Annotated in this window: 41 protein-coding genes and 2 pseudogenes (2 of these 43 running past the window's edge); 10 read left to right on the top strand and 33 right to left on the bottom strand. The window is 72.5% G+C overall.

All coding sequences use genetic code 11. The features are described from left to right. The 7 genes from KZQ38_RS37615 to KZQ38_RS30575 form a co-directional block, all read right to left on the bottom strand. On the bottom strand, positions 1-2,832 hold the 5' portion of the coding sequence (locus KZQ38_RS37615) for a type I polyketide synthase (protein WP_443706247.1). Its footprint begins 267 nt before the window's first position; the window shows 2,832 of its 3,099 coding nt (coding positions 1-2,832); the start codon lies at positions 2,830-2,832; the stop codon falls past the left edge of the window. A gap of 37 nt (positions 2,833-2,869) precedes the next feature. Next, on the bottom strand, positions 2,870-10,981 hold the full coding sequence (locus KZQ38_RS37335; protein ID WP_308258677.1) for a type I polyketide synthase: 8,112 nt from the start codon (positions 10,979-10,981) through the stop codon (positions 2,870-2,872). 10 nt (positions 10,982-10,991) lie between these two features. After that, positions 10,992-11,855, bottom strand: coding sequence for a 3-hydroxybutyryl-CoA dehydrogenase (locus tag KZQ38_RS30595; protein WP_219446994.1), 864 nt, complete (start codon positions 11,853-11,855; stop codon positions 10,992-10,994). Then, positions 11,852-12,841 (bottom strand): 3-oxoacyl-ACP synthase III family protein, encoded by a 990-nt coding sequence (locus KZQ38_RS30590; RefSeq protein ID WP_219446993.1) that lies wholly within the window; start codon positions 12,839-12,841, stop codon positions 11,852-11,854. Before KZQ38_RS30590 ends, KZQ38_RS30595 begins: the two co-directional genes overlap by 4 nt. 16 nt (positions 12,842-12,857) lie before the next feature. Next, a complete protein-coding gene (gene ccrA, locus KZQ38_RS30585) occupies positions 12,858-14,189 on the bottom strand; it encodes a crotonyl-CoA carboxylase/reductase (RefSeq protein WP_219446991.1) in 1,332 nt (443 codons plus the stop codon). Between the two features lie 252 nt (positions 14,190-14,441). Beyond that, complete coding sequence (locus tag KZQ38_RS30580; RefSeq protein WP_219446989.1) at positions 14,442-17,183, bottom strand: ATP-binding protein; 2,742 nt, start codon at positions 17,181-17,183, stop codon at positions 14,442-14,444. Positions 17,184-17,831: 648 nt separating this feature from the next. Continuing rightward, a complete protein-coding gene (locus KZQ38_RS30575; protein WP_372452306.1) occupies positions 17,832-19,331 on the bottom strand; it encodes an outer membrane protein assembly factor BamB family protein in 1,500 nt (499 codons plus the stop codon). On the opposite strand from KZQ38_RS30575, the gene KZQ38_RS37330 reads away from it, so the two are divergent. Continuing rightward, on the top strand, positions 19,249-19,488 hold the full coding sequence (locus KZQ38_RS37330) for a hypothetical protein (RefSeq protein ID WP_219446971.1): 240 nt from the start codon (positions 19,249-19,251) through the stop codon (positions 19,486-19,488). The genes KZQ38_RS30575 and KZQ38_RS37330 overlap by 83 nt on opposite strands. Positions 19,489-19,614: 126 nt before the next feature. Here KZQ38_RS37330 and KZQ38_RS30565 read toward each other — a convergent pair whose 3' ends face one another. After that, a complete protein-coding gene (locus tag KZQ38_RS30565) occupies positions 19,615-20,520 on the bottom strand; it encodes a helix-turn-helix transcriptional regulator (protein WP_219446969.1) in 906 nt (301 codons plus the stop codon). 152 nt (positions 20,521-20,672) lie between these two features. Here KZQ38_RS30565 and KZQ38_RS30560 point away from each other — a divergent pair, with 152 nt between their 5' ends. Then, positions 20,673-22,112 (top strand): MFS transporter, encoded by a 1,440-nt coding sequence (locus KZQ38_RS30560; protein WP_257902578.1) that lies wholly within the window; start codon positions 20,673-20,675, stop codon positions 22,110-22,112. A 59-nt stretch (positions 22,113-22,171) separates the two neighbouring features. Here the strand turns inward: KZQ38_RS30560 and KZQ38_RS30555 are convergent, their stop codons facing one another. Beyond that, positions 22,172-23,353 (bottom strand): hypothetical protein, encoded by a 1,182-nt coding sequence (locus KZQ38_RS30555; protein WP_219446967.1) that lies wholly within the window; start codon positions 23,351-23,353, stop codon positions 22,172-22,174. Between the two features lie 747 nt (positions 23,354-24,100). Between KZQ38_RS30555 and KZQ38_RS30550 the strand changes: the two genes are divergently transcribed. Then, entirely contained in the window at positions 24,101-24,646 is a 546-nt protein-coding gene (locus tag KZQ38_RS30550) for a hypothetical protein (protein WP_219446965.1), read from the top strand. Here the strand turns inward: KZQ38_RS30550 and KZQ38_RS30545 are convergent. Both KZQ38_RS30545 and KZQ38_RS30540 read right to left on the bottom strand, forming a co-directional pair. Beyond that, positions 24,553-25,137 (bottom strand): hypothetical protein, encoded by a 585-nt coding sequence (locus tag KZQ38_RS30545; RefSeq protein WP_219446963.1) that lies wholly within the window; start codon positions 25,135-25,137, stop codon positions 24,553-24,555. The two genes, KZQ38_RS30550 and KZQ38_RS30545, sit on opposite strands and share 94 nt — an antisense overlap. 78 nt (positions 25,138-25,215) lie before the next feature. Further along, complete coding sequence (locus tag KZQ38_RS30540) at positions 25,216-25,719, bottom strand: fasciclin domain-containing protein (protein ID WP_308258676.1); 504 nt, start codon at positions 25,717-25,719, stop codon at positions 25,216-25,218. Here KZQ38_RS30540 and KZQ38_RS37325 point away from each other — a divergent pair. Continuing rightward, a complete protein-coding gene (locus tag KZQ38_RS37325; protein ID WP_308258675.1) occupies positions 25,703-25,858 on the top strand; it encodes a hypothetical protein in 156 nt (51 codons plus the stop codon). The genes KZQ38_RS30540 and KZQ38_RS37325 overlap by 17 nt on opposite strands. A 72-nt stretch (positions 25,859-25,930) precedes the next feature. Here KZQ38_RS37325 and KZQ38_RS30535 read toward each other — a convergent pair whose 3' ends face one another. The 5 genes from KZQ38_RS30535 to KZQ38_RS30515 all read right to left on the bottom strand — a co-directional run bounded on the left by KZQ38_RS30535 (position 25,931) and on the right by KZQ38_RS30515 (position 30,490). Next, on the bottom strand, positions 25,931-27,466 hold the full coding sequence (locus KZQ38_RS30535) for a molybdopterin-dependent oxidoreductase (RefSeq protein WP_219446958.1): 1,536 nt from the start codon (positions 27,464-27,466) through the stop codon (positions 25,931-25,933). A gap of 35 nt (positions 27,467-27,501) precedes the next feature. Continuing rightward, positions 27,502-28,248, bottom strand: a complete 747-nt coding sequence (locus KZQ38_RS30530; RefSeq protein WP_219446956.1) for an anti-sigma factor — start codon at positions 28,246-28,248, stop codon at positions 27,502-27,504. Next, positions 28,245-28,841: an ECF RNA polymerase sigma factor SigK gene (gene sigK, locus KZQ38_RS30525; protein ID WP_219446953.1), complete on the bottom strand. Its 597-nt coding sequence runs from the start codon at positions 28,839-28,841 to the stop codon at positions 28,245-28,247. The genes KZQ38_RS30530 and sigK overlap by 4 nt, the downstream gene beginning before the upstream one ends. A gap of 210 nt (positions 28,842-29,051) precedes the next feature. Then, entirely contained in the window at positions 29,052-29,912 is an 861-nt protein-coding gene (locus KZQ38_RS30520; protein WP_219446951.1) for a lamin tail domain-containing protein, read from the bottom strand. A 359-nt stretch (positions 29,913-30,271) separates the two neighbouring features. Next, the gene (locus tag KZQ38_RS30515; protein ID WP_219446949.1) at positions 30,272-30,490 is read right to left on the bottom strand and encodes a hypothetical protein; all 219 of its coding nucleotides are present in this window, start codon (positions 30,488-30,490) and stop codon (positions 30,272-30,274) included. A 109-nt stretch (positions 30,491-30,599) separates the two neighbouring features. On the opposite strand from KZQ38_RS30515, the gene KZQ38_RS30510 reads away from it, so the two are divergent. Next, positions 30,600-31,187, top strand: coding sequence for a TetR/AcrR family transcriptional regulator (locus KZQ38_RS30510; RefSeq protein WP_219446948.1), 588 nt, complete (start codon positions 30,600-30,602; stop codon positions 31,185-31,187). Positions 31,188-31,190: 3 nt separating this feature from the next. On the opposite strand, the gene KZQ38_RS30505 is transcribed toward KZQ38_RS30510, so the two are convergent. From KZQ38_RS30505 to KZQ38_RS30495, 3 genes are all read right to left on the bottom strand, one after another. After that, the gene (locus tag KZQ38_RS30505) at positions 31,191-32,906 is read right to left on the bottom strand and encodes an ABC transporter ATP-binding protein (protein ID WP_219446947.1); all 1,716 of its coding nucleotides are present in this window, start codon (positions 32,904-32,906) and stop codon (positions 31,191-31,193) included. Continuing rightward, positions 32,903-34,603 carry an ABC transporter ATP-binding protein gene (locus KZQ38_RS30500; protein WP_308258674.1) on the bottom strand — a complete coding sequence of 567 codons (1,701 nt, stop codon included), beginning with the start codon at positions 34,601-34,603 and terminating at the stop codon, positions 32,903-32,905. The genes KZQ38_RS30505 and KZQ38_RS30500 overlap by 4 nt, the downstream gene beginning before the upstream one ends. A 61-nt stretch (positions 34,604-34,664) precedes the next feature. Beyond that, positions 34,665-35,678 carry an alpha/beta hydrolase gene (locus KZQ38_RS30495; protein WP_308258673.1) on the bottom strand — a complete coding sequence of 338 codons (1,014 nt, stop codon included), beginning with the start codon at positions 35,676-35,678 and terminating at the stop codon, positions 34,665-34,667. 78 nt (positions 35,679-35,756) lie between these two features. Between KZQ38_RS30495 and KZQ38_RS30490 the strand changes: the two genes are divergently transcribed. Further along, positions 35,757-36,305, top strand: coding sequence for a TetR/AcrR family transcriptional regulator (locus KZQ38_RS30490; protein WP_219446945.1), 549 nt, complete (start codon positions 35,757-35,759; stop codon positions 36,303-36,305). Positions 36,306-36,313: 8 nt separating this feature from the next. Here the strand turns inward: KZQ38_RS30490 and KZQ38_RS30485 are convergent, their stop codons facing one another. The 3 genes and pseudogenes from KZQ38_RS30485 to KZQ38_RS30470 all read right to left on the bottom strand — a co-directional run bounded on the left by KZQ38_RS30485 (position 36,314) and on the right by KZQ38_RS30470 (position 39,196). After that, positions 36,314-36,862 (bottom strand): EF-hand domain-containing protein, encoded by a 549-nt coding sequence (locus tag KZQ38_RS30485; RefSeq protein WP_219446944.1) that lies wholly within the window; start codon positions 36,860-36,862, stop codon positions 36,314-36,316. Positions 36,863-37,140: 278 nt separating this feature from the next. Further along, a pseudogene (locus KZQ38_RS30475) lies at positions 37,141-38,546 on the bottom strand (DUF6297 family protein). Next, positions 38,543-39,196, bottom strand: a complete 654-nt coding sequence (locus tag KZQ38_RS30470) for an ABC transporter ATP-binding protein (protein WP_219446942.1) — start codon at positions 39,194-39,196, stop codon at positions 38,543-38,545. Before KZQ38_RS30470 ends, KZQ38_RS30475 begins: the two are co-directional and overlap by 4 nt. Positions 39,197-39,428: 232 nt before the next feature. Between KZQ38_RS30470 and KZQ38_RS30465 the strand changes: the two genes are divergently transcribed. Further along, the gene (locus KZQ38_RS30465) at positions 39,429-42,197 is read left to right on the top strand and encodes an AfsR/SARP family transcriptional regulator (RefSeq protein WP_219446940.1); all 2,769 of its coding nucleotides are present in this window, start codon (positions 39,429-39,431) and stop codon (positions 42,195-42,197) included. A 126-nt stretch (positions 42,198-42,323) separates the two neighbouring features. Here the strand turns inward: KZQ38_RS30465 and KZQ38_RS30460 are convergent, their stop codons facing one another. Next, a complete protein-coding gene (locus tag KZQ38_RS30460) occupies positions 42,324-42,818 on the bottom strand; it encodes a hypothetical protein (protein WP_308258672.1) in 495 nt (164 codons plus the stop codon). A 96-nt stretch (positions 42,819-42,914) separates the two neighbouring features. Here KZQ38_RS30460 and add point away from each other — a divergent pair. Then, a pseudogene (gene add, locus KZQ38_RS30455) lies at positions 42,915-43,891 on the top strand (adenosine deaminase). Positions 43,892-43,896: 5 nt separating this feature from the next. Here add and KZQ38_RS30450 read toward each other — a convergent pair. Further along, positions 43,897-44,619: a class I SAM-dependent methyltransferase gene (locus KZQ38_RS30450; protein WP_219446936.1), complete on the bottom strand. Its 723-nt coding sequence runs from the start codon at positions 44,617-44,619 to the stop codon at positions 43,897-43,899. 175 nt (positions 44,620-44,794) lie between these two features. On the opposite strand from KZQ38_RS30450, the gene KZQ38_RS30445 reads away from it, so the two are divergent. Beyond that, positions 44,795-45,091 (top strand): hypothetical protein, encoded by a 297-nt coding sequence (locus KZQ38_RS30445; protein ID WP_219446935.1) that lies wholly within the window; start codon positions 44,795-44,797, stop codon positions 45,089-45,091. A gap of 70 nt (positions 45,092-45,161) precedes the next feature. Here KZQ38_RS30445 and KZQ38_RS30440 read toward each other — a convergent pair whose 3' ends face one another. The 9 genes from KZQ38_RS30440 to KZQ38_RS30400 form a co-directional block, all read right to left on the bottom strand. After that, positions 45,162-46,577 carry an MATE family efflux transporter gene (locus KZQ38_RS30440; protein WP_219446934.1) on the bottom strand — a complete coding sequence of 472 codons (1,416 nt, stop codon included), beginning with the start codon at positions 46,575-46,577 and terminating at the stop codon, positions 45,162-45,164. Beyond that, entirely contained in the window at positions 46,574-47,626 is a 1,053-nt protein-coding gene (locus KZQ38_RS30435; protein ID WP_219446933.1) for a PLP-dependent cysteine synthase family protein, read from the bottom strand. The genes KZQ38_RS30440 and KZQ38_RS30435 overlap by 4 nt, the downstream gene beginning before the upstream one ends. Beyond that, positions 47,623-48,987: an alanine racemase gene (locus KZQ38_RS30430; RefSeq protein ID WP_219446932.1), complete on the bottom strand. Its 1,365-nt coding sequence runs from the start codon at positions 48,985-48,987 to the stop codon at positions 47,623-47,625. Before KZQ38_RS30430 ends, KZQ38_RS30435 begins: the two co-directional genes overlap by 4 nt. Beyond that, positions 48,978-49,961 (bottom strand): ornithine cyclodeaminase, encoded by a 984-nt coding sequence (locus KZQ38_RS30425; RefSeq protein WP_219446931.1) that lies wholly within the window; start codon positions 49,959-49,961, stop codon positions 48,978-48,980. The genes KZQ38_RS30430 and KZQ38_RS30425 overlap by 10 nt, the downstream gene beginning before the upstream one ends. Positions 49,962-50,290: 329 nt before the next feature. Beyond that, positions 50,291-50,695, bottom strand: coding sequence for a hypothetical protein (locus tag KZQ38_RS30420; RefSeq protein WP_219446930.1), 405 nt, complete (start codon positions 50,693-50,695; stop codon positions 50,291-50,293). Between the two features lie 175 nt (positions 50,696-50,870). Further along, the gene (locus KZQ38_RS30415; protein WP_219446929.1) at positions 50,871-53,777 is read right to left on the bottom strand and encodes an AfsR/SARP family transcriptional regulator; all 2,907 of its coding nucleotides are present in this window, start codon (positions 53,775-53,777) and stop codon (positions 50,871-50,873) included. Positions 53,778-53,927: 150 nt separating this feature from the next. Continuing rightward, a complete protein-coding gene (locus tag KZQ38_RS30410) occupies positions 53,928-54,527 on the bottom strand; it encodes an NlpC/P60 family protein (RefSeq protein ID WP_219446927.1) in 600 nt (199 codons plus the stop codon). Between the two features lie 180 nt (positions 54,528-54,707). After that, positions 54,708-54,983, bottom strand: coding sequence for a hypothetical protein (locus tag KZQ38_RS30405; RefSeq protein WP_219446926.1), 276 nt, complete (start codon positions 54,981-54,983; stop codon positions 54,708-54,710). Positions 54,984-55,025: 42 nt separating this feature from the next. Beyond that, positions 55,026-56,165 carry a hypothetical protein gene (locus KZQ38_RS30400; RefSeq protein ID WP_219446924.1) on the bottom strand — a complete coding sequence of 380 codons (1,140 nt, stop codon included), beginning with the start codon at positions 56,163-56,165 and terminating at the stop codon, positions 55,026-55,028. A 1,106-nt stretch (positions 56,166-57,271) separates the two neighbouring features. Between KZQ38_RS30400 and KZQ38_RS30395 the strand changes: the two genes are divergently transcribed. Next, positions 57,272-57,671, top strand: the start of a protein-coding gene (locus tag KZQ38_RS30395) for an MbnB/TglH/ChrH family RiPP precursor modification enzyme (RefSeq protein WP_308258681.1). 692 nt of this gene lie beyond the right edge of the window; the window shows 400 of its 1,092 coding nt (coding positions 1-400); its start codon is at positions 57,272-57,274; the stop codon falls past the right edge of the window.

Below are 57,671 nucleotides of genomic sequence, written 5' to 3'. Positions count from 1 at the left end.
CGCCCGGACGGCGGACCGGTCGGGGTGGCCGAGGACCGCCGCGACCTCGTCGCGCACGAGGTCCAGCAGGACGCGGTCGCGGTCCGGCCCGCGCAGTGCCGCCGCCTCCGCCGGCTCGACCACGGCCTCCGGCTCCTCCCGTTCGACCACGACCTCCGGCGCGCCCAGCCAGTACCGCCGCCGCTGGAACGGGTACGTCGGCAGGTCGACCTTCCGGCCACCGGCCAGCAGGTCCGCCCACCGCACGTCGACGCCGTTCGCGTACGCCTCGGCCACGCCGAGCGCGAACGACCTCACCTCGTCGTGGCCCCGGCGGCGCACCGAGGTCGCCACGACGTCGGTGCGCCCCAGCCCGTCCTGGGCCATCGCGGCGAGCACCGCGTCCGGGCCCAGTTCCAGGAAGGTGACCACGCCCTCGTCGAGCAGCAGCCGGACGCCGTCGTGGAACCGCACCGCCTCGCGGGCGTGCCGCACCCAGTAGTCGGGCGAGGTCAGTTCCGCGGCCGTGGCCAGGCGGCCGGTCACCGCGGACACCACGGGCAACCGCGGCGGCGCGAACGCCTGCTTCGCCGCGACCCGGCCGAACTCGGCGAGCACCGGCTCGACCAGCGGCGAGTGGAACGCGTGGCTGACCCGCAGGCGCCTGGTCCGGCGTCCGCGCGCGGCCAGTTCGGCGGCGATCCGGTCCACCTCGCCGGCGGCGCCGGAGAACACCACCGAGGTCGGCCCGTTCACCGCCGCGATCGACACCAGCGGCGTGCCCGCCACCAGTTCGGCCACCTCGTCCTCGGGCGCGAGCACCGACACCATCGCCCCGCCCGCCGGGAGCGCGCCCATCAGCGTGCCGCGGGCCGCGACCAGCTCGCACGCGTCCGGCAGGGACAGCACCCCGGCCACGTGCGCGGCGACGATCTCGCCGACCGAGTGGCCGATCAGGTAGTCCGGCCGCACGCCCCAGGACTCGGCGAGCCGGAACGACGCGACCTCGAACGCGAACAACGCGGCCTGGGTGTAGCCGGTGCGGTCGAGCAGGTCGGGGTCGTCGCCGAACACCACGTCGCGCAGCGACCGGTCCAGGTGCGGGTCCAGGTGGGCGCACGCGGCGTCGAACGCCTCGGCGAAGACCGGGTGGGCGGCGTGCAGGTCGCGGCCCATCCCGGGCCGCTGGCTGCCCTGGCCGGTGAACAGCAGCGCGAGGCCGCCGTCCGCCCGCGTGCCGAGCACCGGGGCGGAGCCCTTGTCCGCCAACACCCCCAGCTGGGAGGCCAGCGAGTCGCGGTCGGTCGGGAAGAGCACCGCGCGGTGGTCCAGGGCGGCACGCGTGGTGGCCAGGGTGTGCGCCACGTCGAACGGCTCCAGCGTCGCCGCCGCCTCGCGCAGCCGCCCGGCCACCGCCCGCAGCGCGGCCGGCGACCGGGCCGACAGCACGACCGGGAGCACCGGGGGCGGGTCGGCCGCGGTCTGGTCGGCGACCGGCGGCGCCTGCTCCAGCACGACGTGCGCGTTGGTGCCGCTGATGCCGAACGACGACACCGCCGCCCGGCGCGGACGCCCGGTCCGCGGCCACGGCCGGGCCTCGGTCAGCAGCTCCACCGAGCCGGACTCCCAGTCGACGTACGGCGACGGCGCGTCCACGTGCAGGGTGCGCGGCGCCAATCCGTGCCGCATGGCCTCCACCACCTTGATCACCCCGGCCACCCCGGACGCGGCCTGCGCGTGCCCGAGGTTGGACTTGGCCGAGCCGAGCAGCAACGGCCGCTCCCGGTGCTGCCCGTAGGTGGCCAGCAGGGCCTGCGCCTCGATCGGGTCGCCCAGCCGGGTGCCGGTGCCGTGCGCCTCGACGAGGTCGACATCGGCCGCGGTGAGCCCCGCGTCGGCGATCGCGGCCCGGATGACGCGCTGCTGCGCCGGACCGCTGGGCGCGGTCAGGCCGGTGGACGCGCCGTCCTGGTTGACGGCGCTGCCCCGGATCACGCCCAGCACGCGGCGCCCGTTGCGTACAGCGTCCGACAGCCGTTCCACCAGAAGCACGCCGACGCCCTCGGACCAGCCCGTGCCGTCCGCGGCGGCGGCGAAGGACTTGCACCGGCCGTCACGGGCCAAGCCCCGCTGACGGCTGAACTCCACGAACGTGCCCGGCGTCGCCATCAGCGCGACACCGCCCGCCAGGGCCAGCGAGCACTCACCGCGCCGCAGCGACTGGACCGCCAGGTGCAACGCCACCAGCGACGACGAGCACGCGGTGTCCACGGTGATCGCCGGGCCGGTCAGCCCGAGGGTGTAGGCGACCCGACCGGACAGCACGCTCGCCTGGCTGCCGGTGAGCCGGTAACCGTCCACACCGGACTGCGGCACGTGCAGCGGTGGGCCGTAGTCGTGGTACATCGCACCGACGAACACACCGGTGGCGGTGCCGCGCAACGACGTCGGGTCGATGCCCGCGCGTTCCACGACCTCCCACGCGTGCTCCAGGACCAGCCGGTGCTGCGGGTCCATGGCCAACGCCTCGTTCGGCGAGATACCGAAGAACGCGGCGTCGAACTCGGCCGCCCCGTGCAGGAAACCGCCCTGCCGGGTGTAGGAGGTGCCGGGCCGCTCGGGGTCCGGGTCGAACAGGTGCGCCAGGTCCCAGCCGCGGTCGGTCGGGAAGTCCGAGATCGCGTCACGACCCTCGGCCACCAGCCGCCACAGGTCGTCGGGCGAGTCCACGCCGCCCGGGTAGCGGCAGCTCATCCCGATGATCGCGATCGGCTCGCCCCGGCCCGCTTCGAGTTCGGCGGTGCGCCGGCGCAACCGCGCGACCTCCTTGAGCGCGTCGCGCAGCGCGTCCACCACCGCCTCCGGTGTGCCGGCCATGCCTCGTCCCCCTTCAGGTCCCGTCCCGCGCCAGGCGGATCAGGTCGTCCACGTCCATCGCGTCGATCAGGTCCTCGTCGCCGACGACGACCGCGGGCTCCTCCTCCGCCACCGGTTCGGGCACGCCGAACAGCTCGGTCCGCAGCCGGCCCACCAGCTCGGCCGGTGTCGGGTGGTCGAAGACCACCGTGGCGGGCAGCCGCAGACCGGTCGCCCGGTTGAGCCGGTTGCGCAGGTCCACCGCGGTCAGCGAGTCGAACCCGAGTTCCTTGAAGCCCCGGCGGGCGTCCACCGACCCGTTGTGCCCCAACGTCTCGCCGACCAGCGCCCGGACCAGGTCGACCAGCGCGCGCTCGCGTTCTTGCTCCGGCGTGGCCGCCAAGCGGTCGGCGAAGGACACGTCGGTCGCCTCGGCACGCGCGGCACGGCGCACCAGGCCGCGCAGCGGTGCGGGCACGTCACCACGCGGGTCGAGCTTCGCGGGCACCACCACCGCGTGGTCGGCGGCCAGCGCGTCGTCGAACAACGCCACGCCTTCGTCGGCGGACAGCGGTGTCATGCCGATCGTGCGGAGCAGCCGATCGCGGTCGCCGTCGTCCAGCGCCGCCTCCATGCCGCCCTCGGCCCACAGGCCCCACGCCATCGAGGTCGCGGGCAGCCCGTTGGCCCGGCGGTGCTGGGCGAGCGCGTCGAGGAAGACGTTCGCCGCCGCGTAGTTCGCCTGCCCCGCGCCGCCGACCACGCCCTGGACCGAGGAGAACAACACGAACGCCTTGAGGTCCTTGGTCAGCTCGTGCAGGTGCCACGCGCCGTCCACCTTGGGCCGCAGCACCGCGTCCACCTGGTCCGGTGTCAGGGACTCCAGCAGCCCGTCGGCCAGCACGCCGGCCATGTGCACCACACCGGTCACCGCGTGCTCTACGAGGAGATCACGGACCTCCTCGCGGTTGGTCACGTCGCACGCCACCGCGGTGAGCGCGCCGCCCGACGGACCACCGCGGCGACCGGCCAGCAGCACCCGCCCGACGCCGTGCCGGTCGACCAGGTGCCCGGCGACCAGCCGGCCGAGCGCGCCGGTGCCGCCGGTGATCAGCACCGTGTCGTCGGGGCCCCACTCGACCGCGCGGGCGGCGTGCACGCCCCGCGTCAGCCGGGGCACGCGGACCTCGCCGGCACGGATCGCGAGCTGCGGCTCGCCGGTGCCCAGCGCCACGCCGAGCCGGGCCGGGTCGTCGGCGTCCACCAGCACGAACCGGCCCGGGTGCTCGGCCTCGGCGGAGCGGATCAGGCCCCACACCGCGGCGGCGGCGAGGTCGGGCACGTCGTCGTCCGGCCCGGTCGCGACCGCGCCGGAGGTCAGCAGGACCAGCTTGGCGCGGGCGAACCGGTCGTCGGCCAGCCACGCGCGAGCCAGGCCGAGGGCGCGGTGCGCGGTCGCACGCGCCGCCTCGGGCACCTCGCCCGGTTCCGGCCGCACCGGCGCCACCACGAACTCCGGCACGTCGACCACGCCGGGGAGGCCGTCCAGGCCGAGCACCGTGAACGACGGCTCCGCGCCGACCGGCACGGGCTGCCACTCCAGGCGCAGCAGCGGTGCGGGCGCGAGCTGTCCCGGCGACACCGGCCGCCGCACCAGCGAGCCGATCGACGCGACCGGCAGGCCGTCCCGGTCGAACACCTGCAACGCCACCGCGTCCTGCCCCGCGGGTGACAACCGGACCTTCGCCGCCGCGGCGTCGCGCCACAACCGCACACCGGTCCAGGAGAACGGCAGCCACGTCCGGTCGGAGCGGGGCAGCACGCCCAGTTCGACCGCGTGCAGCGCGGCGTCGAGCACGGCGGGGTGGAGCGCGAACCCGGTGTCGGGCGCGGGAGCCAGTTCGGCGAACACCTCGTCGCCCCTGCGCCAGGCGGCACGCAGGCCCCGGAACGCCGGGCCGTAGTCGTAACCGCTGTCGGCCAGGCGGTCGTACCACCCGGTCAGGTCGACCGGTTCCGCACCGGGCGGCGGCCACTCCGCCGGCGTCGGCGGCTCGCCGGGGCCGTGCGGTGCGAGCGTTCCGGTCGCGTGCCGCACCCACTGGCCGTCCGGCCTGGAGTGCACCGACACCCCTCGCCGACCGGTGTCGTCGGGCGGCTCCACGACCACCTGGATCGCCACACCGCCCTCGGGCAGCAGCAGCGGCGTCTCCAGGGTCAGCTCCTCCAGCGCCGGGGCGCCGACCCGCCGACCCGCCGCGAGGGCGGTCTCGACGAGCCCGGTGCCCGGGAGGAGGACCGTGGCCAGGGCCGCGTGGTCGAGGAGCCAGGGGTGCACGGCGGACGAGAGCCGTCCGGTGAACACGGTCCGGTCGTCGTCGGCCAGCGGTACCTCGACGCCGAGAAAGGGGTGCCCCGTCGCGTGCAGGCCGGAGGCTGCCGGCTCGACGCCGCCGCGCGGGGGTGCGAGCCAGAACCGCTCGCGCCGGAACGGGTAGGTCGGCGCGGGCACGATCGGGGCGGGCGGCAGGGCGCGCCCCCAGTCCACCGGGACGCCGTCGACCCACAGCCGCGCCGCCGACTCCCAGAACCGCGCCGGGCCGCCGTCGTCGCGGCGGGTCGTGCCGACCGCGAGGACCGGTGTACCCCCGGCCGTCTCCTCGATGCCCATCACCAGCACGGGGTGGGGACTGACCTCCACGAAGACGTCGTGACCGGAGTCCAGCAGGGTGCGCACCGCCTCGGCGAACCCGACCGGGCGGCGGCAGTTCTCGTACCAGTAGTCGGCGGTCAGCTCGGAACCGTCCAGCACCTCGCCGGTCACCGTCGACAGCACCGGCACCGCGCCCACTCGCGGCGACACGAACGACAGCAGGTCGAGCAGCCGCTCGCGCAACGGCTCCACCTGCGGCGAGTGGGAGGCGACCGTGGCGGCGACGACCCGGGCGCGGACGCCGTCGGCGACGCAGGACGCGACGAACCCCTCCAGCTCCGCGACGGGACCGGCGACGGTCACCGAGCGCGGGCCGTTCACGCCGGCGACGGTCAGCCCGTCCGGCAGCCGCTCCGCCACCTCCGCGCGGGACAACGCCACCGAGGCCACCGCGCCGCGCCCGACGAGTTCGTCGGCGAACAGGCGGGACCGCAGCACGACCAGCCGGGCCGCGTCGGCCAGGTCCAGCGCGCCCGCGACGCAGGCCGCCGCGATCTCGCCCTGGGAGTGCCCCACGACCAGGTCCGGCTCGACACCGCACGAGCGCCACAGCGCGGCGAGCGCCACGTTCACCGCGAACAACACCGGCTGGAGGACTTCGATCCGGTCCAGCCACCGCCCGTCGCGCACCACGTCCTCGACGGACCAGTCCACGTGCCGCTCGATCGCTTCGGCCGCTTCGGCGAACCGCTCGCGGAACGGCGGGGAGGCGTCGAGCAACCCGACCGCCATGCCCGCCCACTGCGAGCCCTGGCCGGGGAAGACGAACACCGTCCGGCCGTGCTGCCGCGCGGTGCCTGTGACCTCCGTGTCGCCGACGAGCACCGCGCGGTGCTCGAACACCGAACGCCCGACCGCGAGCGTCCGCGCGACGCCGGTCGTGACCGGCCGGTCACGCAGCCGCTGGACCTGCTCGGCCAGCGCCACCGGGTCCTTGGCCGAGAGGACGAGCGGCAACACGTGTGCCGGCTCGGGGTCCGCGTCGGGCTCGTCGACCTCCTCCAGGACGACGTGCGCGTTGGTGCCGCTGATGCCGAACGACGACACGCCGGCGCGGCGCGGCCGGTCGGTCCGCGGCCACGGCCGGGCCTCGGTGAGCAACGACACCGCGCCGGCGGACCAGTCGATCCGCTCGGACGGCCGGTCGGCGTGCAGGGTGCGCGGGAGCAGGCCGTGGCGCAGCGCCTGCACCACCTTGATCACGCCCGCGACACCGGCCGCGGCCTGGGTGTGGCCGATGTTGGACTTGACCGAGCCGAGCCACAGCGGCCGGTCGCGGTCCTGGCCGTAGGTGGCGAGCAGGGCATGTGCTTCGACGGGGTCGCCCAGCCGGGTGCCGGTGCCGTGCGCCTCCACCACGTCCACGTCCGCGGCGGTGAGTCCGCCGTCGGCCAGCGCCCGGCGGATCACCCGCTGCTGCTGCGTGCCGTTGGGCGCGGTGAGGCCGTTGGAGGCGCCGTCCTGGTTCACCGCCGACCCGCGCACCAGCGCGAGCACCGGGTGGCCGTTGCGGCGTGCGTCGGACAGCCGTTCCAACACGAGCACCCCGACGCCCTCGGACCAGCCGGTGCCGTCGGCGTCGTCGGAGAAGGACTTGCAGCGCCCGTCCGCGGACAACGCCCGCTGCCGGGTGAGTTCGACGAAGATGCCGGGTGTCGACATGACGGTGACGCCGCCCGCCAGCGCCAGGGTGGACTCGCCGCGACGCAGCGACTGGCACGCCAGGTGCAGCGCGACCAGCGACGCCGAGCACGCCGTGTCCACGGTGAGCGCGGGTCCCTCCAGGCCCAGGGCGTAGGCGATCCGACCGGAGGCGATGCTGGGCGTGCTGCCCGTCATCAGGTAGCCCTCCGTGTTCGCGGCGCCCTCGCCCAGCCGCGGCCCGTAGTCCTGGAACGTCGTGCCGACGAAGACGCCGGTCGGCGTGCCGCGCAGGGTGGTGGGCGCGATGCCCGCGTTCTCCAGCGCCTCCCAGCCGGTTTCCAGGAGGAGCCGCTGCTGCGGGTCCATCGCCAGGGCCTCGCGGGGCGAGATGCCGAAGAAGTCGTTGTCGAACTCCGCGGCGCCGCGCAGGAACCCGCCCGCGCGGACGTGGTGCTTGCCCGGCGTGGTGCCGTCGGGGTCGTACAGGTCGGTGGGCCAGCCGCGGTCGGTGGGGAACGGGCCGATCACGTCGCGCCCCTCGACCAGGGCCTGCCACAGCTGCTCGGGCGAGTCGATGTCGCCGGGGAACCGGCAGCCCATGCCCACGATGGCGATCGGATCGCCGTCCGGCACGACCGCGGGCGCGGTGGTCGGCTCGGCGTCACCCGCGCCCCGCAGGTAGCGGATGACCGCCGCACCGGAGGGGTGGTCGAACACGAAGCTCGACGGCAGCGGCAGCCCGGTCCGCGCGGCCAGCCGCTCCCGCAGCTCCACGGTGAGGAACGAGTCGAACCCGAGTTCCTTGAAGGGCCGGTCGAGGTCCAGTTCCGCGGGCGCGGGGTGCTCCAGGACGGCGGCGACCTCGGTGCGGACCAGTTCGTCCAGCACGTGGTCGCGCTCGGCGTCGGGCACACCGGCGAGCGCCAGCACCCCCGCGGCGGACTCCGCGGGCTCGCGGCCACCGCGCTGGGCACCGGGCACACCGGTGGCGGGTTCCGCCGGCTCCCGACCACCGCGCTCGGCGTCGGGCACACCGGCGAGCGCCAGCACCCCCGCGGCGGGTTCCGCCGGCTCCCGACCACCACGCTCGGCGTCGGGCACCCCGACGAGCGCGGGTGCCCCCGCGGCGGGCTCCCCGCCACCGCGCTCGGCGTCGGGCACACCGGCGAGCCCGGCCACCGTCGCGGCGGAGTCCGCCGGCTCGTGGCCGTCGCGCTCGGCCGGCACCTCGCCCCCTCCGGGCGCGGCGGGCCTGGCGACGCGTGGCGAGAGCCAGTGGCGCTCGCGTTGGAAGGCGTAGGTCGGCAGCGCGACGTGCTGCCCGGTCCCGCCGCCGACGTCGGTGAGCACGCGTGCCCAGTCCACCTCCACCCCGGCGGTGTGCAGGGTCGCGACCGCGCCGAGCAACGTCCTCGCCTCGGGCCTGCCCGACCGCGCGCCGGGCGCGAACACCGCGGGCGCGGTCAGGCAGTCACGGCCCAGGGCGCTGAGCACGGCGTCCGGCCCGATCTCCAGGAACCTGGTGACGCCCTCGGCTTCCAGCCGCCGCATGCCGTCGAGGAAGAGCACCGCGTCCCGCACGTGACGCACCCAGTGGTCCGGCGAGGTCACGTCGCCCGCCGACACGACCGGGACGCGTGGCCGGTGGTAGGTCAGGCTCTCGGCGACCTCGCGGAACGCCGCCAGCATCGGGTCCATCCGGGGCGAGTGGAAGGCGTGGCTCACCCGCAACCGCTTGGTCTTGCGCCCCTTCTCCCGCCACAGCGCCGCGACCGACGCCACGGCGTCCTCGTCACCGGCGACCACCGTGGCCGCCGGGCCGTTGACACCGGCGACGGCGGTGCCGGCGACCAGGGTGGGCGCGACCTCCTCGACGCCGGCCTGGAGCGACACCATCGCGCCGCCCGCCGGCAGTTCCCGCATCAGCCGCCCGCGCGCCGCGACCAGGGTCGCCGCGTCGGGCAGGGACAGCACGCCCGCGACGTGCGCGGCGGCGATCTCGCCGATCGAGTGGCCGAGCAGGAAGTCCGGCCGCACGCCCCAGTGCTCGACCAGCCGGTGCAGGGCGACCTCGAACGCGAACAACGCGGGCTGGGTGTAGGCGGTGACGTCCAGGCCGTCGCCGGTGGCCACCACCTCGCGCAGGTCCCGGTCCAGGTGCGGGTCGAGCGCGGCGCACACCTCGTCGAAGGCGTCGGCGAACACGCCGAAGGTCGAGTGCAGTTCGAGCCCCATGCCGGTGCGCTGGCTGCCCTGGCCGGTGAACAGGAACGCCGTCCCGCCGGGTCGCGGCGCGGAGCCGGTGACCGCGCCCAACGCCGCGTGCAACGAGGCGTGGTCCTCGGCGAGCACGACCGCGCGGTGCTCGAACGACGTGCGCCGGGTGGCCAGCGCGTGGGCGAGGTCGGGCAGTCCCGTCGACGGGTTCTCCCCCAGCCACCGGTCCAGGCGCGCCGCCTGGTCCCGCAGGGCGGCCGGGGTGCGGCCGGACAGCAGGACCGGCACCGCGGCGACCGGTTCGCCCGCGGTCGTCCGCGTGGTGGTGGGCGGCGGCGAGAGCACGAGGTGGCAGTTGGTGCCGCCCATGCCGAACGAGCTGACGCCCGCGAACAGCGGATCGGCGGAGATCGGCGACAGCTCGTCGTTGACCCGCAACCCCAGTTCCGCCAACGGGATCGCGGGATTGGGCGTGCGGAAGTTCAGGCTGGGCGCCACCTGCCGCTCACGCAGGCAGAGCACGGCCTTGAGCAGCCCGGCGATGCCCGCCGCGCCCTCCAGGTGGCCGATGTTGGTCTTCACCGAGCCGACCAGCAGCGGCTCGGTCCGGCCCGCGCCCAGCACCGCGCCGAGCGCCGCCGCCTCGACCGGGTCACCCACCGGCGTGCCGGTGCCGTGCAGCTCGACGAACCGCACGAGGGCCGGGTCGACCCCGGCGTCGGCGTACGCCAGCCGCAACACCTCCTCCTGCGCGGCCTGGCGCGGCGCGGTCAACGTCTCGCCGCCGCCGTCGTTGTTCACCGCGCCGCCGCGGATCACCGCGTGGACCCGGTCGCCGTCGGCCAGGGCCCGGCGCAGCGTCTTGAGCACGACGACGCCGCCGCCCTCGCCACGCACGTACCCGTTGGCGCGCGCGTCGAACGTGTAGGAGCGGCCGTCTGGGGACAGCGCGCCGAACCGGCGGGCGAGGGTGAACCCGTCGGGGGTCAGGTTCAGGCTGACCCCGCCCGCCAGCGCCACGTCGGACCCGCCACCACGCAGGCTCTCGCACGCCAGCCGCACGGCGACCAGGGACGACGACTGCGCCGTGTCGACCACCATGCTCGGACCGGTGAGGCCGAGGGTGTAGGACACCCGGTTGGCCAGCACGCCGCGGCTCAGGCCGGTGATCGTGGTGTGGGTGACGGCCTCTGGTCCGGCCGCCTGGACCAGGCGCGCGTAGTCGTCCCAGATCGCGCCGAGGAACACCCCGGTCCGGACGCCGCCGAGCCGGGACGGCACGATGCCGGCGTCCTCCAGCGCCTCCCAGGACAGCTCCAGCGCGAGCCGCTGCTGCGGGTCCACCCCGGCCGCCTCCCGCGGCGAGATGCCGAAGAAGCCCGCGTCGAAAGAGTCCACTTCGGACAGGAACCCGCCACGCGGTGACCGGTCCGGGTACTCCGGGCGGCCGGGCGGCACCTCGCCGACCGCGTCCACGCCGTCGGCCAGCAGCCGCCAGAAAGCCTCCGGGTCGGGAGCGCCGGGCAACCGGCAGGACAGCCCCACCACCGCCACGGCCTGGTCCAGGTTCATCGGTGGTCTCCTATGCGTACTCGTAGAACCCGCGGCCGGACTTCCGGCCGAGCAACCCGCTCTCGACCATGCGCAGCAGCAGGGGCGGCGGGGCGTACAGGGGTTCCTTGAACTCGGCGTGCATCGCCCGCGCGATCGACACCGTGGTGTCCAGGCCGATCAGGTCGGCCAGGCGCAACGGGCCCAGCGGGTGCGCGCACCCCAGCTCCATGCCGCGGTCCACCACCTCGGCGGTGGCCACCCCGGACTCGACCATGCGGACCGCCGAGAGCAAATAGGGGAACAGCAGCGCGTTGACCACGAACCCGGCGCGGTCCGGGGTGCGGATGGCGGTCTTGCCCAGGGTGCCGGTGAGGAACGCCTCCGCGCGGTCGAGGGTGTCCGGTCCGGTCAGCACCGAACCGACCAGTTCCACCAGCGGCAGCACCGGCACGGGGTTGAAGAAATGGACGCCGACCACGTGGCTCGGCCGCAGGGTCGCGCCCGCCAACCGGGAGATCGGCAGCGAGGACGTGTTGGTGGCCAGGATCGCGTCGGCGTCCTCGACCACCTTGTCCAGCATGGCGAACACGTCGAGCTTCAGCGGCTCGTCCTCGCGCACCGCCTCGACCACGAGCTGCCGGTCCGCCAGCTCCTCCAACCCGATGGCGAACCGCACCCGGCCCAGCGCGTCGTCCCGCGCGGACGCGGTGAGCCTGCCCTTGGCCACCGCCTTGTCCAGGGACGCGGTGATCCGCGCACGACCGCGGTCCGCGGCGGGAGGTCCGGTGACCGCGACGACCACGTCCAGGCCCGCCTTGGCGGAGACCTCCGCCACGCCCGCGCCCATCAGGCCGCACCCGACGACGCCCACCCGCTCGATCCGGGCGCTCACGCCGCACCCGCCCAGCGCAGCAGGGCCGATCCGATCGCCATCCCGCCGCCGAACCCGGCCAGGAGCACGAGGTCGCCGTCCTTGAGCAACCCGGCGCGGTTGGCGTCGTCCAGCGTCACCGGCACGGAGGCGCTGCCCACGTTGCCGTACTTCTCCACCGTGCGGTGCGTGTGCGCGGAGGTGAGACCCGCCTGTTCCACCAGATCGGTCAGCATCACGCCGTTCGCCTGGTGCGGCACGAAGTGGTCGACGTCGGCGCCGGCGCGGTCCACGAGCCTGCGCAACGCGCCGGGCACGTGCCGCGCCACGAAGTCGCGGACACCGCGACCGTCCATCTTGAAGTGGTGACCGCCGTCGTCCACGGTCTCGTGCGACGCGGGCCGCCTGCTGCCGCCCGCCTCCACGCGGATCAGGTTGCTCGCCACGCCCAGGCTGGACAGGTCGACGTCGATGATCCCGTACGGGTGGGCGACCCCGCCGACCAGCGCCGCGCCCGCGCCGTCGGCGAACAACGCCGCCGTGCGCCGGTCGGTGCGGTCGAGGATGCGCGAGTAGACGTCCGCCGCGACCACGAGCGCCAGCGCGTCCGGGCGCAGCGAGACCAGTCCCCGCGCCAGTTCCAGCGCGTAGACGAAACCGCTACAGACGACGTTGACGTCGAAGCAGGCCGCGTTGTGCGCGCCCAGCAGGTCCTGCACCAGGTAGGAGGTCGGCGGCTGCGGTGAGTCGCCGGTGGACGTGGACACGATCAGGTAGTCGATCCGCTCGGCCGGGACGCGTGCCGAGTCCAGGGCCTCGGTGGCGGCGCGGGCCGCCAGGTCCGAGGTCGCCTCGTGCGGTGCGGCGTACCGACGGGTGCGGATCCGGGTCTTGCGCTCGATCCACTCGGCCGTGGTGCCCGCGCGGGCGGCGACCTCGTCGTTGGTCACCTCGTCCTTGGGCAGGTACGACCCGGTCGCCAGGATGCCGACGGAATGCGTTGCCACTGCTCCGCTCCCCCTTTCAGTTGGTGCGCAACGGGTTCAGGTGATCCGCGCCGATCGCCTCGCGCAGCGCGGGATCCGTGACGCCCAGGCCCTCACCGGGTGCCAGGCAGAGCACGCCGACCTTGCCGGAGTGCTGGTTGGTCTGCACGACGCGCGCGGCTTCGCCGACCTCCTCCAGCGGGTACACCGCGGACAGCGCGGGGACGAGCTTCCCCAGCCGGAACAGGCGGTTGCACTCCCACTGCTCCTGGTAGTTGGCCGCGTGGCTGCCGATGATCCGCTTGAGGTTCATCCACAGGTAGCGGTTGTCGTACCGGTGCTGGTAGCCGGAACTGGAGCCGCAGGTGACCACCACGCCGCCGCGCCGGACGACGAACACCGAGATGCCGAAGGTGGCGCGGCCGATGAAGTCGAACACCACGTGCGGGTCCTCGCCGACCTCGCGTCGGATGACCCGGCCCAGCGCCTTGCCCAGCTCGACGGCGCGTTCCGGCGCGGGCTCGGCGGAGCCGCCGAGGCCCAGCTCCGCCCGGTTGACCACCACGTCGCAGCCGAGCCGGCGGGCCGCCGCGACCTTGTCCGCGGAGCCGACCACGCCGACCGGGATACCACCGGCGTTCTTCACCAGTTGCACGGCGAACGCGCCCAGCCCGCCCGTGGCGCCCCAGATGAGCACCACGTCGCCGAGCTTGATCCGGGCGCCCTTGTCACCGACGAGCATCCGGTACGACGTGGACGCGGTCAGCATGGTCGACGCCGACTCCTCCCACGTCAGGTGCGCGGGCTTGGTCAGCAGCTGGCTCGCGCGCACCACGGCGTAGTGCGCCAACCCGCCGAAGTTCGTTTCATAGCCCCAGATCCGCTGACCCGAGCCGAGCATCCCGTCCGCGTGGGTCGCCGGCTCCTGGTCGTCGACCTGGACGCAGCTCACCACCACGTGGTCGCCGACCCGCCACCGCCGCACGCCCGCGCCGACCCACACCACCACGCCGGCGGCGTCGGAACCGAGCACGTGGTGGGGCAGGTCGTGGCGGGCGTCCCAGCCGCCCTGCGCACCGAACTTCTTGAGGAAGCCGAACGTGGGCACCGGCTCGAACGTCGCCGACCACACGGTGTTGTAGTTGATGGCCGCGGCCATCACCGCGACCAGCACCTCGTCCGGCGCCAACTCGGGCATCGGCACCCGGCCCACGCGCAGCGACTTGCGGACGTCCTTGTCCGCCACGCCGCGGAACATGTCCACGTCCTCGACGCGGGTGTGGGCCGCGAGGTAGTCGACCGGCGGCGCGGCGCGTTCCAGCTCCTCCGGGGAGCCACCCGAGACAACGACTTCAGCCAACGAACCCATGTGTGATCTCCCCCTGGGATGCACGCGCGGCAGCGGCGGTCGCGGAAGGTGGGGATCTGCTCGACGCCGCGCGGAAGTGCTTGCCTGCCAACGAAGCTACGGCCAACCCCGGCGGGGGCCAACCCCAGCCGGACCCCTAAACCCCGCGATCGGGCGCACGCTCCAGTCCTGAATGGACACACGGCTCGGCGGCAGCCGTGCGCACCACCGAGGGCGGCGGCCAGGCCCCGGGTGGTGGAGGGGAGGACGGGCTCAGCGCAGTCCGGAGTCGACGGGCAGGCGACGTGCCAGCTCGGTGCGACGGGTGACCCGCAGCTTGCGGTACACCCGGGTGAGGTGTTGCTCGACGGTGCTGACCGTCACGAACAGCTTCTGCGCGATCTGCCGGTTGCTGTACCCGTCGGCCGCGAGCACGGCGACCCGCGACTCCGCCTCGCTCAGCCGCGCCGGCCGCGGCTGGACCGCCTCGCGCACCTGCGGCACGGCGACGGCCCACTGCGGCGACCGCACCGATTCCGCGATGCCGCACTCCTCGGCCAGCACCTGCGCGTGGTCGCGGACCCTCCGGGCGTCCGCGGACCGGCCGTGCGCCTCGTACTCGGCGCCCAGGTCGCGCAAGGCGTAGGCCAGTTCGAGCCGCGCGCCGGCCGCGCGCAGGTCGTCCACCGCCCTGGTCAGCGGCTCCAGCCGGGCGCCCGGCTCCAGGCACAGCGCGAGCACCCGCAACGCCACCCCGCGCTGCCGGGCGTCCTCCGCCCGGCACCGGCCCAGGTGCTCGTGGACGAGCGCGGTCGCCCGCTCCCGGTCGCCCAGTCGCAGGTGCGCCATCGCCAAGTCGGTGCGCCACGGCACCAGGGCGGGGAGTTCCACGTCCCACCGCCGCATCAGCTCACCGACGGCCGTGAGGTCGTCGACCGCCTGTTTCAGGCTGCCCGTGGCCAGGTGGAAGCGACCGCGCGCCCGCAGGTAGTGCACGCCGATGGGTGTCTCGAACATCCCGTCGGGCACGACGACGTCGAGTTGCGCCGCGGCCTGCTCCCACTTCCCCAGCGCCAGGCTCACCTGGAGGAACACCCCCACCGGGTAACCCAGGAGGACACCCCAGCTGCGTGGCGACATCACCTCCAGCGCGGTGCGCGCGTACACCTCGCCGAGCGGCAGGTCACCCCGGCGCAGCGCGATGTCCGCCCGCACCGCGCAGAACAACGCGTGCCAGCAGGTCAACCCGCGGGCCTCCGCGTCGGCCAGCAGCGGGTCGCACCACCGCTCGGCCGCGGCCAGCCGGTCGGCCGACAGCAACACCACGAGCGCGGTCAGCAGCAACGCCACGGTCTGCTCGTCCAGCCGCCCGGTGCGCAGCGCCCGCTCGGCCGCGGCGACCGACTCCGGGTCGGCGTGCCCCCGCACGAGCAGGTCGTAGGCCATGGCCGCGGCGTCGAGACCGAGGTTGCGGGCCGCCTCGACCGCGGCGAGGGGTGACTCGCCGGCCGCCGCCCAGTCGCCCTCCGGGTGCAGCGACCGCGCCCACAGCCGGTACGCACGCAGGTGCGCGTAGGTCTCGTCGGTCGGTCCGGCCGTGGCCGCCGTCCGGTGCAGGGCCGTCCGCGCCTCGGTGAACTGGCCGAACCACAACCGGGCGCCGACCGAGACCAGCGCGTGCCTGCCGGTGAGGTGCCCGGCACGCACCTCGCAGTCCAACGCGCGCGCGTGCCGGATGCCCACCAGGGGGTCGACCTGCCACCCCGCCCGCGCCAGCAGCGCCGTGGTCGTGGCGCGCTGCCGCTCGTCGGCCACCGCGTCGCCCTGCCGCGCGAGCCGCAGGTAGTCGCGTGCCCGCTCGACCCGGCCCGCCGCGATCGCCTGCTCGGCGGCCTCGTGCAGCACCGGGATCGCGTAGGCGTTGGACCGCTGCGCCGCCAGCATCTGCTCGGCCACCTCGACGACGGGCGCGCCCTCCTTGTAAAGCGCCTCGGCCGCCGCCCAGTGCAGGTCCGCGACCTCGCCGGGCGGCGTCGTGCCCAGGACCGCGGTGCGCACCGACTGGTGCCGCAGCCGCCGGCCCACGAGCAGGCCCGCGGCCTCCAGCGCGGCGGCGGCCCTGGTCAGGGTTTCCGCGTCCAGGCCGGCCACCTCGCGCACCAGCACGGAGTCGACCGGGCGGTCCAGCACCGCCGCCGTGCGGGCGAGCCGGACCACGGGCGGCCCGTACCGGTACAGGCAGCTGAGCAGGCCGCGGCCGAACGCCTCGGTGGTACCGGCCTCGTGGTCGTCGGCCAGCGCGCGGAGCAGCAGCGGGTTGCCGTCGGTGATCTCGTGGAACGCCGGCGTGAGCCGGCTCGCCGTGGCCGCGTCGAACCGCTCGCCGAGCAGGGCGCGGACGCCCTCGCGGGACAGCGGCTCCAACGGGACGCGCACGCAGCAGGGCTCGGACGGCAGCTCGGCTTCGAAGGACGACAACGTTATCGACAGCGGGTGCACGGACTGGGTGAGCACGAACAGGACCCGCGCGTACCGCAGCCTGCGGATGAGCGACGACAGGCACAGCAGCGACGGCGGGTCGGCGTGGTGCAGGTCGTCGACGGCGATCACGAGCGGCCGGGCGCTGTGCTCGACCGCGGCCAGCAGGACCATGCCGAGCTTGTGGATCGTGTTCGGGTAGACCTGGTCGGCGGCGTGCGGGCCGCCGTTCACCACGGCCCGCACCAGGTCCCGGTCGAGCGGGTCGCCGACCCCGCCCACATCGGGGCAGGAGACCGACAGGCCGTGGAACAGCTGGCCGAGCACCCCGAAGGGCACCGCCTGCTCACTGCGGGAGGCCACCGCTTCGACGAACAACGCGCCGGCGGCGGTGGCCCGCTCGGCGAACGCGTGGACGAGTTCCGTCTTGCCGCTCGCCACCGGGCCGCGGACGACCGCGACGCGGCCCCTGCCCTCGACGGTCTCGGCGAACATGCGCTCCAGCGCCGCTAACTGACCGCCTCTTTCGACCAGCATTCGTCGTTACCCCCCGTAACAATGCACCGGCCGCTCGTACTCGGTACGCGCACCCCTCCCGATGAACGTGGGGACGCGTGACGGCTCGGTACTCCCCAGTAGGGTGAACCCATTCGTACAAGTCCCGAATGCCACCCAGGTCGATCGTGACACGGACTCCGGCGGGCACGCAACGCCGTCGACCCACCTCAGGAGGGACCCGAGTGGTCGCCGGACAAGCACTTCGCGATTCCGCACAAAAGCGCCGGAATACGTGATGCGATAAACTTGAAGAACTACAAAAAAGATCCGGCCAGTCGATTCGATCATGATCCGGGACGGGCCCGGGGAACACTCCCCGGGCGATCTGCCGCGCGCGACCTGGCAAGCCGTTCCCCCACTCGACCGTCCGGGTGACCGCGGAATTTCACGCGAGGTGGCACAACAATTCACCGGATCGGCGTCGCTGAACACGGAGAGCGAACCCGCGTTACACCCGTGAAACGCGGTGACAAGCGATTCCACGGGTGACCGCGGGGTGACCGCCCGACCCGTAGTGTGACGACAATCACATAGACACCGAATGGGACTGGTACCACGACCGCCGGCCCGGTGTCCGGATCCGGGTCGATCGGATGCGGGTGCACCGGGCCGGCGTGGGGTGTGCGGTCAGCGGCCGTCCACCGTGAAGGCGAACAGCTTGTTGTTGGACCTGCCGCCGAAGAGCACCTGCGCGAGCGTGTAGCCGGAGCCCCACAGGACCACGCCGTCGGCGACGGCGGGTCCGCGCCCGACCGAGCCGCCGCTGGGGAAGGCCCAGAGGATTCGGCCCGTGCGGGCGTCCAGCGCGTACATGTTGTCCTTGTCGGGGTCGAGCGACCCGGTGAACACGATCCCGTTGTGCAGGGTCGGCTCGCCCATGACGAACGGCACCCGCGGACCGGGGTCGGCGGTCTGCCAGAGGATGCGGCCGGTCCGCTTGTCCAGCGCGCTCCACGACCCGCCGGTGGTGGTGACCCCGGACGGTTCCAGCACGTGGGGCTTGCGGTCGACGTTGCCGATCGGCACGTAGATCCGCCGGTCGTCGACGGCCGTGCCGTACATGATCCCGCCGAGGATCGAACCCGGTCCGACCAGCGTCTTCCACACCAGCGAGCCGTCAGCGGCGTTGAGCGCCCAGTAGACGCCGCTCTTCTGGCCGACCCCGACCACAGTCGTCGGCCTGCCGCCGACGTCGACCCGGAACAGGTCCGGCCCGGACCCGAAGTCGAAGTCCTCGCCGCCGGGGTCCGGGCACCACGGCACCGGCTTGCCGGGGCACGTCACGATCCACGCGTCGTAGCCCGACACCCGGTGGGTCCACTTGATCCGCCCGGTGCGCAGGTCGAGCGACAGGACCGTCTCCTGGAGGTCGCGCGGGTCGCTGCAATGGTCGAACGACTCCTTCTTCGCCAGCGCCTCCTTGACGCAGTCCTCCACCGCGTCGGGCACGGTGTAGTTGTTGCCGGTCGCGGTGTAGAGCGAGCCCGTCGCCGGGTCGACCACCGGCTTGGACCACACCGCGTTGCCGCTGTAGCCGCAGTCGTCCTCGCCGCACGCCGCGACCAGGTCCTCCGGCAGCGTGTACGTCTGCCAGTTCTTCCGGCCGGTCTTCAGGTCGACCGACACGACGCTGCCGCGGAACGTGCAGCACGCGTAGCCGGCGTTGGCGGCGTAGCCCTCCTCGATCGAGGACACCCCGGCGTAGACCGCGCCGCCGTGCACGACCGGGTCGGCGGTGATGACGGCGGCGCCGTGCGACTCCACCTGCGTGTTCCAGACGAGCCGGCCGGTCCAGCGGTTGACTGCGAACAGGTGCGCGCCCCGGTGCGGCTGCCACTTGCTGTGGTTGTCGCCCAGGACGAGCAGGTCGCCGGCGATGACCGGGTTGGTGCGCCCGATCGCGTTCGGCGATCCCGTGTAATCCGGGACGAAGCCCTTCCAGAGCTGCTTCCCGGTCGCCACCGCGACCGCGTACACGTAGCCGCCGTAGTCGGTGAAGTAGGCGATCCCGTCACGTACGGCGGGCGTCACCGCCACGTCTCCGGTGGCAGTGAAAACCCATTTCGGTTTGAGTCTCGAAACGCTGCCGGGGGTGATTCGTCCGCGATGTCCCGTCGTCGCGGCCACACTGCCGGCGGCCGGTTCGGCGGACACCGGCGCCGCCGCGGTCGCCGCTGTCACCGCTGCGGCGCAGACCGCGGCCAACAGCCGTTTGAATACCATGTCGTTCCCCGCCTCAGGCTCGGAAGGAATGGTCGGAGCGCCCGAAGATGAGCGGGAATGATCACCCGGCCAACTCGTATCGGGGCGCGCCGAGCCTAACTCGGGCGACCTGGTCGGCGGATACCCCTATTTTCGGGGTGTGATTGCGGGGTCCATTGGGGGTTGACGACGCGCCGGGTCTCCGCGACTACGCACCGGAGTCACGCCGACCCGCGGCGCGTTCGACCACCCGCTCCGCCCGCTTGACGAAGTCGGCGCTGTCGCGCAGCAACCGGATGCCCGCTTCGGCGGAGCTGCCCGGCTCCGCGTGGTACATCAGCACGCGCTGGTCGGAGCCGTCGGGCATGAGCAGCGTCTCGAACCGCAGCTCCAGCTCGCCCACCTCCGGGTGCTGGAAGCGCTTGCTGCCGGAGACGTGGCTGGCCACCGGGTGCTTGGACCACCAGGTCGCGAACTCCTGGCTCTTCACGCACAGCTCGCCGATCAGGTCGGCCAGCTCCCGGTCGTCCTTGTGCGCGCCGACGACCAGCCGCAGCGCCGCCACCGAGCACTTGGCCTCCTGCTCCCACCGGGCGTACAGCTCGCGCTGGTGCGGGTCGAGGAACAACATCCTGGTCAGGTTGGGCCGGTCGCTCGGCCGGTCCGGCGCGGCGAAGTCCAGGTGCCCGGCCAGCAGCAGGTGGCCCAGCCGGTTCCAGGCCAGCACCTCGTGCCGCACGCCGATGACCAGCGCGGGCACGTCGCCCAGCGCGGCCAGCAGCGCCTTGACGCCCTTGGACGCCATCGCCGGGCGCGCGGGCCGCCGCGGCTGCTCCGGCGCGGGACGGGCCAGGTTGTGCAGGTGCGCGCGCTCGTCGTCGGTGAGGTTCAGCGCGCGGGCCAGCCCCTCGATCACGGACTCCGACGCGCGGGTGCTCTGGCCCTGTTCGAGCCGGGTGTAGTAGGTGACGCTGACCCCGGCCAACTGGGCCAGTTCCTCGCGCCGCAAGCCCGACACCCGGCGCTGCCCGTACGAAGTGACCCCCACGTCCTCGGGCTTGATCCGACTGCGCCTGCTGCGCAGGAACTCGCCGAGTGGTGTGTTGTCCTCCATGGGCCCCATCCTCCCCTTGGTGGCTCTCCACTGGCTATCCCTGCCAGTGCTAGGCAGCCGGTGACTACCCTGACCCGGGTGCTGGCTGTCCGGGCGCGCCACCCCAAGAGTGATCACACCAGGGGTTCCGCGTCCGGAAGGAAGACCACAGCATGTCCAGCGTCGATCAGGCGATCGGCGGTGAGCAGTCGGCGACGCGGATGACGCGGCGGCAACGTCTCACGCTGATCCTGCTCCTCACCGCCAACTTCACCCTTGCCGTCGACTTCTCGGTGCTCAACGTCGCGCTGCCGACGATCGGGCAGCAGGTCGGGTTCGCCCTGGAGAACCTCCAGTGGATCGCCACCGGCTTCGCCCTGGCGGCGGCCGGGTTCACCCTGCTGTTCGGCCGCATCGCCGACCTGTTCGGGCGTCGTCGCCTCTTCCTCGCCGGGATGCTGCTGCTGGGCGTCTCCTCGCTGGTCGGCGGCGTGGCGACGTCCCCGACCATGCTGCTGATCGCCCGCGTGGCCCAGGGCCTGGCGACCGCGGCCGTGACGCCGGCGGCCCTCTCGCTGCTCACCACCTCGTTCCCGGAAGGCCCGCTGCGCGCGAAGGCGTTGGGGCTCAACGGTTCCCTGGCCGCCGCGGGGTTCACCACCGGCGCCATCCTCGGCGGCGTCCTGACCGACCTGCTCAGCTGGCGGTGGGCGTTCTTCATCAACGTGCCGGTCGCGGTGCTCGTGCTCGTGCTCGCACCCACGGTGCTGGCCAAGGACACCCGTGAGGAGCGGCGTTCGCTCGACGTGCCCGGCGCGGTCCTGGTCACCGGTGGCCTGCTGGCGATCATCTACGGCCTGACCGAGGCGGCCGTCAAGGGGTGGGGCGACTCGGGCGCCCTGCTCAGCCTCGTCGCGGGCGTCGTGCTGCTGGCGGTCTTCTGGGTGGTGGAGCGCAAGGTCGCCGAGCCGCTGGTGCCGGTGGCGATCCTGCGGCGCAACAACATCGGCTGGGGCAACGCGGCCGGCCTGCTCGCGTTCGTCACGCAGACCGGGTTGATCTTCCTGCTCACCCTGTACCTCCAGAAGGTGCTCGGCTACAACCCGCTCCAGGCCGGTCTGACGTTCGTCGTGCTCGGTGCCGGCGCGTTCATCGGCGGCGTGACGGCGGCGAAGATCCTCGGCAGGCTGGGGGTGAAGAAGCTCATCGTGGTGGGCTTCGTGGTCCAGGCCGCGGCCACCGGCGTGCTGGTCCTGCTGGGCACGGCGTCGTCGTGGGTCGTGCTGCTGATGGTCGCCACGCTGGTCGGCGGCTGGGCGAACCTGCTGCCCATCGTCGGGTTCATGGTCAGCGGCACCTCGGGGCTGCCCGACCGGGAGCAGGGCCTGGCGACCGGCCTGACCACGATGACCCAGCAGGTCGGCATCACCCTCGGGATCCCGATCCTCAGCGCCGTGTTCACCGCGACGGTGACGTCGCTCGGCGCCGAGACCCCGGACACCGTGTTGCGCGGCGTGAGCACAGCGATCGGCGTCGATGCCGTCCTGTGCGTGGTCGCGGCGCTCCTGATCGCGGTTTTCCTGCGCACCCCCACGCAGCGGACCGCCGAGTAGACGCGCCCCACGCACCACGGTGGAGCGGGGTGGGCGATCACGCCCACCCCGCTCTTGCGTCACCGGAACCGGTCAGTCGCCGGTAGCGGCAGTTGCCACTTCGTCGCGTGGGTGTTGCGGTCCTCGTCCGCGTAGGAGTGGCCGACCACCAGGTTGTGGTTGTTGATCCGGGAGGCGCCGGCCCAGTCCCGCCACACCGGGCTCAGGTCGACGCCCGCGGTGTCACCCGGGGCCCACGCGCGGGCCCGGTAGTACGGCCCGGACTTGGTGGGGCCGACGACGATGCCGGCGCGGTTGACCGACAGCGGGTGGGTGCGGGACGTCAGGCTGTCCCACCGGTGGCTGCCCGCCGCCCACCGCCCGCCTTCCGAGAACGAACCCGGCCAGAACTCGCCGATGACCGTGCCGTCCTCGCCGATGTCGTACGTGCGGGTGCCCCGGCCGGGCTCGGGCAGCGGGGTGCCCCGCCAGGAGAACGGGGTCCCGCCCGGGACGAGCACGAACGGGTGCGAGAGCCCGTCGGCGCCGTAGAACGTCGCCGCGATGTGGCCCGCGTTGTTGATGCCGGACGCGATGCCCCGGTCGCCCAGCGCGGAGGTGAGGAGCCGCGGCGTGCCGTCCGCGGCCCAGACCACCGGGCGGTCGCCCAGCGGACCGCCGGTCGAGCGCCCGACCACCTGACCGCTGTCGTTGATCGCCTCCGCCCACGTCTCGGTGTCGCCGGGCAGCGGCGCCAGCTCGGTGAACGGGCTCCACGTCACGGCGCGGTGCAGGTGCGGGACGTCGTCGCTGTACGAGCGGCCCAGCACGGTGCCCGACCGGGTGAGCGCGGTGACGACGCCCGACGTGTGGCCCGGCAACAGGGGTAGTTCGGTGACCCGCCCGGCACGGTCCCAGCGGACCGGCGTGGGGTAACCCTGATCGTCGTAGGAGACCCCGGCCACCACCTCGTCGTCGTTGATCTGGCTCGCGCGGCTCTGCGACTCGCCGGGCAGCAGGTCGAGGGCGACGGGCTTGCCGTCCGCGCCCCACTTCACGGCCCGGTGCTTCGGTGACCGGGGTTCGGTGTTGGAGAAGCCGACCACGACCCCGTTGTCGTTGACGGCGACGGCCTGGCTGGACGAGCCCCCGGGCAGCACGCCGAGGTCGACACCGGCGACCGAGCCGGCCGCGAGGGCACCGGTGGGCGCCGCCGTCAGGACAAGCACGACGGCGGCGAGAACGCTGAACTGTCGATGCATGGCACCCAACGCTAACCGCGGCACGCGAACCCCGACAGCAACCACATGCCGTCATGCGGTGGCGTCCGGACGGTCGCACCGCCGGGGCGAACGGGACCGGTGACGTGGAATCCGAGTGGGGCTGTCGCACCACCGGCCTCCTTCGAGGACTGTCCAAACAGGACTCACGACATACCGGGACGCCTGACGGGGCCGACTCACGTGGGACCGCGCGTCGACCGACCGGCACGAACCACCGGTCGACAGAGCGAGCGGCAGGGTGGCGAACCCGATCGGGCGGCAGAGCCCAGCTCCGAGCAACCAGTTCCCGCCCGGGGCGCAATGGGCGTGTTCGCGGCCAGTGGCGGGTTCACCTCGCCGGTGGACGATCCGGACGCGGTCACCTACCAACAGCACGAGATGGACGCGTTGGTGGCGCGGCCGGGACCTCGGGCTGCCCTGCGCGGTGCACGCCTTCAACGACGCGGCGGTGCGCGCCGGGGTGCGGTCCGTGGAACACGCCGTGTACCTCGTGCCGACCTTGCACGCCATGCATCCACTTCCTCGACCGGCTCCGCACATCCGCCCGGTGCCTGGCCGCCAGCCCCGTCACCCTGGCTTTCGGCACTAACGCCAGCGTGTTCCCGCACACCGACAACTGGCGGGAGTTCGTGGACATGGTCGCGGTGGGCATTCCCCCGCCGCGCGCGCTGCGGGCCTGCTGGGCCAGCCGGAACTGGGCGGCCCGACTGCGTCGCCGACGCCCTGATGAGGGCGCGCCGCTTCCTGGCGCAGGACGTGGCGCGGACGGTCGGCCTGTCGGCCGACGAGATGCGGGAGGCCCCGATCGCGCCCCCGGTGAAGCGGTTCGCCGAGTTCATCGCCCGGGTCGGGCTGAACGCGGGCGCCGGTGAGGCCGCGTTGCCGGCGCGCACCGACTTCCTCCTGTGGCGCAACACATGCGCGCCGCCGGCCGAGGCGCTGCGCAAGGTGTCCAGGGCGCCCGGCGAGGTGGTGGCCCACCTGGAGCAGTACGCCGAGGTGCCGCCCGAGGTCGAGGACGGCGCGGTGGACGTGATCGACTTCGGGCTGCGCACCGGCGGACACGAGCCGACGCCCCCGGCGGGACGACAACCGGTCGACCCGGACGCCTCCCCGGTCCCGCGCGACGAAAGCGCCCGGAACCCGCTCACGCGCGTGAGCGGGTCGGGCCGGTCGGCTCACCTCACGAGGCGGAAGGGGCCGCAGGCGGCGGGTGAGGTTGCTTCCAGGGGCAGGGAGGGGTCCAGGTCGCTGGGGGCGCTGCCGTCGTAGGTGCCGCTGTGGTTGGGGTCGATGCCGTGCACGACCAGCACCGCCTTGCCGTTGCGGATGTCGGTCGCGACGTCGGCGGTCACCGCGATGCTCCGGCGGTACTCGTAGGTCGAGCCGTCCGGTGTCGGGAAGCGGTCGACGGCCAGGCCGCTGGCCGGGCTGGTGTCCCCGCTCGTGGTCAGCGAAGTGCCGATGTGGCCGTAGAACGGGTGGCCCTCGGTGGTGTTGACGATGCCGTCACCGCTGGTGTCGGCGTCCTGCGAGGGACAACGGCCCTGTGCGCCGATGTGGATGTGCTGCGCGTGCGGTGCGCGGGCCAGCACACCGCGCACCCGGAAGCTGATCTCGACCTGGTTGCCGCGCAGGACCAGGGCGCCACGCCCGGAGGCACCGCTGTCGTTGAGCTGCCTGAGGTGCACGGTGGCGACCGTGGTAGCGCGGTCGCCCGCGGAAGCCACCGCGGGCGCGGTCAGCACCAGCCCCAGTGCCATCACCGGAACCGATGCGCGGGTCGCTTTGCTCGTGAAACCGGTCATCGTTCATTCCTCTCCTCACGGGGCAAGGCCGAGCTAGGGCATCAGGACCTTGTCGATGACGAAAACGGTGGCGTTGGCGGTCGGGATGTTGCCGCACAACACCTTGCTGCCGTTGACGGTGACGTTGTCGCCGGAGCCCGCGACCTTGAGGGTGCCGCCCTGGGCGGTGGGCAGGGTGGCGGTGGCCAGGATGTCGTCCCGGTCCATCCGCTGCGGCACGACGTGGTAGGTCAGGATGGTGGTGAGCTTGGGCTTGTCGGACAGCACGGCGTTGAGCGCGTCCTGGCCGAGGGCTTCGAAAGCGGGGTCGTAGGGCGCGAAGACGGTGTACTTGGCGTCGGTCTTGTTGAGCGTGTCCACCAGACCGGCGGCCTTCACGGCGGTGACGAGCTTGGTGAGCAACGGGTTGTTGCCGGCGGCGGTGGCGACCGGGTCGTCGACCATGCCGTCGAGGGAACCCTCGTTGCCGGATTCCTTGGGGAGACTGGCGCAACCGGCGCCGAAGACGTCGCCGGTCCTGGTGACGCCGTCGCTCATCGCCGCGCTGCTGGTGGTGGTGGTGGCCGCGGTGTTCGAAGCGGACTCGCTGCTGCCGCACGCTGCGACGGATACCAGGACCGAGGCCAGAACACCGATCGCCAAGCGGGTGCTGCGCATGGGGAGATCACTCCTATGAGGACTGTGGTCGAACGGTCACGGGTGATTCGGCACCGGTCGGCCACCGGATTGGTCGAAGACGCGGAATTCGTCAGGAACGCGCGGTGAACGCGATCGCGTGCCACCCGGCGGCGCCGTCCGGGATCGGCTCGGCCCGGTCCCCGGTCTGGGTGTAGCCGGTTCGGTCGGTGGCTCGGACTTCGAGGGTGTGCGCGCCCGCCGGGAGGTCGAGTTCCACGCGCCACATCCGCCACGTGTCGACGTTGACCTCCGTGCTGAGCGTCGTGGTCCGCCAAGCACCGCCGTCGATGCGGACTTCGACCTTGTCGACGCCTTTGTGCTGTGCCCACGCGACCCCGGCGGCGACGAACCTCCCCGCGGGCACCTGTTCGAAGGCTTTGGGCCGGTCGATGCGGGACATGGTCTTGATCGGCGCGCGTCGTGCCCAGTCGCGCTTGACCCAGTAGGCGTCGAAGTCGGCGAACGTGGTGAGTTCCGCGTCGACCAACCACTTGGTCGCCGAGACGAACCCGTACAGGCCCGGCACGACCATCCGCACCGGGAACCCGTGCTCGGCGGGAAGCGGTTCGCCGTTCATGCCGATGGCCAACAACGCGTCACCGCCGACGTCCTCGACCGGAGTGCCGCAGGTCCAGCCGTCCGCGCTGCGCGTCACGAGCTGGTCCGCGCCCGGTCGCACGCCGGCCTCGGTGAGGAGGTCACGCAGGGACACACCGATGAAGTTCGCGGTCGAGATGTAGCGTCCGCCGACCTCGTTGGACACGCAGCAGAGGCTGATCGTCCTCTCCACCAGCGGTCTGCTCAGCAGGTCCTCGTAGGTGAGCACGAGTTCGCGATCGACCATGCCGTGCACGCGCAGCCGCCAGTCCTCCGCACGCAGCCTGGGCACCGACAACGCGGTGTCCACCCGGTAGAAGTCGGCGTTGGAGGTGATGAAGGCGGGTGTTCCGGCTCCGGCGAAGTCCGCGCCCGCCGGGATCGGCGGCGCGGCCACGTCCGGGGTGAGCCGGATGGCGCGGCGGGACGCCTCCACGTCGACCCGGCCGCCGAGGAACCGGCCCGTCACACCGGCCACGCACGCCGTGGCGACGACGGCGGCCGAGGTGAACAGGAAGCGACGGCGGTCCAGGCCCGACCCATGCAGCTCACCGTCCACGTGCGACGGAAAAGCGCGGCGCGCGAATCCGTGCAGCCGGCGGAAGACCACCACACCCACGACCAGACTGGTCAGCGGTGCCGACACAGCGGCCGGTCCCAACGCGGGACGGGTGAGCACCGCCGCGACCCCGACCAGGCCGAGGGCGGTGGCCAGGAGCGTCCCGGGGAGCGGGCCGCGCCGGGACAGCACTCCGGCGAGTGCCGCCGCGGCGGCGATGACGACCGCCATCCCCGTCAGCAGCACGACTTTGTCGTTCGAGCCGAACGCGCGGATCGCGAAGTCCTTGACCGGGTGCGGTGTCAGGTCGATCGCGGCGTTGCCCACGGCCAGGAACGGCGAGGCCAACGGGTCGATCAGGGCCGCCACCAGGTGTCCCGCGGCCAACGCGGCGGCCACGGCGATCAGGCCCACCGCGGTGGCCGCCCACGTGCGCGTGGATGGGTTCATACGAGGTGTTCGCAGCCGACGCCCCCGTGGATTGCTCAGACCAGCGGAAGCACCACCACGGTCGGGGTCGTGGGTCGAGGTGATCCCCCTCGTGGTTCCACGGTCAGCCCCACGGCCTCCGTGCCGGTGAAACCGCTCGCCAGCAGGGGCGGCCCCTCGGACGACGCGAGCAGACCGGCCGACCGCGGCCCGTCGGCACCGATCAACCACATCTGGTACGTGCGGTCCTCCGGCAACCGCGCCAGCCCATCGGCGAGGAACACCACCTCTCCCTTCATCCGCGAGGCCACGACCGTCCCCGTGCCACCACCGGTGACCTCACCGCGGACGAGCTTGGCGTCCGGCGCGGCCAGCAGCCGGGCGACCTGGCCATTGCGGGAGTTGACCTGCTCCAGGGCTTGCAGGTCGCGCTCCAGCCGATCGTTGGTGTGCACGGCCTGGACGCCCAGCGTCACGGCGACCGCGATGCCCGCCGCGGCGACCGGGATCGCCACCCGCGGCCACCGGCCCCCGGAGTTCCGGCGGGGCGGTGGGTCGTCGGTCCGCGGCGGCGGTTGACGAGTGCGTGCCGCGGCGGCCAGCACCCGGTCACGCAGGTGGGCGGGCGGCTCGGCCGTCGTCCCGCCGGCCAGCAGCGCGGTCGTTTCCAGCAGTTCGGCGGTCTCCCGCGCGCAGCTCGGACAACCCGCGATGTGCTCCTCGAAGGCGCGGCGCTCGGTGTCGGAGACGGCGTCGAGCACGTAAGCGCCGATCAGCGTGTGCGCTTGGGCGTTGTCGGTCATCGGGCCACCCCCAGGCAGTCTCGGAGCCTGATCAAGCCGTCCCGCATCCTGGTCTTGACCGTGCCCAGCGGGACGCCGAGGACGGCGGCCGTCTCCGGGTAGCTGTAGCCGCGGAAGTAGCCCAGCAGGATGGACTCCCGCTGGAGGTCGGTCAACGTGGCCAGGCACCGCCGCACCTGCCGTTGCTCGATGCGCGCGGCCACCTGCTCGCTGACCGCGTCGAACGGCGTCTCGGCGTCCCGGCGGGCGGCGAGGTCTTCCCGGCGGGTCGCGGCCTGCGCGGAGCGGACCCGGTCCACGGCGCGGCGGTGCGCCATCGTCATCACCCACGCCACCGCGCTACCTCGCCCCGGGTCGTAGCGGGCGGCCGTGCGCCACACCTCGACCAGGACCTCCTGGGTGACCTCCTCCGACTGCGCGTGATCACGCACCACGTGACGCACCAGGCCGAACACCCTGGCCGCCACCACGTCGTACAGCCGGGCGAACGCTTTGTCGTCACCACGTGCCACGAGGACCAGCAACTGCTCCGCCGTGACGTCGCCCGCGTCGTCGTCGGGTACGGCTTGCAGCTTGCGCTCACGCCCTGCCATCGCGCCCCCTCTGATCGGGTCCCCCACGACGATCGCGCGTCATCGGCTCGTCCGCAGCCGGGGCGGCCGAACAGAGGACGTGGCGGCACGGAACATGAATCCTCCTCGATCAGTCGGGTCGTCACCTCCTGTTCGGTGCCGGGCGCGGGTCGGATTGGTCGACACGCACGGGTGCCCCCGCCGATTCGACGGGGGCACCACACTCGGGCGTCACGGCGTGGGAGCGGCCTTGCCGTAGCCGAGGTGCGAGACCAGGTTGCCGTTCGTGTCACGCAGCTTCGCGGTGTCGCCCTGGTCGTTCCAGATCGGGCGACCCTTCCCGTAGGAGAACCCGCCCCACTCCGGGTGGACCTGGTTGGTGTAGATGCGGATGCGCTGACCGGGCTGGAGGACCGTGCCGGGCGGGAAGGTGAAGTCCTGGCCCGCGTCGTCCGCGCCGAGCACCCAGTTCGAGATGTCGCCGGGCGCGCTGCCCCGGTTGACGATCTCGACGTACTCGTCGGCCTGGCTGCCCTTGACCTCGCCCTTGTGCCGGACCTGCGTGATCGCGATCTCGGGCCGGCCCGCCTTGGCGAAGATCGCCACCACGTCGGCGCTGTTCGCGCCGTTCTCCGGGCTGATGAACTTGCGGACGACCTGCCCGCCCTGCTTGAAGCCGCTGATGACGACCGCGTACTCCTCACCGTCGACGGTGACGGTCTGCGGCGAGACGAACGAGGGCAGGTCGACCTCGTCCTCCGGGTTGGGGCCGGTGTTGGGCGTTTCGTTGTGGTGGAAGCGGAAGCTGAAGTCGGCCTGGGTGCCGTCCTCGAACACGACCCGCGCGGTGAGGTCGACGTCGAACTGCGGCTGGGGCATCGCCTGGATCGGGAAGTTCTCGTGGGTGAACGTGCCGAGCGTGAACTCCGTCCCGTCCAACCGCACGTCCACCGCACCGCCGCGGAAGATGTAACCGCTCTTGCCGCCACCGGCCGGGACGCCCCAGGTGACGTGGTCCGTGCCCAGACCGGAGAGGTTCGGCGGGGTGACGCTGATGGTGGGCCAGGTACCGGAAGTCGTGGCTTGACTCATGGTTGATGATCTTCCGGCGGTGGGCGGGTGATCGTTAATACGCCGGCGAGGTGAACGCGTTCACCGCCGATCGCGGGAACCGCGGCCCGCGACCGGCACCACGCGTGCCGGGAGGTGGGCGACCGGGTGAGCACGGGTGCCCGACCGGCCCAGTTTCCGCAGGACTGCGGTCGCGGGCTACCGGGTGGTGTCGATGAAGACGGGTGTTTCCGAGACCGCGACCCGAAGAGTTCCGTCGAGGAGCCGTACGGGTGCGTCGACACCGAAGGCGTCCACCGCGTGCGCGTCGGGGTAGGGCCATTCCCGGGTGAGGGCGATGAGGTCTTCGCGGTGCGCGGTGCGGGGCCGCCGCCAGGCGATCAGCAGTGGTGTGCGGTTGGTCCGCCGGACCCGGGATCCGGTCGACCTGCTCGACCACGTCGAGGTGCCGCGTCATCAGGTCGAGCCACGTACTCCTCGGCCGTGCCCGCCCCCAACGCGCGGGCCTGCGGGACGAACCGCTCCGGCGGGCCGAACATGCCGTAGGTCGTGGCACGGACCACGCCGACACGGATGCCGGGCAACACGTCCTCCGCCATAGCGTTCTCCTCCCTATTAAAGGACTGAACGTCCCCTACGCTCGCGGCAACGGTAACGCCAAGAAGGCAAGTTAGGGGACTACTAGTCCTCTACCGGTGAGGAGCGCGCATGGCGGACGATCCCCGGAAGGGGCCGCGGCGACGGGGGCAGGTGCTGGAACAGGCGATCCTGCGTGCCGCGCTGGACGAGCTGGCGGAGGTCGGCTACCACGGCCTGACCATCGACCGGGTCGCCGCCCGCGCCCACACCAACAAGACCGCGGTCTACCGCCGCTGGCCCAGCCGCGCCGCGCTGGCCGTGGCCGCGTACCTGCACGTCGCGACGGACGAAGAGCTGCCCGACACCGGCGACCTCCGCACCGACGTCCTCGCCCTGCTGCGTGGCGCGGCCCAGCGGATCGGCTCACCGCAGGGCGGCATCCTGCACGTCCTCGCCGCCGAGATGGGCAACGAACCCGACCTCGTCCGCACGATCCGCGATCAGGTGATCGACACCGGCCTCACCCGGTGGCTGACCGTGCTCGGCCGCGCGGTCGCCCGCGGGCAGGCCCGCCCCGAAGCGCTGTCGCCCCGCATCGCCACCGTCGCGGTCGACCTGCTGCGGCACGAGTACCTGGTCCGCGGCGTCACCACCATCACCGACAACACCGTCATCGAGATCGTCGACGCGGTCTACCTCCCCCTCGTGCGGGCCTGACCCTCATCCGCTCGTCACCGGCGCCGTGGAGAGATGCCAGAACTCGGCGTAACGGCCGCCCTGCCGCAGCAGCTCGTCGTGACCGCCGTCCTCCACGATCCGGCCACCGTCCAGGAACACGACCCGGTCGGCACGTCGGACGGTCCGCAACCGGTGCGCCACCATCACCACCGTCCGCCCCGCCATCAGGCGCTCGACACCCTCGTGGACGGCTGCCTCGTTGATCGGGTCCAGCGCGGAGGTCACCTCGTCCAGCAACACGACAGGGGCGTTCTTCAGCAACGCCCGCGCGATCGAGACGCGTTGGCGCTCACCACCCGACAGCAGCGCGCCGCCCTCGCCGACCTCCGCCGCCCACCCGCCGGGCAGCCGCTCGACCACCTCGTCCAGCCGCGCCGCGCTCGCCGCCACCCGCACCTCGGCCTCGTCGGCGTCGGGACGGCCCAGGCGCACGTTCTCCTCGATCGTGCCGTCGAAGAGGTAGACGTCCTGGAAGACGATGGCGATCCGAGCCATCAACGCCTCCGGGTCGACCGCGCGCACGTCCGTGCCTCCCACGCGCACCACACCGGCGTCCACGTCGTAGAACCGCGCGATCAGCTGCAACAGCGTGCTCTTCCCGGCACCGGACGGTCCGACGACGGCGAGCCGCTGTCCGGCCGGGACGGACAACGACAGGTCATCGACCACCGCGCGGTCGCCGTGCCGGAACGTGACCGACTCGAACGCGAGGTCGTGCCCCGCCGGTTCGACAGGTTCGCGGGGTCGCGGCAGCGGCTCGGTGCGCAACACCGCGTCCAGCCTCGCCAACACGGAACGAGCGCCACGCAGCTTGCCGCCGATGTCCGACAACGACAGCAGCGGATCCGCGCAGCGGGTGGCCAGCACCAGGGCCGTCAGCAGCTCCGCCACGCCAATGCTCCCGCTCAGCGCCAGGGAAACACCCAGGGCCGACAACGCGGTGAACACCGCCTGCACCACGAGCGTCACACCCACCACCGCGGGCAACGTCGACAGCGTGCCGCGGCGGGACACGCGCTGCACCTCCCGCAACGAGTCGTCCAGCAACCGGAAGCGTTCCTCGGTCCGGCCACCCGCCCGCAGCACCGGCTGGGCCTGGAGGTACTCGACGACCCGCTCCGTGGCCTCGCGGTCGCGTTCGTGGCGCTGCGCGTCGGTGGCGGCCATCCGGCGTCCCGTCCAGACCTGGATCACCGCCACCACCGGCACGGCGACCAGGGCGGCAAGCCCCAACTGCCAGGAGACGACGAGCAGCACGGCGACGATCGTCAACGGGGTCACCGACGCGAAGATGAACGGTGCCAGCAGGTGCGCGATCACGCTCATCGCTTGCAGGACACCACGACTGGCCAGCACGGAGACCTCGCCCACCCGACCCGCGTCGTACCAGCCGAGGGGCAGCCGGGCCAGGTGGTCGCCCAGCCGGTGGTACATGCCGCGCAACATCGTGGTGCCGACCCGGAAACCGGACAGGTCGCTGCGGTAACGCAGCACCGCGTACACCGCGACCGCGGCGCCGAACGCGCCCAGCCAGGGCCAGGCGTCCGCGGGTGCGCTGCCGAGCAACGCCCGCAGCACGGGAACCAGCAACGCGTAGGACAATCCTTCGGCCACCGCGGTCGCCGTCATCAACGCCACGGTGCGGCGCACCGGCCGTGCGTACCGGTGCCCCAGTACGCGCAGCAGCATTCGAATCATCGGGCCGCGTCTCCTCGCCGTTCGATCTCCTCGGCCACCGCCGATCGGTGGGACTCCCAGAACGCCGCGAACTTCCCGTCGTGTGCCAACAACTCGGCCGGGCTGCCGCGCTCGACCACCGACCCCTCCTCCAGCACCACGACGGTGTCGGCGTCGCTGATCGTCTCCAGGCGGTGGGCGATCACCAGGACCGTCCGGTCGCCCTTCACCGCCGCCAGCGCGCGGCGCACCGCCTGCTCGGTCCGCGGGTCCGCGAACGCGGTCGCCTCGTCCAGCACCAGGACGGGCGTGTCGGCCAGCAATGCCCGGGCGAGCGAGATCCGTTGTGCCTCACCACCCGACAGCCGCGCCTGCTCGCCGAGGACCGTGTCGTACCCGTGCGGCAGGGCGAGGACGCGATCGTGGATGTCGGCCAGCCGGGCGGCACGCACCACGTCCGCGAAGTCGGCCTCCGGCACGGCCAGCGCGATGTTCTCCGCGACCGTGGCACGCAACAGGGACGTGCTCTGGAAGACGAAGGACACCGTCCGGTAGAGGTCACGGCTGTCCAGCTCACGCAGGTCGACACCGCCGATCGTGACCGAACCGCCGGTCGGGTCGAAGAAGCGCGGCAGCAGTTGGACCAATGTGGACTTCCCGCTGCCCGACGGCCCGACGACCGCGGTGACCGTCCCCGGCTCCAGCACCAGGTCGATCCCGCGCAGCACCTCGTGATCGGCCTCGTAGCCGAAGCGGACGTCACGCAGTTCCACGCGGTGCCCCTGTGGCGTGACCGGGTTCGCGGGTCGCGGGAGTGGCCGCACGTCCAGGACTTCCCGAATCCGGCCGACCGCGCGCCGGGCGGCCCGCATGTCGTCGAAGCCGTGACCGAGCGCCGCCACCGGCGCGGTCAGACCCAGGCCGAGCAGCAGGAAGGGCAGCAGGTCGGCCGGTGCCAGGCCGCCACCTCCGATCAGGAGCGCACCGCCGCTCAACACCACCAGGAGCACGAACGGCGGCGACAGGGCCAACTGCATCGCGGCGGCGGGCCCCGACATGCCGCGTGCCCACCGGTTGAACGTCCCGACGAAGTCATCCGCGGCCACGCGGAACTCGCGGTGGGCGCGCCCGGTGCCGCCGAACGCCTTCACCACCGCGATGCCCTGGACGAACTCGACGACGGAACTCGCGATCCGGCCCATCCCCGCGTCGAACTCGCGCTGCTCGCGCAGCCGGGCCGGGGTCATCATCAGCGGGACCAGCGCCACGGCCAGCACGACCGGGATCAACGTGATCAGCGTGAGCCGCCAGTCGATGCCGAACAGGTAGACCAGCGACACCAGCGGCACCGCGAACGCGGCCACCAGCTCGCCGGGCGCGTGGGCGATGAACGGGTGCACGGCGCTGATGTCCTCCCCCACCACCTTCGCCAGCTCACCGGTCCGGCGTCGGGAGAACCAGCCGATCGGCACGCGCCCCAGCCGCGCGGCCAGCCGGCGTCGGAACGACAGCTGCACCCGGTCGTCCAGGACGTGCCCGATCCCGGAGGACGCGGCGGTGAGCACCAGCCGGGCGAACAGGCCCGCCGCGCCCGCGATCACCACGAGCCGGACGTGGTCGTGGTCGACCGGTCCGGCCGACAACAGCACACGCCCCAGTTCGACCACCGCCAACAACGGCGCCAGACCCGCCACCGCACCGACCAACTGCAAGAGCACGACAACGGCGAAGGTCCACCAGTAAGGGCGCGTCGGCGATTTCCCTTCCGCCACAGCGGGTTCAACGCCGGTCATCGCTTGCCGCCCTCGGTGCTCCCGGTCTCTCCGTCACGCACAGGTGGCTCCGGAGGAAGCCGATGATCTCCGCCCGCGCCGCCTTGGCCCGCGGCACCACGCCCGGCATGCTGAGGAACGCGTGCGTGGCCCCGGGGTGTTCGGCGAGCTGGGCGGGCGTGCCGGACGCACGTAGCCGTTCGGCGTAACGGCGGGCGTGGTCGGCGACGGGGTCGATGGTCGGCACCACCAGGAGCGCCGGGGGCAGCCCGCTCAGGTCGTCGGCCTGCAACGGTGACAGGGCACGGGCATCCGTCCCCGGCGGAGCGGACAGCCGCTGGAACAACCGCATCTGCGCCAGGTTCAACGTCGGGCTGTCCGCGTGCCGGACCATCGAGGCGTGGTCGTACCCCGCGTCGGTCACGTCGAGAGCGGGGTTGACCAACACCTGCGCCCGCAGGCGCGGGCCGGACTCCCTGGCCCGGAACGTGTTCAGCGCGGTGATCGCGCCACCGGTGCTCTCACCGAAGACCGCGACCCGCGCCGGGTCGACGCCCCATTCCGCGGCGTGCCGGACCAGGTGCCGCAGCACGTCCCAGCCGTCGTCGACGGCCGCGAGCAGCGGGCTGCCCGGCCGGAGCAGGCGGTGCTCGACCGAGACGACGACCGCCGGGAGCCGTGCGGCGAGGTGGCTGTTCACCCAGTCGCTCTGCACCGCCGTGCCGACGAACCCGCCGCCGTGCACGTGCAGCACGAGTGGCAGGTCCACGACGCCGGATTTGGGCCGGTGCACCCGGACCGGGAGCACGCGGTCGGGCAGCGTCACGTCCTGCCACCGGATCGTCGCGCCGCGATCGGGGAACCCGGTGATCAGCCGGGCCAGTGGGGCCTGTCGCTTGCGGTTCACCGCCTTGCTCAGGGTCGCCAGCTCCTCGGCCGTCATCGTCGACCAGTCCGGTTCCTTCCCGATGGCGTGCAGCAGCCGGATGCCCAACGGCGGTCGGTCGGTGCCGTCGCTCACGTCTCCTCCTCGATCATGCCAATTACGCTACCACCGGTAGCGATACCGACGGTAGCGTAATTGGCTATGCTGAGGGGCATGACCCCCGCGAAGCAGCCCGGCCGCCCGCGTGCAGGCATCGACGCCGCGGTCTTCGCCGCGACCTTGAGCACGGTCCACGAACTGGGCTACGCGGGCGCGACGATGGACCGCATCGCGGCGGCGGCGGGCGTGGCGAAGACGACGCTCTACCGCCGCTGGCCGTCGAAGGGGGCGTTGATCACCGACTGCCTCCTCGACGCGTTGGGCCCCGCGCCGCTGGAGGGGGTCGGTCGGGAGGAGGTCATGGCCACGGCCATCCGCTGGGTCGCGGCGGAGATCGGCAAACCCGGCGTCGGGGCGGCGTTCGCGGGGGTGTTCGTCGACGCCGTCAACGATCCGGCCCTGCGCGCGATCCTGTCCACGCGGTTGCAGGACCCGTACCGGATCGCGCTCCAGGACGCCCTCGGCGAGCCGGAGAACCGGGTCCTGCTCTTCATCGACATCGTCGTCGGCACCCTGCTCCACCGGCTGGGCATGACCGGCGAGCCGATGGTCGACGCCGACGTCACCGCGCTGGTCGAGATGGTCCGGCACCACTTCGGCTGACCGCGGGGTCAGCCACCGAGCATGTGGGCGCCCTTCATCGACTCGCTGGTGGCGGTGAAGACGCCACGCACGTTGGCGGTGAACTCGGCCTTGTCGACGTGGCCGTCGCTGTTGGCGTCCATCGCGGCGAACGCCGTCGCGGCGACCAGTTCCGCGTCGGCGACCTCCGCGGCCCGGTACAACGCCGCCAACGCGGCCTGGTCGACGTGACCGTCACCGTCCCGGTCGATCAACTCGAAGCACCGGTCCGACACGGCGGCCCACAGGTCGGCCACCGCGTCGAGCGACAGCTCCCCGGACAGGTGGGCGTGTTCGAACTCCTGCTTCGTCACCGCCCCGTCGCTGTCGGCGTCCGCCACGTCCCGGACGTAGTCCCACACCTCCCGGTACGCCGCCAGCAGGTTCGCGGGCTCGGCCGCGTCCGCGGGGACCGCGAACTCCCGGCTGACCGCTTCCGTGATGGTCTTGAAGTCGGCCCATTCCACCCGGCCGTCGCCATTCAGGTCGAGAACCGCGAAAACGCGCTCTATGTTCGCGGTCAACAACTGCTCGGACATGTGAATTTCCTCGCCTTCGGCATCGACCCTGAAGTAGGCCGAACAGTAGCGAAGGCGTGGTGAGCGGACATCGGGAAAACGGGTTCGCCGCTTCACTCGAAGCGGTGACGAGAAAACCCACCGTCAGTAGTGCTCCAGGGCCATAGGCGAGTGGCACTCCGGCAATTCCCGAGCCGGTCGTCGCCTTTCGCCGTGATGTCGTGCGGTTCTTCGCGGATCACCGCGTCGGGCGCGAAGACGTGGCGGGTGGGGGTCGGGGGCGTGGGCTCCTTCGTCCGTCACCACAGCAGTTGCACCGCGGTCAGCGCCAACAGCAGCGCGGGGCCACGCAGGACCTGTGCGATCAGCCCGATCGGCATCATCCCCATGGGCGTGTCCACCGCGGCCGACGTGTACTCCACGGGCGGCCGGTTCGCGATCCGGTAGGTGACCGCGACGGCACCGAGGATCGAAACGGCCACCGGGAAGACCGACGGGTCCGGCAGCGCGGGCGCGGTGGCGGCCACCCAGAGCAGCGCGCCGGATGACGGCAGGACGAGGTGGACCAGGCGCAGTTGCCGGTCCCGGCCGCCGATCGCGCGCCGCAGCGCGGGCGATCGGCAGACCGCACGCAGACCCGTGGCCAGCCGGTCGGTCGCGAGGAACGCGCAAACCAGGTGCACCGCCGCGATCAGGTGCGCGGGCAACGTCGCCGCCGTGAGGTACGGCAGCGGCACCAGCCCGGCGTACAGCAGCAGGCCCAGCGGGTTGCGCCGGTGGCGGACGAGTTCCGCGCGCAGCAGCCCCCCGTCCGACCACCGCGCAGTCGTGCCGGGCGCACCCGGCCGACGGCACGCGCGCGGCGCACGGCCAACGTCGAGGACAGCAACGCCGGGTCCAGCCAGTTGACGGCGGTGACGGTGGCGTCGGCGAACTCCGTCCCGGCGGCGAGCGACGCGCGGCTCAACCGGCCGAGAGCGGTGTACGCCCACCAGCCCGCGAGCGCCGCGGCGACGAGCGCGATCAGCGAGGTCGTCAGCGGTTCGGGCGCGAAGGGGAACGCGGGGACCGCCGGGCCGGCCAACGCCAGCACGCCGAACCCCACCGCGCACAGAACAGCGAACCCGTCGAGCACCCGCCGGACGAGCCGCGCCCCGGCCGGGTTCGACTGGACACCGACCGCCAACGCCGCGAGCACCACCCCGACCGGCACCGCCGGGCCGAGCGGGGTCAGGACGTCCGACGGCCTGACCGCCACCACCGCGAGCACGGCCACGGCCAGGGCGGCAACACCCCCGACACCCAGGACGGCGAGGAACCGCGCGGTCAGCAGTTCCCTTCGGGACACCGGTGTGCTCAACAACCACGTCTGCCAGGTCGCCCCGACCAGCACCGGGCCGACCGCCAACGCCAGCCTGCCCAGCAGGGCCAGCAGCAGGGACACAGCCAGCGCGACGAACCACCGCAGCAACTCGACCCGCTCCGCGGGGATCGCGTAGTCGGGCGACACGGCCGTCTCCAAGCCCGAATTGGCCGCGGAGATCACGATGCCGCCGATCACGGCCACGTTGAACGACCTGCCGTAGGCGTCGGCCAGCCGTGCGGTCAGGGAACGCGGCTTGGCCCGGTGCGCACGCAACCGGTCCCGCACCGCGCCCGCCGGAGGGACGACGCCACCGAAGCGGTCCGCACGTTGGTGTGTCATGCGCCGACGTGGACGCGCATGTCGACCACCGCGTCGAGAAGGTCGTCATCGTGCGACGCGATCAGGACCGCGGTCCCGGCGGCCTTCTCCCCACGCAACCGCTCGGCCAGCCACACCCGGCCGGCCGCGTCGAGCCGTTGCTCCGGCTCGTCGAGCACCAGCAGCCGGCGCGGGCGGACGAAGCACGCGGCCAGCGCCAACCTCCGGCGTTGACCGCTGGACAGCGTGCTCGGCAACTGGTCGGCCGCCGCTGCCAGGCCCAGTTCCGCGAGCACCCCGTCGACCACGTCATCGGGATCGGTCGCGCCGTGCGCCCACGCGTAGAGGCGAAGGTGGTCGACCACCGAGAGGTCGGTGAAGAAATCGACGTCGTCCAGCACACCGGCGAGCGCCGCCCGGACCTCGGACGCGGTCTCGTCCAAGACCACGCCGTCCAGCAGCACGGTGCCGGAATCCGCTGACTCGGTGCCGACCACGCAGCGGAGCAGGGTGGACTTCCCGGAACCGTTCGGACCGACCACGCCGGCCGCCGCACCCGCCGGCAGCGAGAAACCGACATCGTCCAGCACGAGGAAGTCACCGTACGCCTTCGTCAGCCCTCGAACGGCGAGCAGTTCACCGGTGGCGGAGTGGCCAACATCGCCGGGCATCGCGCTCCTGACGTCGTGTCTGCGACGCGTGGCGGTGAATACGTCCGCCACGGCCTTTTCCACACCCATTGTCCAGCGTTCGCCGATGCCACCCACGTCGCCTGGCCGCACCCCGCACGTCCGGTCGGTACATCATGGAACCCGGGAAGGCGGCCGTTCGTGCGATCCGGCGCTTGGACCTGCGCGCTATCCCTGCTGCTCAACGGGAAATCGGTGATGGAGGGGCAACGGCATGGCGGTGGAGTTGGGGCTGCTGGGCGAGGTGACCGCCCACGTCGACGGGCGGGCGGTGGACCTCGGTCCGGCCAGGCAGCGGTGCGTGCTGGCGGCGCTGGCGGTCGACATCGGACGCGCCGTGCCGGCGGAGCTGCTGGTGGAACGGGTGTGGGGACCGGATTCGCCGCGGCGGGAGCGGACGACGTTGCACAGCTACCTGTCCCGGCTCCGCCGCGCCCTGGCGGGTGCGGGCGACATCGTGCTCCGCTCGGGCGGCTACGCGCTGGTGGTGGACCAGGCCGACCCGGTCGTGGACCTGCACCGGTTCCGGGAGCTGAGCGGTCGTGGTGACGACGTGGCGGTGCTGACCGAGGCGTTGGCGTTGTGGCGCGGCGAGGCGTTGACCGGCCTGACCGGACCGTGGGCGGAAGCCGAACGCGAGCGGCTGCACCAGGAGCGGCTGTCCGCGCAGCACGCCCTGACCGACGCCCTGCTCCGCGCCGGCCAGGGCGGTGAACTGGTGGCGGAACTGGCCGCGCGAGTCGCCGAGCACCCGTGGGACGAGCGGGTCATCGGCCAGTACCTGCTGGCCCTGTACCGCGGCGGTCGGCAGGCCGACGCCCTGGAGCACTACCGACGCGTCCGCGAGCGGTTCGTCGACGAACTGGGCACCGACCCCGGCCCCGCCCTCCAGGACCTGCACCGACGGATCCTGGCCGCCGACCCGACCCTGTCCGCCGACCCGGGCCGGATCACCGCGAAAGCGGGTGTCCCCCGCCAACTGCCGGCAGCGCCCAGGCTGTTCACCGGGCGCGTGGTCGAGTTGGACGCCCTCGACCGCACCCTGACCCGCGCCGCGGGACGGGACCGGGCGGTGGTGATCTCGGCGATCGGCGGGGCGGGCGGCATCGGCAAGACCTGGCTCGCCCTGGCCTGGGGGCACCGCCACCTCGACCGGTTCCCGGACGGGCAGCTGTTCGTGGACCTGCGTGGTTTCAGCCCCGCGGGTGAGCCGATGTCGCCGGACGAGGCGGTGCGTGGTTTCCTCGACGCGCTCGGCGCGGACCCCGACCAGCTGCCCGCCGACCCGGACGCGCGGGCCGCGCGTTACCGGAGCCTGGTCGCCGACCGGCGGATGCTGGTCGTGCTGGACAACGCCGCCAACGCGGAACAGGTCGGTCCCCTGCTGCCCGGCACGGACTCCTGCACCGTCCTGGTCACCAGCCGCCACCGGCTGCCCGGCCTGATCGCGCGGCACGGCGCCCGCCCGCTGCCGCTGGACGTCCTGTCCGACACCGAATCCCGGAACCTGCTCACGGCGTGGCTGGGTGCGGCACGGGTGACGGCAGAGGAGCAGGCGGTGACCGACCTGATCGGCCTGTGCGGCGGTTTCCCGCTGGCGCTGGGCGTCATCGCCGCCCGCGCCGCGACCGACCACCACCTGCCGCTGGCCGACACCGTCGCCGAACTGCGCGAGTACGGCCTGGACGCGCTCGACGACACCGACCCCACCGCCAGCCTGCCCGCCGTGCTCTCGTGGTCCCTGCGCCGCCTCACCGACGCCCAGCGCACCGCGTTCGCCCTGCTCGGGATCGCACCCGGCCCCGACATCGCCCTGCCCGCCGCGGCCGACCTCCTCGGCCTGCCGGAACGGGAGGCACGCGCCGCGTTGCACGCCCTGGTCGACGCCTCCCTGCTCGACCGCACCGCCGGCGGCCGGTACGCCCTGCACGACCTGGTTCGGGCCTACGCCACCACCACGGCACGCGACCTGCCCGAACCCGTGCGGCGAGCCGCACTGGACCGGGTGGTGGACTTCTACCTGCACACCGCCCACGCCGCCGACCAGTTGCTGACCCCCTCGGACGGGTCGATCCGCCCGGACCCGCCCGTGCCCGGCACGCACCCGCAGCCGCTGTCCGACGTACCCGCCGCGCTGGCCTGGCTGGACGCCGAGCAGTCGAACCTGCCGGCCGCCCAGCACAGCGCCGCGGAGCAGGGCAGGCACCACGTCGTCTGGCACCTCGCCTGGGCACTGACCGACTTCCACTGGCGGTTGGGGCGGTTCCACAGCGACGTGGTCATGTGGCAGGCGGCGTTGAACGCCGCCGAGCACCTGCCCGACCCCGCGCCACGCATCCGGGCGCACCGCTACCTCGGCCGCGCCCAAGCCGGCCTGGACCAGTACGAGGACGCCACCGACCACCTCGGCCGGGCCCTCGCCCTGGCCGAACAACACGACGACGTCCTGAACCAGGTCTCCACCCACCTGGAACTCGCCCGCGTCATGGAACACCGCGGTGACGACCACCAGGCCCTCGACCACTGCCGACGCGCGTTGGAACTCCAGGAAACCCTCGGCAACCCCCACTGGAAGGCCGACATGCTGAACGCGGTGGGCTGGTCCGCCGCCCGGGTCGGCCAGTACGACACCGCGCGCGACCACTGCCGCGCCGCCCTCGTGCTGCACCGCCAACACGGCAACACCCAGGGCCAGGCCACCACCCTGGACAGCCTCGGCTACATCGACCACCACACCGGCCGCCACCGGCAGGCCGTCGACCACTACCACGAAGCCCTGGCCAACTACCGGGCCATCGGTTCCGACAACCAGATCTCCGACACCCTCGACCGCCTCGGCCACCCCCACCTCGCGCTCGGGCAACGGGAGCAAGCCGTCGAGGTGTGGCGGGAAGCCCTGGAGCTGTACCGGCGCCAGGGCCGCGGCACCGACGCCGACCGCGTCCAACAGCAACTCGATGCCGTCACCGCCCCGACCACCTGAGCCGTTCCCGGTGCGGACCACCGGACACTGTGGACGGAGTCGTCAGCCGCTCGTCGTCCCGAGCGCCTGCCGGCTCAAGGACCAAGCGAGGGCAGCGGTGAGCGTCGTCGGTTCGGTGGTGGACGGCTACCCCGGGTCGAGCACGCGGACCTGGCCCCAGGTCGCCCGGGTGACCGCCGACGCGGTGACGAGCACGACGACCAGGACCAGCGCGCCGACGTCGGTGACCAGCGACGGCAACACCCCGACGACACCGAACCGCTCCCGAGCCGCGGTGAAGACCTCCGGCGGCACCAGTTTCACACCCGCCGCCTGGGTGGCGTTGACCGCCAGCACGACCCAGAACAGCCACCGGCTCGGCCCGCGCAGCGCGAGCACGCCCAGCGCGTTGCCCACCACGTACAGGCACCCGACCACGCGGAACCCCACCAGGAACCCCGGCGCCTGCCCGGGATCGGCCCCGGCCAGGACCATCATCCGCGTCAGCGTCTGCTCGTCCACGACGACGAACGCGTGCACGGCCGTCCCGACCGCGAACACCACCGACGCCCACCCGGTCACGACGAGCAGCACCTTGGTCCAACGGCCCGGACGCACCACGGTTTCACGTAACGACCCCACAGCCCGATCATCGCCCCACGAGGAGCCACCGCGGATCCGGGAACGACCCTGAGGTGGCTTGAGCTTGAAGATCCATGACAAGGGAAGGAGGACCACGTGACGGGGGTCGGCACGCGCTCGCTGCTGGAACTGCCCAAGGCCCACCTGCACCTGCACCTCGACGGCTCGCTGCGCCGCTCGACCGTCGAGGAAATCGCCCGGCGGGAAGGTCGGGAGATCCCGCGCCCCACGGGGTACGGCTCGTTCGCCCACTTCACGGCGACGATCACCGCCGCCGCGGCCTGCCTGCGCGACGAGGCCGATGTCCGGCGGGCCGTCCGCGAGATCGTCGAGGACGCCAGGGCCGCCGGTGTGGTCTGGCTCGAACTCTCCGTGTGGCCGGGGCTGTTCCGGGGTCGGCTGGGTGACTACCGGGCCGCGGTCACCGCGGTCCTGGAGGCGGGTCGCGACGCTGCCGGTGAGGTCGGCTTCGGGCTCGTCCTCGCCGCCAACCGCGGGGCCGGCGTCGACGACGCGCTCACCGTGGCCACCACCGCCGCCGGGTTCGCCGGCGACGGCGTTGTCGGGTTCGGACTCGACGGTGACGAGGCATCCGCGCCGGCGGCGTGGTTCGGGCGACCGTTCGCCATCGCGCGTGAGGCCGGTCTGCTGTCGGTCCCGCACGCCGGCGAGCCGGCGGGCCCGGAGTCGGTCCGGGCCGCGCTCGGCGTCCTCGGTGCCGACCGCGTGATGCACGGGGTGCGTGCCGTCGAAGACCCCGCTCTGGTCGAGGAACGCGCGGCACGACGCTCGACATCTGCCCGACGAGCAACGCCCTGCTCGGCGTGTACCACCCGGTGGGGACCAACCCGCTGCCGACGTTGCTCGACGCGGGTGTCCGTTGCTCCCTCAACACCGACGACTCACTGCTGTTCGACACCGACCTCCTCCACGAGTACGAGATCGCCCGCTCCGTGCTCGGGTTGAGCGACGAACAACTCGCGGCGGTGGCGGCGGCCTCCGTCAACGGCTCCGGCGCACCGGACGAGCTGAAGGCCGCCGCGCTGGGCTCGATCACCACGTGGCTCGGCTGACCCGGTCAGTCGACCCGCAGGACGAAGAACAGGAACGCCAGGAAACTGGTGCCCGCGAACTCCTTGAACTCCTCGGGGAACAGCTCGCGGGCGCCGGGTGCGGGCGGCGGCTCGCTGATGACGTCGATGTGGAAACCGGCCGCGGTGAAGGCGTCGGTCATCGCGTGCAGCGGGCGGTCCCAGAAGCTCAACCGGGCGGTCTGCCCGCCCATGGTCCACTCCTCGACCCGGTTGCGGGTCTGGAAGTAGTCGGGCTTCTCCCCGGCCATGCGTTGCATCATGGTGATGACGAACGGGTGCTCGACCGAGACGATGAGCCGCCCGCCGGGTGCCAGCACGCGACGCAGCTCGGCCAGCGTCGGCCCCCAGTCCCGCAGGTAGTGCAGCACCAGGGAGGCGACGACGTCGTCGAACGCGTTGTCGGGGAACGGCAACGGTTCGGCCAGGTCGGCGACCCGCAGGTCCGCGTCGGCGCCCAACCGCCGCCGGGCCAGCTCCAGCATCCCGGCGCTCGCGTCGACGCCGGTCACCACCGCACCCCGATCACGCAGCGCGGCGAACAGGGGCCCCGAGCCGCAGCCGGCGTCGAGGATCCGCCGTCCGGCCACGTCCCCGGCGAGTTCCAGCATCGCCGGCCGTTCGTAGTACGCGTTCACGAGGCTGGTCTCGTTCTCGGCCGCGTACCCCTCGGCGATGTCGTCGTAGTCGTTCACCCGAGCCGAAGTCATGTTGACGGGACGTCCGAGCGGTGCGGAGGTTGCCCGGCCCGTAAAGCGTCCTCCAGGTCGTCGTTGGGGCAGCGGCACGTGACAAAGGAATGTCGCACTGGCCGCGCTCCTGTCGGCGGGAGGCGCCCTGTCGGTGGCGGCACCCGTCCAGGCCCACCCGGGGGGACTGGACCTGGTGGAGATCGTCTCCACCGACAGCACCACCCTGGCCTGCGTGCCCTGGTCCCACTCCGAAAGCTACGGTTCGGCCGCCGGCCGGGTCTGCACGCCGGGCAAGAACACCGGATGGGTCAAGGACACCAAGGCCGACGGCAAGTGCGTCTTCACCGAAACCCGTTGGTACCAGGGCCGTCGAGAGTTGGGCCGCTGGCGGTCACCCCGTGCGTGCCCGAAGGGCGACGTGAAGAACTTCACCTCTCCGCAGTCGCCCCGCGGAGCCACCACGGCCAAGGTCTACATGGGCCGCGACTGACCCACACCGCGTGAACGCGGCACGCCCGGCCGCCGGGAAGCCGGCGACCGGGCTCGGGTGCGGGGGGGCGTTATACCCCGGAGTTTCCCACCGGTCCGCGGGTGGAACCGCTTGACGTGCCGGCGCGGAAGCGGCGGGCGAGCAGGACCGCGGTCGCCGCGAAGCCGACGCACAACCCGGTCCACACGCCGTTGCCGCGCCAGTCGAACACGTACGCGCACAACACCATGCTCGGCACACCGATCGCCCAGTACCCCACGAGCGTGCTCCGCAGGCCCGACACGGTGTCACCGAGGCCGCGCAGCAGGCCGACCATGATGTTCTGCGTCCCCTTGCTGTACTGCTGCGCCACCGCGAACAACAGCAGCGCCGACGCGGTCGCGAGCACCGCCCCGTCCGCCTCGTCCTGGAGGAACGGCCACAACACCGCACCCGGCACCAGCACGTACGCCAGGCTCACGACCGCCATGAACGTCCAGGACAGGGTGAACGCCCGCCGCGCGATCACCGGCGCCAGACCGACCTCACCCCGGCCGACCGCGCGGCTCACCAGGATCGACGAACCCTGCGACAGACCGATGTTGCACTGGTAGACGATGTACGCGAGCTGGTTGGCCACGTTCGACGCCGCCAGCACCGCCGGCCCGAACGCACCCATCAGCAGGGTCGCGATCGACGTGAGCGCCGCCTCCGACCCGTACGTGAAGCAGATCGGCGTGCCGTGCCGGACGATCCGCCGCACCGCCGCCGGGTCCGCCCGCCACGCCGCCAGGGACACCATCGAGCTGAGCCGGGGATCCCGGGCGATGGTCGAGGCGAACGCGGCGAGCGTGCAGAACTGGACCACCGTCGTCGCCAGGCCGACACCCGCGACGCCCAACCGCGGCAGACCGAGCCAGCCGTAGATGAACACCGCGTTGCAGCCCGCGTTGACCGCGATCGACACCAGCGTCACCGCCAGCAGCGAGCCGGGCCTGCGCAACCCGACCGCGAACTGGCGCAGGACGTTCAGCCACACCATCGGGAACAGCCCGCCCGCCAACGCGAACATCATCGCGCGGGCGAGCGACACCACCTCGGGCTGCTGGCCCAGCAGCGGGAGGGCCGAGGCGAGGCCGCAGAGCACGGCCGCGCCCACCGCCGCCGTCACGGTGGCGACCAGCAACGCGGAGCGCAGCAACGACCGGATCTCGTCCCGCGCCCGGTCGTCCAGCTCGTCGGTGCCGGTGCGGCGCTCCGCCGCACCGGCCGCCGCCGCGACCAGGTTGCCGGTGCCGGTGACCATGCCCACGCACATGGTGCGGATCTGGTTGTAGAGCAGGATCGCCAGCCCGCCCGCCGCGACCGCCGACACGCCCAGCAGGCCGAGCATGGCCAGGTCGACGCTAGTGAGGGCGACCTGCGCGAGCTGGATACCCGCGATCGGGGCGGCCAGCGCCACGAGCGCGCGGTACCCGTCCCGCGCCGCCGTCGCGACCTGCGTCACGCGCCCACCGCCACCGGCGTCGGCCACGCCTCGCGCGCGGCGACGCGGACCGACGCCGCGTAGGTGGTGAACCAGCGCTCGACGCGGCGGTGGGCGAGTTCGTCGAGCACCCCGCGCGCCCGCAGCCAGTCGTCGTCGTACACCGAGTCCAGGTACTTCTCCCCGGCGTCGTTGGCCAGGACCACGACGGTGCTCCCGGGCGGGTGCTCCAGCAGGCGGCGCAGGGCCACGTGGATCGCTCCGCCGGTGGTGCCGCCCAGGAGCAGGCCGGTGCGGCGTGCCACGACGCGGGCCCCGGCGAACGCGTCGCCGTCGGACACCCGGTGCGACCGGTCCACCAGGGAGTAGTCCACGTTGGACCCGACGGGGAAGCCCTCCGGGCTGCCCGCGCCGGTCTGGTGGTAGACGCCGGGCCGACCGCCGAAGATGATCGAACCCATCGGCTCCACCGCGACCGACAGCGTCCGCGCACCCCGCGCGCGCAACTCCCGGACCGTGCCGCACAGCGAGCCGCCGGTGCCGATCGCGGCCACGAGGACGTCGACCGCGCCGAGCTGGCGCAGCAGCTCCGCCGCGAGGTCGGTGTAGCCGTTGGCGTTGCCGGGGTTGTTGTGCTGGTCCGGGTGGTAGGCCCCCAGTTCGGCGGCGAGCCGGGCGGCGACCTCCCTCCGCCGCACCGAGCTGGGACCGCCGGTCGACGGGGTGTCGACGAACACCAGCTCCGCGCCCATCGCCGACAGCATCCGCAGCTTCTCGCGGGCCGCGTGCCGGTCCACCACCGCGGTGAACCGGTAACCGCGCTCCAGCGCGAACAACGCCAGCCCGCAACCGGTGTTGCCGGAGGTCGGCTCGACGATGTGGCCGCCCGGCTTCAGCCGGCCGTCGCGTTCCGCCTCGACGACCATCTGCTTGGCCATGCGCACTTTGCAGGAGCCCGTGGGGTTGAGCTGTTCGAGTTTGAGCAGCAACCGGGTGCCGGTGCCGGTGCGGGCGAGTTCGAGCAGCGGTGTGTCCCCGATCAGGTCGGAGGCGCGCCGGACGATGGTCATCGGAACTCCTGGACGGGGTAGTCGGTGTCGACGTGCCAGCTCCCGTCGCCGACCACGACCTTCGGGGGAAGTGGCAGCTGGTGGAAGCCGCTCTCGTTCTTGTCCATCTGGTAGCCGGCGGTGTTGGGGTAGACGAGCAGGTCGCCCGGCCGCGGTTCGGCGGGCAGCCGCACCGTCCGCCAGGTGAACACGTCGTACTCCATGCAACTGGACCCGACGACCGCGGTGCGCACCGGCTCACCGGCCTCCGGCGACCCGCCCGCGCGCACCAGGACCGGGTCGGGCAGGAACTCGCTGCCCTTCCACTGCTCGGACAGGCTCATGCTGAGCCCCGCCACGGTGGTGATCAGGTGGTCGCCGCTGGGTTTGCGGCCCAGGACCGGGAAGACCGAGAACCCGGCGCCGTCGACCAGCGCCCGGCCGGGTTCGAGCAGCAGCTCCACCCCGGCGTCACGCAGCCGGTCCGCCAGCGGCACGCCGCCGGTGTCGTGCCGCAGGATGGCGGTCACCATCGCCGCGCCGGTCGGCGCCTGGTGGTACGGGTAGGTCCGGGCGGGGTTCCGTCCACTGTGGAACCACCCGTCGTGCCGGCCTTCCTCGAACCGCCGCCAGTCCTCCTCCGCCACGTAGGCCACGGCGACACCGCCGCCGATGCTGATCTTCGTGGCGGGGTGCCCGAGCGCGCGGGCGTCCCGGCACAGGTCGACGAGGTGTGCCGCGAGCCGCGCGCGGGGCACGGGGTCGTACCCGTCCAGGTGGAAGGAGAAGCCACGCAGCACGACGGAACCGCCGAGGTCCGCGCAGCGGCGGACGGCCGCGGCGAGGTCGTCGGGCGCGAAGCCGAACCGGCTGGTCGTCGCCATCGGGGGCAGGACGCGCAACAACACCTCCGCGGTCTCGCCCAGTTCGGCCGCCAGCCGGGCGACGCGCTCCAGTTCGTCCGCGGCGTCCACCGCGATCAGGCAGCGGTGGCGCAGCGACAACCACAGCAGGCCGTCGGACTTGGCCGCGCCCGTCACGCCGATCGCCTCGCCGCGCAGCCCGTTGCCGAGGGCGTGCGCCAGCTCCGGCACGCTGGCCACGTCGACTCCGGCGCCGGGGCGGATGCACTCGCGCAACCACGCCGACGCCTTGTTCGCCTTCTTGCCGTAGTACACCCGGCCGGGGGTGCGTTCGGCGGCGAGCGCGCCGATCAGGTCGTCCAGGTTCTCCGCGAACGTCTCCGGGTGGATCACGTGGAACGGGCCGCCGCCGAGGGCGCGGGCGATCTCCCACAACATCCCGCTGTCCCGCAGCTCCGGCGCCCAGGGCCGCTCGGTCGCGGGCAGCGGCGTGGACAGGGTCGCATCGGTCAGGACCACAACGCCACCTCGTGCCCGCGACCCGCCGCGATCGCACGCGTGGCGAGCGCGTGCGCGACCGGGATGTCGGTGATGATCATGCCGCTGTTGAAGGCGAAGATGCGCTCGTCGTCGGTGCGGCGGCCGGGCGCGCGGCCCGCCAGGATCTCCGGCACCTCGGTGTCGACGCGGAACACCCCGTCCGGACCGGCCATCCGCTGCCCGGTCACCGCGAGCTGCGCGGCGCTGGTCGCCACCGCGTAGTCGGCCTTGGCCATCGCGCCCTCCTCGACGCCCTTGCTGGCGACGGAGATCAGCAGGCCGCCGGGGCGCAGCCAGTCGAAGCTGACCAGCGGGTGCGCCACGCGCCCGGACGCCGCGACCACGATCTCGGCCTCGCGGGACGCGGCCTCCACGTCGTCCACCAGTTCGACCTCGCGGCCGGGGAAGTGCTCGGCCAGGATCGCGACGCTGTCGCGGATGCCGTCGGGGTGCGTGCCGAACAACAGCAGGCGGTCGAGCTTCGGCACGGCGGTGAGGAGGTAGGGCAGCGTGCGGGTGGTCTGGGCGCCGGTGCCGATCATCAACGCGGTGCGCGCGTCCGGTGAGGCGCAGGCACGTGCGATCAGCGCGGTGCTGGCGGGGGTGCGCGTGGAGCCGACGCGGTGGCAGTCCATGAGCACGAAGGGCATACCCGTGGTGTCGTCGTAGAGGGTGATGCTCGGGTAATACTTCCCCGCCGACGTGCTGCCCTGCCGGTAGCTCGTCTTGAAGGCGGCCTGTTCGAGCGACCCGTCGTAGCCGAGCATCGAGTACGTGACCGAGTCGCGCTCGGGGTCGGGCATCGTCATCATCAGCTTGGCCGGGTTCCGCGAGGCGCCGGAGGCGAAGGCCAGGTAGCCGTCCTCGACCAGCGAAAGCGCCTCGTGCGGCGGGAGTTCGAGGTCGGCCAGGTCGGACCGGGTGAGGATCCGCAGGGTCGGACCGGAGTTCACGGGCAGGTTCCTCTCACGTGGTGGGGTGCCGGGCACCCCGGGGAATTGCGGACCGGACCGCGCGTTTCACCGTCGGCGGTGGCGCGGGAATTCCGGACCGTTTGTCCGGCCGATGTGCACGGGGCGGGCGTGAGGTCGCTTCGCTGGACGTGCGCATTTTCGGGAATTGGCGCACGTGCGTCGCGGGCCGGGGTGTTCCCGGAAATCAGGGGACGCGATCAGCCGTTGTCGTCCGAACCGGAGGACCGCCGTCCGGGGAATCCGGGAAGTGCGGGCGCGGGCCACCCGCCCCGACGGAACGGGGGCGTGGTGTCACCGCGGGGGTTCGGTCAGGTCCGCGCGACGCAGATCGACGTCAGCACGTCGCGGCCCCGTTCTCCGGGGTGCGGCGGGTCGGCGTGCGCGCGGGGCAGCGGGTGGCCCGGTGCGGGCCACCCGCCGGTCGTCGGCGTCGTGACCGGGGCGGATTCGCCGGATGTGCCCTGTTCGTACAGGATCCGGCTCTCCAGCAGGGGGATGCGGCACTGGTGGCCGCCGTCGCGGTCCGCCGGTGCGGTCGCCGTCGACGACGTGGCCGCGACCGCGGTCGTCTCCTGCGCCGCGATCGCCGGGTGGACCCGGCCGTCGGCGACGCAGACCGCGAGGTGCAGGACGAACAACCCGACGAGGAGGAAACCGCCGACGAAGGCGCACAGCCACCGCCGGCAGCTGTTCGCGCTCGTTCGTCCGCTCACAGTACGACGACGCTACGGGCAGCCCGCGGAACCCGACTACCGCTGAACGGATGACGGAATAGCGATAGCACTTGACCGAATTCATCCGGCCCGCCACACCGGCTTTAGGCAGGACCGGGCCACGTGCATTACTAATCGCGCCCCGGTCGCCTGCTCGTGCGAACCGCCCCGGGCGTCAGGTGCGGGCACGCCGCGCGAGCCCGGTCAGCCGCTCCCCGATGCGGTCGACCCGCGGCTGGTGGCGCAACTCGGTGAAGATCGCCAGCGCCGCGTGCCAGGACGTCTCGGCCGCCGCGTGGTCACCCGCCTCCGCCAGGCACTCGGCGATGCCGTCCAGCGCCTTGGCTTCCTGCAACGGTTCCCCGATCCGGCGGGCCGCCTCCAGCGCCTCCCGGTGCCGGCCGAGCGCTTCGGCCGGCCGGCCGCAGTGCAGCAGGGTCGAGCCCAGGCCGTTGAACGCCTCCGTCCGCAGGCTGTGGCTGCCGATCTCACCGATCAGCTCCAGCGCCTTGTGGTGGTGCTTGAGCGCCTCGTCGGACCGGCCGAGCAACCCGTGCGCCTCGCCCAGATTGGTCAGGGTGCGGGCCTCGCCGTGCCGGTCGCCCAGTTCCTGGCACAGCGCCAGTGCCCGACCCAGGTGGTCCAGCGCCTCGTCCGCCCGGCCGGTCTCCAGGTGCACCCGGCCGAGGTTGTCCAGGGTCACCGTCTCGCCCACCCGGTCGCCCGTTTCCCGCATCGCGGCCAACGTCCGGACGAAGTAGGACACGCACTCGTCGTACCGGGCGATGTCGAGGTGGAACGCGCCGAGGTTGCCCAGCGCGACCGCCTCGCCGTGCCGGTTGCCCGCTTCCCGGCACAACCGGAGGTCCCGGTGGAAGCACGCCAGGGCCTCCTCGAACCGGCCGAGCTTCTTGGCCGCGTTGCCCAGCGCCGCGAGCGCCTGGTTCAGGCAACTCGGGCGGTCCAGGTCGACGGCCTCGCGCAGGTGGGCGTGCGCGGCGGCGAACTCGCCCTGCCGGTACAGCGCGATCCCCAGGTGGGCGCGCACCACGGCCCGGCCGTCGGGGTCGCCGTCGCGGTCGGCGGCGACCAGGGCGGCCTCGTGCACGCTCCGCAGGTCCGCCGTGCAGCCCCGGGTGTACAGGTAGCGGAACAGGGTGGTGGCGAGCCGCCAGCAGGACGCGGGCGCGCGGTCACCGCACCACTCCGCCACCGCGACGAGGTTGGCGTGCTCGGCGGCGAGCCACCGCAGCGCGTCATCGCGGGACGCGAAGTGCTTGTCCGGCAACGACAACGCGAACGGCCGGCTGCCCGCCGGCGCGAGCACCCGGTCGGCCGCCGCGGCGGTGACCAGGTAGTGGTCGATCAACCGGGACACCGCGGGCCACGGGTCGGGCTCGGTGTCCAGGGCGGTCTTGCGGGCGTGGACGTGCAGCAGGTCGTGGAAGCGGTAGCGGCCGGGCACCGGTTCCTGGAGCAGGTGGACGTCCACCAGGTCCTCCAGCAGCGGCTCGACGGCGTCCGGGTCGAGGTCCGCGAGCACGGCGGCGGCCTCGACGTCGACGTCCGCGCCGGGGTGCAGGCCCAGCAGGCGGAACAGCCGTCGCCGGTCGGTGGGCAGGGCGGTGTAGGACAGCTCGAACGCGGACGCCACCCCGAGGTCGCCCACCGCCAGCTCGCGCAACCGCCGCCGCTTGTCCCGCAACCGACCCGCCAGGTGCTCGACCGTCCACTGCGGACGGCTGCGCAGGCGGGCGGCGGCCAACCTGATGGCCAGCGGCAGGTTCTCGCACAGCCGCACCACCTCGGCGGCGGCGTCGGGCTGCCGCTCGGACCGCCCGTCGCCGACGACACCGCCGAACAGCGCCAGCGCGTCCGGGAACGGAAGGACGTCCAGCGACAACGTCCACGCGGGCAGGTCCACCAGTCGTCTTCGACTGGTCACCACCGCCAGCGAATCGGCCGAGCCGGGCAGCAGCGGTCGGACCTGGGCGGCGCTCTCGGCGTTGTCCAGCACCAGCAGCACGCGGTGACCGGCGAGCGTGGCGCGCAGCAGCGCGGACCGCTCGTCCACGCCGTCGGGCACGTCCTGCTTGGGCACGCCCAGCGCGCGCAGCAGCGCCTCCAGCGCGGTCGTGGTCGAGGAGGGAGCACGACCGGCGGTGTGGGCGTGCAGGTCGAGGAACAGGCAGGCGTCCGGGTACCGGTCGGCCAACCGGTGGGCGACGTGGACGGCGAAGGTCGTCTTGCCCACGCCCGCCATGCCGTCGACGGCGACCACGTTGCGCTTCTCGTCCTCCACGGCGGCGAGCAGGCTCCGCGCCTCGTGCTCGCGATCGGTGAAGTCGGCGGCGTCGGCGGGCAGGTCGTTTCGGCCGGTCGGGCGGGCCGGCTCGGCGGCGCCGCGCAGGATCTCCTCGTGGGCGCGGCGCAGCGGCGGGCTGGGGTCCGCGCCGAGTTCGTCGGCCAACCGGCGGCGGACGCGTTCGAAGTGGTCGAGCGCGTCGGCCTGGCGGCCCGCCTGGTACAGCGCCCGCATGTGCTGGCGGGCGATCCGCTCGTCCAGCGGGTGCGCGGCGGCCAGCGCGGCGAGGTCGGGCACGGGCAGGTTGCGGGCCAGCCGCTGCTCGTTGCGCTCGACCTCGGCGGCGAGCCGCTCGACCTCCAGCGCCTCGCGCACCGACTCGGCCCACGGCGTGTCGATCCGCTCCAGCGGCGCGCCCCGCCACAGCTCCAGCGCTTCGTCCAGGGCCGACTCGGCGACCAGGTGGCGGAAGCGGTGGACGTCGACGGACAGCGGGTCGGCCTCCAGGACGTACCCGCCGGACCGGCGCACCAGCTCGGTGTCCGGGTCGACCGCGAGCACCCGCCGCAGCCGCGAGACGTAGCTGTAGAGCACGTCGTTCGGCTTGCGCGGCGCCTGGTCGGACCAGACGCGCTCGACCAGGACGTCCACCGGGACCACCCGGTTGACCTCCACCAGCAGCACCGCGAGCACGCACTGCCGCCGCGGTGGACCGACGTCCACCCGGCGTCCCCCGACGCTGAACCCGACTTCTCCGAACAGGCGGAAATTCGCCACAGCCCCTCCCCCGGCCCCCCGCTCCAGGGAAGGCGACGGGGCGGGGCGCGGCAACCGACTCCGCCGAGCACCGCTCGAATGGAGGACCCGTTCACAGATGGCACCGGGCCGGTCGACCAGTGGACGGTCGACCGGCCCGCTCCCCTCGGGTTACTTGATCTTCTTGTACGCGCGCGGCTCGTAGCCGCCGTTCTTCAGCGCCTTCACGGACACCTTCTCGTGGTCCATGTCGGTCCTGGTGCTGCCCTGCTCGTAGATCCACATCACGGTCTTGTCGGCGTTCGCCCACTTCTCGAACAGCTTGACGTGACCGCGGCTCAGGACGATGTCACCGGGCTTGAGGGACTTCCACCCGATGGACCTGGACACGGCGGGCAGGGTGTGGGTGGTGCGGCTGCTGGTGAGCTTCCAGGCCATCGAGACGAAGCCCGAGCAGTCCGTGCGGTACTTCTTGCCGTTGTTGATGTCGCGGTAGGTCGCCCTCTGGTTGTAGGGGACCTTCTTGTCCCACCAGTATTTCGCCCGCTTGATCACCTCGGCGCGGGTGATGGGCTTGCCGTACCCCGCGGCGGCGGCCTCGGCGCTGTCGTCCGGGGCGTCCTCCACCCCCTCCTCGGCGACGACCTCGACCAGCGGCGTCTCCTGCACTTCCTCGGCTGTGGCGACCCCCAGCGACCCGAACAGCAACGACCCCGCCACGACCGGCGCGATCGCCAGTCCTGCGAGCTTCTTCAACACGTTGACCTGCACTGTTCCCCCTCTGGCACGTGGTGTTGATCCAACGCGCCGAACTCTGCCGAGCCCACCTTGCGGGAACCTTGTGGCCGTCGTGCGCACTCGCGTCAGGGGCGGCGCGGTGTCCGCGGCTCTGGGCTCACGGCCAGGTCGCCGGAACCACTCGGGTCGAACTCAGGAGGACAAGCCCTGCCGCTACACGACGCCCGTCTCCACCGAGACGAAGTAGGCGGCGGGCAGCACAGCGGCCAGGAGCCACGGTGACAGCACGCGGAGACCGAGAATGCGCCTGGCGAGGGCAACGGCCAGGACCCCGGAGCAGACCGCCAGCAGTGGCAGGTGCCAGCGCTCCGCAAGCCGCTGCGGGCCACGCGGCGTCGTGCTCCAGCCCAGGAGGCCGGCGAGGGTGATGGACCAGTACATGAAGAAGGCGAACACCAGCAGAGCGAGCAACCAGCGTAATACCGTCATCCGCTTGGAGCGATCCATCCTCGCCGACCTCTCGGGTTCATCTCATCGAACGTACTGGTAACGCCACGAACCACACACCACGCCGACCAGGCACGAGGGGTCCTCCAGCTCATGGTGGAAGACCAGTGTCAAGTTGTCCGTGATCGGGCTACCGGGATCGTTGGGGTCCTGCTGGATTTGATCGAGCCGGTAGAACTGGTGGTCGGGCATCTTGTCGTGCGATCCGTAGATCCAGTGACGACCATCCTGGTAGACGTCCTGCTGGTTAGCGTAGGTGATGCCGGCGATGGAGTTGCAGTAGGGGTTACCCACCTCATGTTCGATGACGTTGCGTGCGTACTTCCCGTCGTTGCCCAGGGCCCGGACGTCGAAGTCGTCGGCACCGGCGGTCCGGGTGGAGTCGTAGACGAACTCGCCGTTGCTCCGGCGTTCGTAGCGGTTGGTGGGATGAACGTCCTTGTGCGTCAGCGTCGCGTTGGCGTACCACACCAGGTTGAAGACAGCCCTGGTCCGGTATAGGCCAGTGTTCCAGCCGACACCGCGGTTGTCACCGCTGTACTGCCAATCAGGTCCACCCCAACTGCCCTCACAGGTGAGTCCGAAAGGGTCCTCCGGCGCGTCGATGTACCGAGTGGGGATGAACGTTTCGTACGAGTGCTCAGTGTTGATGATCGCCGGGGCAACGGCGGCGACCTCGTCACCAACACTCGCTGTTGCCGGGATTTCGGCGATGACCGTAGTCGGCGGGGTGATCTCCACGCCGTACCGGTAGCTGACCGGCCCGCCGCCCTCACGCTTTCCGTGGCCATCCTGAATCGAATTGCTGGTGAACTGGTATTGCGCTGACTGCCCCAGGGTGACAGGCAGCACTGCCCCGGCCTCGACAGTCCTGCCGACCTGCCGAGGCGCGTCCGCCTGCCCCGCCGTCACCACGTAGGAGTTCGCACCGGGAATCGCCCCCCAGGTCACCGAAGACTCCACGGTCGTCGTCACAACGGTCAAGGGAGTGAGCTGTGATGACGGGTCCGGGTTGGTGGCGATCACGGTCGCCACCGGTCTGACTTCGGACGCAGCCATGGAGACAACCACCAGGGCGGCAGAGGTCGACTGCGGCAGCGGGAGCTGCGTGGACGCCTCTGCTCCTCGCCAAAGCACTCGATGTGCGCGATCGTCGACCACCATGCGCTCGACACCTCCCCCGGGCGAGAAGGTCAACTGATCACGCGCCGGTGGACGGTCAGCATGAATTCTCCGCATCGTTTGACAAACGGTCGAGAAACCGTGCAACGCAAATCATGCGAGAACAGTTCACCTCCTACGAAACCTGCGGACACCCGAGTGCTGTTGCCGTAAAAGCATGAGCCGAGCCGTACAGCGCAGGTTCCGGAAAGCCACCTCCGGAAGCCCGGCTCCGCCGGCTGTGAAGATCACAACGCCACAGCAGACATGCTCAGCATCTCGGGTTGCCCACGACGCTACCGAGCAACATGGTCGACTCAATACACCTTACGGGTGAATTCGACGCGTTTCGGCCGCTTTCCGCGATTGGAATACCGGAGCCGTGGTCTGTTCACTTACAGTAATATTCACGTCGCGCACCCGCCGAGCAGTGGATGGCGCGCCGGATTTCCGTCCAGGCGGCAGGGGGCCATTGGCCCACTTGGCGCAGAGGGCGGGGATTGGCTTGAACGGAAGTTGTCCCCAATGGCTTGAACCAGAGTTGCCGATATGCCTCCGGTTGTGGATACGCTAGCCCCCCGTGGGGGGACGAGACTGGTTCGATGATCATGTGGCAAGAACGGTGGAGCAGCTTGCTGCAGAAGTGGAGGAGCGATTCGAGGATCCGATCCTGGCACGACTGTGGGTTGCGGACAGGGTCCGTTCCGCAGCAGAGCGCCTCGCCGACGGTTTCCTGGCAGAGGCGCGTCACGACAACACCGAGGCCGCTGATTGCGGGCACCGTGTTCGGACTTGGGAGGAACTCGGCCTGGTGCTGGGGATGTCCCCGCAAGGGGTGCGACAACGACACCTCCGGCGGCGTGGTCGAGACTAAATCGGCCAGCCCTGCTCCACGACGCGCCACTGCTCGCCCGACTTCTCGACGTTCACCGCGCTGGCGATGCTTCCGACCGTCGCTGCGACGACCGTTCCGCTGTCGGTCGACCGGGTCGCGTACGCCGGTCGAGATGACCTGCTGAAGTTCACGTACCACTACTACGAAATCGTCGACGTCTGCTTCGCGGAGGGCGGAGCGGTCTCGTTCCCCCGTGGCTCTCTGGTTGTAGCGGATCAGCTACACCTTCCCGAACTACCAGGGCGGCACCAGCCTGAACCGTGTTCGGACCGGCCGATCCCTACCGCGCAACGGCGAATCAGGCCCCAGCGCCACCGACGCAGGTCACCGGCGGCCGGCCGACGCCACCAGCCACGACCTGCTGCCCATGCCCCTGACCCGGCGCAGCCTCGCCCACGTGACCGACCGGGTCCGGGCGGTCCAGGACTTCCTCGGCCGTCCGCTGGTCCTGGAGAACCCGTGCACCTACCTGGAGTTCCGGGCGTCCGAGATGCCCGAGTGGGAGTTCCTGGCGCGGCCGGCCCGGGACACCGGGTGCGGCCTGCTGCTGGACGTGAACAACGTCTACGTCAGCGCCACCAACCACGGCTTCGACCCCGTGACCTACATCGAGG

The sequence above is a fragment of the Saccharothrix obliqua genome (genome assembly GCF_019375475.1).
In the GTDB taxonomy this organism is placed as follows: domain Bacteria; phylum Actinomycetota; class Actinomycetes; order Mycobacteriales; family Pseudonocardiaceae; genus Actinosynnema; species Actinosynnema obliqua.
The sequence above is the reverse complement of the archived record's forward strand: the minus strand, read 5'-3'. Positions and strand labels throughout refer to the sequence as shown.

Excerpts from the sequence above, each read along its gene's own strand:
- KZQ38_RS37335 (WP_308258677.1), bottom strand. The coding sequence starts at position 10,981 with ATGAACCTGGACCAGGCCGTGGCGGTGGTGGGGCTGTCCTGCCGGTTG.
- KZQ38_RS30485 (WP_219446944.1), bottom strand. The coding sequence starts at position 36,862 with ATGTCCGAGCAGTTGTTGACCGCGAACATAGAGCGCGTTTTCGCGGTT.
- KZQ38_RS30435 (WP_219446933.1), bottom strand. The coding sequence starts at position 47,626 with ATGACCATCGTCCGGCGCGCCTCCGACCTGATCGGGGACACACCGCTG.
- KZQ38_RS30550 (WP_219446965.1), top strand. The coding sequence starts at position 24,101 with ATGAGGGCGCGCCGCTTCCTGGCGCAGGACGTGGCGCGGACGGTCGGC.
- sigK (WP_219446953.1), bottom strand. The coding sequence starts at position 28,841 with ATGGCAGGGCGTGAGCGCAAGCTGCAAGCCGTACCCGACGACGACGCG.
- KZQ38_RS30545 (WP_219446963.1), bottom strand. The coding sequence starts at position 25,137 with ATGGCACTGGGGCTGGTGCTGACCGCGCCCGCGGTGGCTTCCGCGGGC.
- KZQ38_RS30405 (WP_219446926.1), bottom strand. The coding sequence starts at position 54,983 with ATGACGGTATTACGCTGGTTGCTCGCTCTGCTGGTGTTCGCCTTCTTC.
- KZQ38_RS30515 (WP_219446949.1), bottom strand. The coding sequence starts at position 30,490 with ATGGCGGAGGACGTGTTGCCCGGCATCCGTGTCGGCGTGGTCCGTGCC.
- KZQ38_RS30535 (WP_219446958.1), bottom strand. The coding sequence starts at position 27,466 with ATGAACCCATCCACGCGCACGTGGGCGGCCACCGCGGTGGGCCTGATC.
- KZQ38_RS30450 (WP_219446936.1), bottom strand. The coding sequence starts at position 44,619 with ATGACTTCGGCTCGGGTGAACGACTACGACGACATCGCCGAGGGGTAC.
- KZQ38_RS30510 (WP_219446948.1), top strand. The coding sequence starts at position 30,600 with ATGGCGGACGATCCCCGGAAGGGGCCGCGGCGACGGGGGCAGGTGCTG.
- KZQ38_RS30565 (WP_219446969.1), bottom strand. The coding sequence starts at position 20,520 with ATGGAGGACAACACACCACTCGGCGAGTTCCTGCGCAGCAGGCGCAGT.
- KZQ38_RS30505 (WP_219446947.1), bottom strand. The coding sequence starts at position 32,906 with ATGATTCGAATGCTGCTGCGCGTACTGGGGCACCGGTACGCACGGCCG.
- KZQ38_RS30490 (WP_219446945.1), top strand. The coding sequence starts at position 35,757 with ATGACCCCCGCGAAGCAGCCCGGCCGCCCGCGTGCAGGCATCGACGCC.
- KZQ38_RS30560 (WP_257902578.1), top strand. The coding sequence starts at position 20,673 with ATGTCCAGCGTCGATCAGGCGATCGGCGGTGAGCAGTCGGCGACGCGG.
- KZQ38_RS30520 (WP_219446951.1), bottom strand. The coding sequence starts at position 29,912 with ATGAGTCAAGCCACGACTTCCGGTACCTGGCCCACCATCAGCGTCACC.
- KZQ38_RS30470 (WP_219446942.1), bottom strand. The coding sequence starts at position 39,196 with ATGCCCGGCGATGTTGGCCACTCCGCCACCGGTGAACTGCTCGCCGTT.
- KZQ38_RS30540 (WP_308258676.1), bottom strand. The coding sequence starts at position 25,719 with ATGAGCGACGGCGTCACCAGGACCGGCGACGTCTTCGGCGCCGGTTGC.
- KZQ38_RS30580 (WP_219446989.1), bottom strand. The coding sequence starts at position 17,183 with ATGCTGGTCGAAAGAGGCGGTCAGTTAGCGGCGCTGGAGCGCATGTTC.
- ccrA (WP_219446991.1), bottom strand. The coding sequence starts at position 14,189 with ATGGGTTCGTTGGCTGAAGTCGTTGTCTCGGGTGGCTCCCCGGAGGAG.
- KZQ38_RS30530 (WP_219446956.1), bottom strand. The coding sequence starts at position 28,248 with ATGACCGACAACGCCCAAGCGCACACGCTGATCGGCGCTTACGTGCTC.
- KZQ38_RS30400 (WP_219446924.1), bottom strand. The coding sequence starts at position 56,165 with ATGGTGGTCGACGATCGCGCACATCGAGTGCTTTGGCGAGGAGCAGAG.
- KZQ38_RS30555 (WP_219446967.1), bottom strand. The coding sequence starts at position 23,353 with ATGCATCGACAGTTCAGCGTTCTCGCCGCCGTCGTGCTTGTCCTGACG.
- KZQ38_RS30465 (WP_219446940.1), top strand. The coding sequence starts at position 39,429 with ATGGCGGTGGAGTTGGGGCTGCTGGGCGAGGTGACCGCCCACGTCGAC.